Source organism: Mesorhizobium sp. M0437, assembly GCF_040321335.1.
Taxonomy (GTDB): Bacteria; Pseudomonadota; Alphaproteobacteria; order Rhizobiales; family Rhizobiaceae; genus Mesorhizobium.
Window position 1 is genome coordinate 1 of sequence record NZ_JAMYRK010000019.1, and the last position, 54,216, is coordinate 54,216.

Consider the following 54,216-nt stretch of genomic DNA (forward strand, 5'->3'; position numbering starts at 1 on the left):
GCTGCCAAAGTTCCCATCAGCCATCGCATCAAGAAATGCGCCTGGAACGACGACTATCTCATCAATGCCATCACTCATATGCGATAGCCCTGCCCTCGAGGGGGAGATGGCCGGCAGGCCAGAGGGGGTCCCCGCGCATGAAGCGCCAGCCTGCTTTGTTCGTGGTAAGGTCGCGTCAGGACGTCCCGACCCCTCTGTCGCCTTCGGCGACATCTCCCCCTCAAGGGGGGAGATTAGCAGCGCCACCCGAACATTTGGAATGTCGTCACGATTGCTGCACTATATCAGTGCATAAGCGATGCGATGGGCTAGGGAGAATTGGGCGCTTGAAGGAAGTCAGGATCCAGAAGCCGGAGCGGCAGCAGCGCCTGTTTGGCCTGTCGACGCCGCTCAGGGCCGCTGTCATTCCGCCGCTGTCGGCAGCGCGCTGGCTCCTGGTGCTGATCGTCGCCGCTGGCGTCTATTTCTTCCACGGGTTCCTTTTCCCGGTCCTTGCCGCCCTGGTTATCGCTTTCGCCAGTTGGCCGCTCTATCGGCGGCTGCTCGCCGGCGTCGGCGGCAACCGCACGATTGCCGCTACGCTTGCGATCCTGTTCATCCTGACCTTCCTGGTGGTGCCGATCGCGCTTGCCGGCACCTACGCCATCAACGAGGTGCGCGAATGGGTCGGCTGGGCTATCGAGACCAACCGCTACGGCGCGCCGACGCCGCACTGGATCGCCACGCTGCCTGTAGTAGGCGAATGGCTCAATGAACAGTGGACGGTCAACGTTGGCCATCCAGGCGGTATCGGCGAACTGATCCAGCTGATCAGCGGCGCCAATATCGGCAGCATCTATCGCGGCGCGCTTGCCGCCGGCGGCAGCGCCTTCGGACTTTTGCTGACGCTGCTGTTCATGATGATCGCATTGTTCTTTGCCTATCGCGACGGCGAGCATTTCGCCGGGCAGGTCGATCGCCTCGGCGAGCGCATCCTGCCGGCCCGATGGGAACGGATCTCACGCGTGGTGCCGGCGACGATCTCGTCGACGGTTACCGGTATGACCGTTATCGCCATCGGCGAAGGACTGGTGCTGGGCATCGCTTACTGGTTGGCCGGCGTACCGTCGCCGGTGACGCTCGGCGCGCTGACCGGCATCATGGCGCTTATCCCCGGCGGCGCGCCGCTGTCGTTCACGCTGGTCTCGATCTATCTCGCCGCCAGCGGCTCGCCGATGGCGGGGCTGGCGCTGTTCGTCTGGGGCGCGGTCGAACTCTTCATCGTCGACAAGACATTGCGCCCGAAGCTGGTCGGCGGGCCGATAAAGCTGCCCTTCCTGCCAACCTTTTTCGGCCTGATCGGCGGCGTCAAGACAATGGGTTTTCTCGGCCTGTTCATCGGCCCGGTGCTGATGGCCCTGCTGGTCGCAATCTGGCGCGAATGGCTGCGCGAGGTGGAACTGACCGATGAACTCGCTGCCGCCGAACCGGCGGAGCAGGAAGATGCACCGCCGCAGATTGAAATTGTTGCCGAACGCGCCGCCGCGAAAAAGAATCAGGCCGGGTGACTGACGGCGAACGTGGCGCGGCGCTTGCGCCCGTCGTGCAACTGCCAGAGCGAATGGCCGATCAAGGTCATGATGAGGATCGCGCCGCCGATCAGGCTGTTGCGCGTCGGTGTTTCGGCGAAGATCATCCACACCCAGACCGGCGCCAGCACGGTTTCAAGCAGGTAGAACATCGCCACCTCCGGCCCGGAGATGTATTTCGGGCCGTTGGCGAGGCAGAAGAACGAGATCGGCATGATGACGGCACCGTTGAAGACGATCCACCATGGCGCGTTGACGTGAAAACCCACCTTGGAAACCATCAGGGTGGCGACGGCCAGCGGCAGGACCACTCCGATCAGCGCCGTGAAACCCATATCCTTGCCGCTGGCGCGCGAGATGGTGATGGCCGCGGCGATCATGAAAGCCGAGCATAGCGCCATCAGGTCGCCGAAGAGATGTCCGGTTCCAACGGAATCGCCGACAATGATCGTCACGCCGACGATCATAAGTGCCAGCGCTGCAAGCGTCAGGGGCCGTGGCCTCTCCTTCAGGAACAGCCATGACAAAAGGGCCGCGAACATGGTTGTGAACGCCAGGATGAAAACGAGGTTGGCTGTCGAGGTATTGTAGACACCGGTGATGAAGGCGATCGAGCCGAGCCCGTAGAGGCCGGCAACGATGAGCCCTGACCAGCCCGGTACAAGCTGCGGTGCCTTTGCGCTCAGCGATCGCCAGGCGGCCCAGATGATAAGCGTGGCGACGAAGGTCGTGCCGGTGCGCAACAGCAGGATCGTCCACGCCTCGCCGTCGGCGAGCCGGATCAGCGGAATGTCGACGGTCAGCGTCAGCCCGCCGATGGCGGTGATCAGAAGGCCTCTCTGGTCGTTGTGGGAAGACATGCGGCAATTCTCGCGTAGGCTTGGAGGCGCAAAATTGACCCGCCCGGTTTCCCAGCCGATCGGCCGGAAGCCCAGCGGCATCCTCCTCGAAACAATTTAAGAGTGAATACCGAAAGCGAAGATCAGCGCGAAACCGCTTCGTGATTGTAGCGTTCCCAGCCTTTCGGGCCGAGATGCTCCTGCGGCTGGAAGCGCATCTTATAATTCATCTTGCGCGAGCCGTTGACCCAGTAACCCAGGTAGACATGGGGCAGGCCCATCGCCCTGGCGCGGGCGATGTGATCGAGGATCATGAAGGTGCCGAGCGAACGGTCCTCGAAGTCCGGGTTGAAGTAGGAATAGACCATCGACAGGCCATCGGCCATCTTGTCGGTAAGCGCCACGGCGATCAGTTCGCCCTGGCCCTTGCCGGTAATGAAGCTGTCAGGTCCGCGGCGACGGTATTCGATGACCTTGGTGTCGACATGGGTATCCTCGACCATCATGGCGTAGTCGAGCACGGTCATGTCAGACATGCCGCCACGGCGGTGGCGGACGTCGAGATAGCTGCGGAACAGCGAATACTGTTCGGTGGAGGGTTCGGCGTCGTGCATGGCGCCGACCAGATCCGAATTATGCTGTATGACCCGTTTCATGTTGCGGCTGGCGGTGAATTCCTGCGCCAGGATGCGCACGGACACACAGGCGCGGCAGGTCTCGCAGGCCGGCCTGTAGGCGATGTTCTGCGAGCGCCTGAAACCGCCCTGCGTCAACAGATCGTTCATCTCGGGGGCCTTGTCGCCGACCAAGTGTGTGAACACCTTGCGCTCGAACTGGCCCTCGAGATAGGGACATGGCGAGGGCGCGGTCAGAAAGAACTGCGGCGACTGGGTCGGGTGCTGCGTCATCGAGCCTTGGAAATACTCCTGCGAATCGCTCTACCTTTGGCGCGGACGCCGAAAAATTCAACAGGATTGTGAAAGCCTGGTTGATTGGACGTCTTCACATTTGTGCGCAAAGGCTGCGGCCGCGCTTCAAAAGTCTGCTCAGCGGCCACTGCGGCTGACAACGGTGCCGAGCAGCAGGTCGTGCAGCGTGCGCTTGCGGTCGGAAAACAGGCTCACCAGCAGGACCAGCGGCGAAAGGATGACATTACCGGCCCAAAACAGCACCGAATGCACGACGGCGGTCAGCCCGTCGATGCGGCTGCCGTCGAGTCGGTCGAGCCGGATGCCCATCATCTTCATGCCGGTGGTGGCCTGGTCTTTACTGCCGAGCGTGTTCCAGATGTAGAGGATGGCGACGGTCGGCACGAGAATGGAAAACAGCATCCAGCCGAGGCCGAGCGTCAACAGCCCGAACAGGAACACCAGGATCGCGAATGGAATGGTGAGCAGCGCGACGATGAAATAGTCGATGACGAAAGCGAGAATGCGCCGCGTGCGCACGCCCTCATAAGAGCGGACATCTTCGAGCCTGCTGGTGATGATTTCGCCGTCGAGAACGCGAGCGTTCATGTCATTTCCTCGTAATCGAACCCGGGTTAATGCACGGGCCGCGTATTGATGAAATGGTGAAGGTTCGCGGCGGAATCAAGATCGAGCCTTTCGCCGCCGTGTAGATGGCGACAGAGCGCCTGGGGCCGTCTGACTTGTTGAATTCACGGCGCGGATAGCGTTAGTTTGCTGCGGCGCACAAAGCGCGCCGAGCCGAGGGGACGGGGCGACATGGACTACGACATGCTGGTCATCGGCAGCGGCCCATCCGGGCGCCGCGCCGCGGTGCAGTCGGCCAAGCTCGGCAAGTCAGTGCTGGTGGTCGACAGGGGCCGGCGTCTCGGCGGCGTTTCGGTGCATACCGGCACTATACCGTCGAAGACGTTGCGCGAGACGGTGCTCAACCTCTCCGGCTGGCGCGAGCGCGGCTTTTATGGACGCGGCTACCGCGTCAAGCAGGACATTTCGGTCGGCGATCTGGTCGAGCGCCTGCACAAGACGCTCGACCATGAGGTCGAGGTGCTGCAGCACCAGTTCATGCGCAACACGGTCAAGAGTGCGCGCGCCGCGGTAAAATTCCTGAGCCCCAACAAGGTCAGCCTGACCACCGACACCGGCGACTACAGCGAGGTTGGCTTCGCCCATGCGCTGATCGCGGTCGGCACCCGGCCGCACCGGCCGCGCGACGTGCCGTTCGACAAGACACGGATCTTCGACAGCGACGAGATGCTGGAGCTCGATCGGCTACCGCGCACGCTGACGGTGATCGGCGCCGGCGTCATCGGCGTCGAATATGCGACAATCTTTTCGGCACTCGACGTTCCGGTGACATTGGTCGAGCCGCGCAACACGATATTGGATTTCGTCGACCGCGAGATCGTCGACGACTTCATCCATCAGATGCGCGACCGCGGCATGACCATCCGATTGGGCAGTGCCGTCAAGGAGATCGCCTCGAAACCCGACTATGCTGAGGTGACGCTGGCCGACGGCCGCACCATACGTTCCGAGATCGTGCTTTATGCCGCGGGACGCACCGGCAATGTCGGCAATTTAGGGCTCGACGCCGTCGGCATCGAGGCTGATTCGCGAGGCCGCATCAAGGTCGATCCGCAGACCTTCCAGACCAGCGCGCCCAACATCTATGCCGCCGGCGATGTCATCGGCTTTCCGAGCCTGGCATCGACCTCGATGGAGCAGGGCAGGGTGGCCGCCTGCCATGCCTTCGGCGTGCCCTTGCCGCCGCCGCCCGAAACCTTTCCCTACGGCATCTACGCCGTGCCGGAAATCTCCACCGTCGGGCAATCCGAGGAGCAGGTGCGCGAGAGCGGTGCCGCCTACGAGGTCGGCGTGGCGCGGTTCCGCGAGACATCGCGCGGCCACATCATGGGTGTCAACACCGGTTTCCTGAAGCTTCTGTTCTCGATCGAAACACGCCGTCTGCTCGGCGCCCATATTGTCGGCGAGGGCGCGACCGAACTCATCCACATCGGCCAGGCGGTCATCAATCTCGGCGGCACAGTCGACTTCTTCGTCAACAACACCTTCAACTACCCGACGCTGGCGGAAGCCTACAAGATCGCCGGGCTGGACGCCTGGAACCGCATGGGGCGAGGGTAGCTTCGGGGCTCATCGATCCGACGCTGCAACGGCGACCGCAGGATCCGCCAGCCATTGCCCGACGATGTCGGCGTCCGGATCGCCGATTTCATGGCCGGAGGCAATGGTGTGGGTTTCGACCTTGGCGCCATGCGAGCTCAGTAGAGCGGCCAGCACCGGCGCGAATGGCGCGTAGGTCAGGTCGGCGGCGCCGGCGACGATCAGAGTCCGCGCCTTCGACAGGTCGGCCGGCGGCACCTCGTCGAGCACCGGCATCGGACGCAGCAATGCAGCGCGCTCGATGAAGCCCGGATGCAGCAGCATGACGCTTGAGACCAAATTGGCGCCGTTCGAATAGCCGAGAAAGGTCGCGTGGCGGAGATCGAGGCTGTGGCGCTTCGCGACGCCGGCGACGAAGGCCGCGAATGCCTCCGCCTCCGCGCGGATGCTTGCCTGCTCGAATCGCGTCGGGGTGATTCGCGTGAACCAACGGAACCCGTCCTCCTGAGGGATGCGGCCACGGACCGCAACCAGCGCCGCATGCGGCGCGATTTGCCGACCAAGCGGCAGCAAGGTCGTCTCGTCGACACCCGATCCATGCAACAGGAACAGCCAGTCACCGGGTAAGTTGGCGGGTCGATGGAGCCGGTAGAAAAAGCCTGAATTCTCCTGCAGAATACCGTCTTCGAGGCTCTCCTCGGCCATGGTCACATCCTCTTGATTTCGCGTTACTTTCGTTAATTTGCCGGCTTCAAAACAAAATATTTTCAAGCTCCGCGAAAGTTGATTGAACCGGGCGCATTTCAGTCCGTTTCTTTGCCGATATAATCCCCGCGGGGGGATCGAAGCAGTGTGCGCCGGGTGATCGCCCGAGGGATCGCATGCCGGGCATGAACAACCAGCTTTAAGGCCTTTTATCGATGACCATGCCAGTTTCGCCGGAACGCGATACGCGTATTGATGTGTTCCGGGCTCTCGCCCTCCTGACCATATTCGTCGACCACGTGCCGGGCACCGTGTTCGAAACCCTGACCTACAAGAATTTCGGGTTTTCAGATGCGGCCGAGGCCTTCGTGCTGATCTCCGGCATGTCAGTCGCTCTCGCCTACGGCACTAAGTTCCAGCCGGGAAACCGGCTGATTGCAACACTGAAAATGTGGCGCCGCGCCGGTGTGCTCTATGTCACCCACATCGTCACGACGATGGTGGTCATGGCTATCTTCTGCGCGGCGGCGGTGTTTGCGAAACGGCCGGATCTTCTGACGCTGATCAACATCGAGCCGCTCGTCAGGAACCCGCCACAAGTCCTGGTCGGCATCGTCACGCTCGGCCATCAGCTCGGTTACAACAACATACTGCCGGTCTATGCGGCGCTGCTGTTGATGGCGCCGGTCTTCCTGCTGTTCATCAGCTACCGGCCACTGGCGGCGCTCGCAGTATCCGCAGCCCTTTGGCTGATTGCCGGTATCTACCAGATCGCGCCGCCGAACTACCCGGAGCCCGGTTTCTGGTTCCTCAATCCGCTGTCATGGCAATTGCTGTTCAATATCGGCATGGCCAGCGTGTTGCATGTGCGGCGCGGCGGCACCATCCCGGTCAATCGTTGGCTGGTCGGCGCGGCGTCCGCTTATGTGCTGACGGCGCTCGTCTGGGTGCACAGCCCGCTGTGGGGGCATGTGTCATGGCTTGACCTGCCGGTGGTGCTGACCGGTTTCGACAAGACGTTCCTGTCGTTGCCGCGGCTGCTGCACATCCTGGCGATGAGCTATCTGGTCGTCGCCTTGCCTTTCGTCTCGAACCTGTTCCGCACCGGCCGCGACAATCCGCTCGCCATATTGGGCAAACGCTCGCTGCCGGTTTTCATTGCCGGCACGGTGATTGCCATGGCGGCGCAGGTGATGAAGCTGATCAACCCGGGCGGCATTGCCTATGACAGTCTGCTGCTCGCCGCCGGCATCGCCATGCAGTTCGCGCTCGCCTTCTATCTGGAGTGGCTGTCCGCCATCGGCTGGTCCGGCAAGGGCAAGCCGGTCCGCAACGAGGCGCCGCCTGTCCGTCCATCCTTTGGCATCGGTCCCATGGCGGCCAATAGGTAAGATTTGGAGCCGATCTGCCCCAGTCAGCCTGTACTTGGCGGCGGTCCGGACGATGCCCTGACGACAAGTTCGACGTCGAGCGTTTCTCGCCGCACGGTGCCGTCGAAGTCGAGGATTCTTCGCGCTGCCCGGCGGCCGATCTCGGCGATCGGCTGGGCGATGGTGGTGAGCGGAGGCTCGCAAGTTGCGGCTTCAGGCACGCCGTCGAAGCCGACGACGGAAACATCGCGGGGAACCGCGATGCCCCGTGCGTTGAGCCATTCCAACGCGACCATCGCGATCCGGTCCGACATCGCCAGGATGGCGGTCGGCGGTTCCGCCGAGGCGAAGATGGTTTCGAGACCGGCCCTTGTGCTCGCCTTATCGTTTTCCGTCTCGTAGACCGGCACCTTGGCGGTGTCGACACCAAACCGGGAAAGCTCTTCGAAATAGCCGAGGAGGCGGTCACGGGTTCCGGTATAGACCGCGGTCCGGACCTGCTCGGGCGAGACAAGACCGGTGCTGTCGTCGGCGAAGGCCAGCGACAGCACGGCGAAGCGGCGATGTCCAAGTTCCGCCAGATGGCGCGCCGCGAGCCGGCCGCCGGCAACATTGTCGATACTGATCGCCGAGACCGTCTCGTCCTGCGAGCCGAGCTCGAGCGCGACGAAGGGGAGCTTTCGTTCGCGCGTCAGCTCAACGAGACGCGGACCGCCCTCGATGCAGAAAAGGATGAAGCCGTCCACGAGGGCGCTCTGGATATTCCAGGCAAGTTTTTCCTCGTTGCCAGCCGACACGAGGGCTATCCCCGCGCCGGTGGCGTCGCAGGCTTCCGAGATGCCGGCCATCATCACGCGGGCAAACGGGTCGTCGAAGAAATAGGACAGCGGCTCGGTTGTGGCGACGCCGATTGCATTGACCTTGCCGGCGCGCAGCAGCCGGCCCTTGGGATCCGGGCCGGCGTAGCCCAGCGCCTCGGCCGCCGCCTTGACCCGCTCGCGGACTTCCTCGCGCACGATTTCGGGACGGCTGAAGGCATTGGAGGCAGTGCCGTGCGATACGCCCGCGGCTTTGGCGATGTCTGCCAGCCGGATGGGCCTCCTGCTGCCCTCGGTGGGTGATGTCATTTGTTCGTCTCCAGGACTCCTGTCCGACAGTAGTGCCGATTACCTAACATCTTCCTTGGATCGATTCAAATTTTTGCTTGACATTTATGCTGTGACGCATATTCTTGAATCGATCCAAGAGCGGTTTTGCCCGCACATTGCATCGATACAAGAGGAGAGTGCCATGCACCCCGTCAATTATCTGTTCGAGGACATTTACCGGAACGACTGGAGCATCCGCTCGAGCGCGGAGGCCCGCAAGGGGCGCGACAGGACCGGTCCGTGGATTCGCGACCTGCGTTTCCTCGTAGGACGCAAGCGGAGCTGATCGGCGGCCTATTTTTTGTGCCCGCTGATTGGATCGATTCAAAAAGGAGATTAAGCCATGCACCCGATCAAGCATCTGTTCGAAGACATCTATCGCAATTATTGGGGCATATCGCCGGCCACCGAACGGCCGGAGCGGCGGCGTGTGGTCAAAACGGCCAAACGCGACGGCCAAGTCCGGCCCGAACGTCGCCAAGACTGACAGAACCGGCGAACCTGGCTGCCGCGTCAAGGGCGCGGCCGCACCAGCGCCGAGGCGGCCATCATCAGCCAGCCGCCGATGAGCAACGTGCCGCCGATCGGCGCCGACATCGGGAACAGCCGCGAGCCAAGGAAGTCGCGGGCCAAAAGATCTCCCGAGAACAGCAGAAGCCCGACGAGAAGGATGAGGCTTCCGGTTCGCAGGATGCTATTGCCACCGAGCAGCCCGACGGCAAGGAAGACCGGCGCATGCAAGAGCAGGAAGGATGCGGCCGTACCGAAGAAAGCGCCGCCGAGATGCGCCGCCGCCGCCGAAAGCGCCACGCCAGCCGCGCCGCATAGGCCGCCGGCAAAAACCAGAATGCGGCCGCCTGCCGCGTGTTCATCCGTGCTCATGTCCACGCCTCCGTGATTCCTGGCGACCGCCTGAGATAGTGCTGCGAACCGTGTCAGGATTTGCCGGCTTCCGCCAGCATGTCGCGCTCGCGGCGCGACTGGACCAGCCAGTTATAGGCCGCTCCGCCCGCCATCAGAATGGATGTGCCGAGAAACACCGAGCGCATACCGAAATGGCCGCCGGCAAAGCCGCCGAGCAACGGTCCGGCGACCTGCCCGACATATTGCGCCGAGATCGACAAGCCCAGCACATTGCCGCCGACCCCGTCGGGCACATTGTGGCGGATGACGCTGGTGATGCAGGGCAAAAGACCGCCAAGCGCCAGGCCCATCAGGAAACGCAGGACGACGAGTTGCCAGCCCTGGGTAACGAAGGCCTGCGGGATCAGCAGCAGCGCCGAGACGGCGAGTGCGGCAACGATGACGTTCCAGTGGCCGATACGGTCCGCGAGCTTGCCGAGCCGCGACGCCGACAGGATGGCGCCGAGCGCTGCCGCGGACATGACGATGCCGGAGACCAGCGTGACCTGGCTCTGGTCTTCGATGAGCTGCTGGACATAGACGGTGATGATCGGCTCGATCGACATGGTGGCGAAACTCAACAGCATGCCGGTCGCGAGCATGGCGACGACGGGGCGCTTGTCGGGAATCTGCGACCAGCTGTCTTTCACTTTTTCTTCTGACGCGGCCTTGGCGGCAACCGGGCGAGGCGCCTCCTTGATCAGCAAGGTGGTTGCCAGAAAAGCCAGGAAAATGACGCCGCCGGCGAGCAGGAATGTGGCGCGGATGCCAATCAGCGGCGGCAGCGCGCCGCCAAGCAGCGGACCGACCAGGGCACCGGCGGTGATACCGGCCGACAGCACGCCCAGCGCCCAGCCGGAGCGATCCTTCGGCGTCTGCATGGCAACCAGGATGGTCGAGCCCGAAGAATAGCCGCCGGCAAAGCCGATCAGCAGGCGCAAGAGCACCAATTGCCAGACAGTCTGCACCATGCCGGTCAGCGACATGCACAGCGCCATGCCGAAACTGGCGCGCACCAGCATCAGTTTGCGGCCGTAGAGGTCGCCTAGCCGCCCCCACAGGGGCGCGACCAGCGCGGCGGCAAGGAAGGTGGCGCCGTAGGCGACGCCCGACCACTGCACGATCGCCGCATGGCCCTCTGCGCCCAGCTGCTCGACGTAAAGCGGCAGGAAGGGCAACAGCAGCGTCATCGCTACAAGCGTGGTGAACGAGCCGGCAAAACACCCGGCGAGATTGCGGCGCCAGTGGACGTTGTGCGTGGCGCGGTTGGCGTCTTGCGGCATGTCTGTCCTGTCCGGCCAGCTTGCATGAAACTTGCTGTGGATACCTATTTGGGATACCAAGCTGGTATCTGTCATGAACGCAAGCCCCGTCGCTGTCAATGCGGGCCTCTCAAACATGATCGACAAAGGCCGGCGTGATCGGCCAACGCCGGCCAGTGACCCGATTGCCGGAACGAATGACCTGAACGGAACGCCAATGTCGCAGATGCAGAACGTCGAAAAGCAGCTTCGCGAGATGATCCTCGGGCTCGAGATTGGTCCCGGCGAGCGGCTGACGGAGCGCTGGGTCGAAAGCCGCTTCGGCGCCTCGCGCACGCCGGTCAGGGCTGCGTTGCTGCGGCTCGAGACCGAAGGCCTGATCTGCCGCGACGGCCGCGGCTGGACGGTCTCGCCAATCAATCTTGCCGAGCTGGAGCAGATCGCCGTCTATCGCGAGGCGGTCGAGGTCGCGGCACTCAGACTAACTTGCACCTTGCAGGACAGAAGTGCCGTCGAAATCATCGAGGCGATGCTCGATTCTTGCGACGACAAGACGCCGCGCGAGGAATGGCATCGCGTCGGCAGGGATTTTCATATCGAGTTGGCGCGTCTATCCGGCAACGAGTTCCTGTTCAGAGCGGTTCGCGATGCGATGACACGCCTGTCGCGCGCCCGCTGGCTCGAGGTTCGCGACGAGGCAGCGCTCGGCCGTGCCTGGGCCGAACACCATGCCATTCTGTCGGCGGTGCGGGCCGGCGATGCCGATAGCGCCGCCCGCCTGCTTTCGGCCCATATCATCGGCAGCCGCGACCGGCTGGTGACCTCGCTGCGCAACGACCGGCGCGGCCTGCGCGCCCGGGGATTTGCCGTCGTCGCTTGAGTGAGGATCGGCTGCCATTGATCACGAAAAGAGCAGATGAGCGAAGAATGCTACTTTCGGTCTCGCTTCGCAAATGCCGATGGCGTAAGAGCGGCGATGGAAAACAACCGATTTGACACACCCGTGACCGTCAAGGGCGCGGCGGGAAGCAATCAGCTCTTGCGTACGGCCCGCGAGGCTTCCGACTACCTCCTCAACAATTGGCCCGGCAAGCGCAGCCCCAAGCACCGCGAAGCGTTGCAAGCCTGTCATGATGCGCTGGCCGGCGACAAGCCGGCCATGAACGCAAGACGGGCCTTCATTGCCGCCGCTCGTGAAGTGAACGTCTTCGTCAGCGACAAGGCGCCTGCCTGAGGCATAGCGGGATTTGACCGAGGCCCGGCCCGCCTGACAGCCCGGATATCATCACTCTGCCGTTTCGGTTTTGGTTTGGGACTCGCTCTCGCCCTCGGGCTTCGATCGCTCCTTGGCTGCGACCTTGGCAGCCAGCTTTTCCGCCTTCTTGGCAGCCTTCTGCCGGTCGCGTTCCTTGCGTTCCTGACCGTAGTTCGGTGCTCGTGCCATATCGTTTCCTTTCGTTGTGCTTGGCCTTTGCCTAGGAGCATTGGACCGCAAACACAACACCGCAAGGCACGATCGGGCTCCATATCTCGGCGCAGTCCGGAGAGCCCGGCTTTTCAGGCGCCGTCGCGGTCGAGAACGAGATCGGCCGGCCCGAACCGGTCCTTTGCCGTGAATTGCTGGTGCCAGTAGGGATAGAGCACGGGCGGCCTGCTGACCACATCGAGCCGTGTGCGCTCCTCATCGGCAAGCACAAGGCTTGCAGCGGCGATATTGTCTTTGAAATGGGCTTCGGTTCGTCCGCCGATCACCAGCGAACTGACAGCGGGCCGGCCGAGCAGCCAGGCGAGCGCCACCTGCGCCGCCGACACGCCGTGATTATTGCCGATATCGATCAGCGTGTCGACGATCCGCCACAGCCGGTCCTCGTCGCGGATCGGCGGTTCCGACCAGCCGCTGAGCTGGCGGGCGGTCGGCTGGTCACGGTGGTATTTGCCGGACAGCAACCCGCCGGCAAGCGGGCTCCAGACCAGCACGCCGAGCCCCTGGTCGACCGAGATCGGTAACAATTCATACTCGGCCTCGCGCGCTTCCAACGTGTAATGGATCTGCTGGGTGACGAAGCGCGGCTGGTGATGACGGTCGCTGATCCCCAGCCCCTTCATCACTTGCCAGCCGGAATAATTGGAGCAGCCGACATAACGGACCTTGCCCTGCGCGACCAGCGTGTCGAGCGCGGCGATGGTTTCCTCAAGCGGTGTCAGGCCATCCCACTCGTGCAGGAAATAGATGTCGATGACATCCGTCCTGAGCCGCTTCAGGCTCCTCTCGCATTCGCGGATCAGATGGTAGCGCGACAGGCCTTCATCATTGGGGCCTTTGCCGATCCGCATGCGCGCCTTGGAGGCGATCAGCACGTCGCCCTTGCGCTTGCCGCCGAGCGCCTCGCCGATGATCTCTTCCGACACGCCGTTCGAATAGACGTTGGCGGTGTCGATGACATTGACGCCGGCATCGATGCAAAGGTCGATCATCCGGCGCGCCTCGTCGAGGTCGGTCTTGCCGACCGCCGAAAACGCGCCGCCGCCGCCGAACGTCATGGTGCCCATGGTCAGCGTCGAAACCTTCAGCCCGGAACGGCCGAGAGTGCGGTATTCCATGTCGTATCCTCACAATTTATCGGGAAAGGGCGTTGCAGACGACAGCCCTCAATGAACCGGCTATTTGTAGGATAATTCGTTCCGCTTGTCGCCCGTTCCGCAGGGCAAGCTCGATCACATCTTGCGGATTGAAACGCACAGCCAGCGCAATAGTGGGGCGCCGACCGAGCGCGAGAAGTCGCAATGGTATTTCCAGCGCTACGTTCCGCATCTGCCGGCCGGCGGCGAGATCGTGCTGTTCGACCGCTCCTGGTACAACCGCTCCGGCGTCGAGCGGGTAATGGGCTTTGCCCAGCCGGGATCAGGTCGAGGAGTTCTTCCGCGACGTTCCGGATTTCGAACGCATGCTGGTCCGCTCGGGCATTACGCTTGTCAAATACTGGTTTTCGATCACCGACGAGGAGCAGCAGATGCGCTTTTTGATGCGCATCCATGACCCAATGAAGCAATGGAAACTGTCGCCGATGGACCTCCAGTCGCGCGTGCGCTAGGAGCAGTACACCAAGGCCAAGGAAGAAACGTTCGCCCGCACCAATATCCCGGAAGCCCCGTGGTTCATCGTCGAGGGCAACGACAAGAAACAGGCACGGCTGAACTGCATCGACCATCTGCTCAAGCAGGTGCCCTATGAGGAGGTGCCGCACGAGGAGATCACACTGCGGAGCGCGTCTTCAATCCCGAATACGAGCGCCAGGTACTGCCGCGCAAACAGTATGTGCCGGAGAAGTACTGACTAAAGCGGCGAGGAGGGCGCCGCTCCATGGCGGCACCCTGCAACAAGCTAGGTGCGCTCGATGATGACATGCGTGGCCTTCGGCGTCGCGACCTGCTCGCTGCAGCGATAGCCGAGCTTGGGCATGTCGATGCCGGCAAAAAGGCTCTCGCCGGCGCCTAGCAGGACCGGTGAGATCGCCAGATGCATTTCGTCAATGAGCTTTTCCTTGAGATATTGCCGGATCGTAGAAACGCCGCCGCCCAGCCGTATATCCTTACCGTCAGCCACTGCCTTCGCCTTCTCCAGCGCTGGGTGGATGCCGTCGGTCACGAAATAGAAGGTCGTGCCGCCCTCCATGACAATAGGATCACGCGCATGGTGCGTGAGCACGAAGACCGGCACGTGGTAGGGTGGGTTGTCACCCCACCAGCCTTTCCAGCTGTCATCCGGCCATTCGCCGCGGATCGGCCCAAACATGTTGCGGCCGAGGATCCATGCGCCGACATTTTCGAAGCTGCGTGCCGCGAACGCCTCGTCGGTGTCCGTGGTCCCGCCATCCTTGCCGAGGACCATCTTGCGGAAGGTGCGGGTGCCGAACATCCATTCGTGCAGGGCTTCTCCGCCAACACCCAGCGGGTTCTTCAGGTCTTGGTCGGGACCGGCGCCGAAGCCGTCGATCGACAGGGTGAAGGCGCTGACGCGAAGCTTGGACATGGGAGCCTCCTCGATAGCCAATTGTGAGATGCAAGCAGTTATTGGGGTAGCTTAACTGATTGCATTTTGCAAGCGGTATTTTGAATCGCCGGCGGGGCAATCGCTTCCAAATCATATTGGAATAACCAATCTCAATGTCGGCGCCGCCCGTCATCCGCCTGCCGGCAGCTTCTCCCTGTATAGTGACGGGGAGAAGGGGCTGGCCGCAACGTCGATGTTTTTGCAACGCTGGAGATTGGTGAAATCTTTTACGAACGCGTCTTTCTCCCTGCCACTTTACAGGGAGAAATGCCCGGCAGGGCAACGAGGGGCAGCGTAAACTTGAAGCGATGTCCTGCGGCGTTCCATGTCGCGCTTTGGACGAACGAACACAACTCGATGTAGACGCTACAAAGGCGCATCACCCCTTGAGCATCGCCGCCACTTCCGGCGCGAAGTAGGTCAGGATGCCGTCGCAGCCGGCGCGCTTGAAGGCGAGCAGCGATTCCAGCATCGCCTTTTCGCCGTCGATCCAGCCATTGGCGGCGGCGGCCTTGATCATCGAATATTCGCCCGAGACCTGATAGGCAAAGGTCGGCATCTGCAACTCGACTTTCAGCCGGCGGATGATGTCGAGATAGGGCAGGCCGGGCTTGACCATCAGCATGTCGGCGCCCTCGGCCAGATCCTGCTCGGCCTCGCGCACCGCTTCGTCGGAATTGGCGTGATCGATATAATAGGTCTTCTTGTCGCCCTTGAGCAGGCCGGCGGTGCCGACCGCCTCACGGTAGGGGCCGTAAAAAGCGGATGCGAACTTGGTCGCATAGGACATGATCGCCACATCCTGAAATCCATTGGCGTCGAGCGCATCGCGGATGGCACCGATCCGGCCGTCCATCATGTCCGAGGGGGCAATGATGTCGGCCCCCGCCGCCGCCTGGATGACGGCCGCCGCCGTCACTTGCTCCACCGTTTCATCATTGACGATAATGCCCTCGCGCAAGATGCCGTCATGGCCATGCGAGGTGAACGGGTCAAGCGCCGCGTCGGTGATGATGCCGATCTCCGGCACCGCCCGCTTGATGGCGCGGGTGGCGCGGTTGATGATGTTTTCCGGATCGAGGATGTGCGAACCGGTCTGATCGCGCAGGCCGAGCTCCACATTGGGGAAAGTGGCGATCGCCGGAATGCCAAGCTTGGCCGCGCGCTCAGCCTCCTTGACGGCGAGGTCGAGCGACAGGCGGAACACGCCGGGCATGGCGGCGATCGGTTCGCGCAGTTGTCTGCCGTCGACGACGAAGATCGGCCAAATCAGATCGTCGACCGAGAGCCGGTTCTCCTGGACAAGGCGGCGCGACCAATCGGCCTTGCGCATGCGCCGCAGACGCCGGCTGCCGGTGATCTCGTCGACGCTGCGCGCGCCGGCAGGCTTTGCAGGGGTGAATTTGTTCATCGCAAAAACTCCGGATCGGGCGGCTTTTACCACGAGCTTCCGCTGCTGACCAATGCGACACGATTGTGCCAGGGTCCTGTCGGGCGCTATTCTGGTTGGCCATTGCCCGACAGGATCTGCGCAGCACCCCGCATGGCGACGCGGAATGCCTCGTCGAAGCTGACGCCGCGCACTTGCCAATTGTAGCTCTTGCCATTCAAGGCAAGCCGCCAGTCGGCTATCCAGCCCAGTTCCTTGTCGCTCCAGACGATACTGCCGGCGAGCGCCTGGTCGGCTCCGGCCTTCCTGGCAAGCTGGTCCAGCGTCGTGATATCGGCATGGCGCAGGGCCTGGTCGTCAAGCTTCGAGGCCGACAGCAGTGACGCTTCGGGAAACACAATCGGCATGACCAGCGGACCGGTGGCATTGACGAAGGATTCGCGCATCGCCGCCCCGCGCTCATCGTCGGCGGTCAGCATGAACTGCCTTGTGCCTTGCTCCGCCGCCAGGAAAATTGCCAGGCGTGGCCGCTCGCCAAGCCATGGTTTGCTGCCAAGCGCGGCAAGCACCGGATCGATAACGTCAGGCCTGTACAGACAAGTGAGATCATGCGGCCGGTCATGGGTGCCTTGTTCGTCATGGATTGGAATGCCTTCGAGACGGTCGCGATAGCGGAATTCGGCAACGAAGCTGCCGGCCTTGTCGCGCAGCGCCGCCATCTCAGTTCTCTTCGGCAGCCGCTGATCGCCGGACACACGAACCAGCACCGCATCGAGGCAGGCCTTGAAGCCGATCTGCCTGTTGACCTCGCCCTGGCCGGTGACGATGGTCTGCGATTGATAGAGCTCGTCGACGGTTTCGGCCGATACGGGAGGAGTGTTCGCAGCGATCAGGCCGACCACCATAACAGCAAGGCGCGGCAACCAAGGCATGGTTCAACCTTCCGGTTCAAAGCGCCAGCATTAGCACTGGGTGACGCCGACGACCATGCAGCGGATTGGCCGCCGCCATTGACGCGGCCATGCGCCACGCTTTAGCACTTCACTCCCGGCGGGCGCGGGGAGGGATTCTCTGGCGATGGATTTTGGCGGAGGCGACGAGATTCGCTTCGAAAGATTGGGCAGGGCTGGCGTCGTCACGCTGACGCGGCCGCAGGCGCTCAATGCCGTAACCCACCGCATGGTCAAGGCGCTGGACAAGGCGCTGCGCAGTTGGGAGCGCGACGACGGCGTCGACGTTGTCGTCGTCAAGGCCGAGGGCAGGGCATTTTCGGCGGGCGGCGACATCCTCCACATCTACGAAGCCGGCCGCGCAGGAAGGCCTCCGGTCGATTTCTTCGCCGATGAATACCGGCTGAACGCCCGCATCGCCCGCTTCAAGAAACCCTATGTCGCGGTGATCGACGGCATCGTCATGGGCGGCGGCGTAGGTATCTCCTTCCATGGTTCGCAGCGAGTGCTGACCGAAAACGCCCAGTTTGCCATGCCCGAGGTCGGCATCGGCTTTTTCCCGGATGTCGGCGCCAGCCATCTGTTGCCGGATCTCGGCGGCAGCTTCGGCATGTATCTGGCGCTGACCGGCAACCGCATCCGCTATGGCGATGCTTTGTGCTCGGGCCTCGCCACCCATACGATCAAGGCGGAGGACCAGGCCGGCTTCCTCGACCGTCTGGCGGAAAGCGGCGACCCGGAATCGGTGCTGCGCGGCTGCTTCGTCCCGGCCAGGCGCGAGACCGACAGGCCGACGCTGGAAGCCATCGCCCGGCATTTCGCGCAGCCGTCGCTGGCCGATATCGTCGCCAGTCTGGAGCGGGCAGCCGCTGCCGACGAGTTCGCGGCAAAGACGCTGGCCACCATCCGCACACGTTCACCGACCAGCCTGCATGTTGCATGGCGCCAGATTAGCGCCGGGCAGACGTTGTCGATGGACGAGTGCATGAAAATGGAGTTCCGTATCCTCAACCGCATGCTTGCCGGGCACGACTTCTATGAAGGTATCCGCGCCGCCATCATCGATAAAGGCTCGACGCCGCAATGGCGGCCGGCAGGTATCGATGACGTCAGCGCCGCCAACGTCGACGCCTATTTCGCATCGCTCGGCGAACGGGAACTGAAGCTGTGAGCGAGGTCGCCTCGAGACGCGTGGTGCTGCAGCCCTCGACGATCGAGGTCATCTTCGCCTGGTTCCAGCGCGTCATCGCCGGCTACTGTCTGCTGTTCGGCATCTTGTACTGGATCCGGCTGATCGGCTTTTACCCCGGCCCGTTGTGGCGCTTCGACCTGATGCCGGTACACTGGCAAGTGGCGGCGGTGGTGCTGGCGGTGTTTTTTCCGTTCGCTGCCGCCGGCCTGTGGATGCTGGCGTCCTGGGGGCCGGTGATCTGGTTCATCTGCGCGGTGACCGAGTGCGTCATGTATGCTGGCTTCCCCGAGTTGTTCGGCCACCGGCCGCTGATCGTCGCCTCGCACCTTGCGGTGGCGCTGCTCTACATAGTGTTCCGCGTGGTGATCTGGATCCAGAAGCGGCAACCCCGGCGATAGCAATTCCGGCCAGGATCGTTGGCTAAATCTTTAGGTTAATTATCCTTGCTCAGGTGACCGTCCGTTAAGCCTCTTTCGAAACCCCTTACCGGTAAGCTCTTGTTAGCCTTGGCGTTTAAGTCGAATTTTATGAGTATTCGATAGTGTCGCGATCAAGGTGAAGAACAAAAAATCACCGGGCGACAAACGAGAGGCAAAGACAATGATCAATTCGCGTCCGGCGGCGAAGACCGCCAACGTATCCGATGACCGCCGCGAGGCGATCCGTTCGCTGTACATGGAATCGCTGCAGCTGGTCGAGCGGCTGCATCGCCGTCTGCTTGATGTGATCAAGGACGAATTCGACCGCAACGGTCGCTCCGACATCAACGCCATCCAGGCGCTGCTCCTGTTCAACATCGGCAATTCGGAGCTGACCGCCGGCGAACTGCGCTCGCGTGGCTACTATCTCGGCTCGAACGTCTCCTACAATCTGAAGAAGCTGGTCGATCTCGGCTTCATCAACCACCAGCGCTCGCGCATCGACCGCCGTTCGGTGCGGGTTTCGCTGACGCCGAAGGGCAATGAGGTGGCGGAAGTCGTCGCCGGCCTCTACGAGCGCCATGTCGGTTCGATCGAGCAGGTTGGCGGCATCAACACGGAGGAGTTCAAGCAGATGAACCGCGCCCTGCAGCGCCTGGATCGGTTCTGGAACGATACCATCGCCTACCGAATGTAATCGCATCCGCCGCATCTAGATTTGAAGCTGGACTACGGAAGTGCTGCCGCGGAGTGGACCAAAGGCCGGTGCCGAGCACCGGTCTTGCCGTTTCGTCAGGCCGGCCGATCCAAATTCGAGCAACAGCCACGTTGCCGCCATATTCCAATGGAACCGAAGATGCGGGTGATGCTGGGGCCAAAGCCGTGCATTTGTCCTGTGCTCAAGTCACTTCCCATGTGGTTTTACACCGAAGTGATGCGGGCCATGGTTGGCTAATTGTTAAGAAGCCAACTCTAGAGTGCGGGCGAGACCGCCCGGTGGGTTGAATTGTAGCAAGAATGTCTGGAACGTCCATGAGAACCAGCCGCCGTTTCTTCCTTTCAGGAGCCTCCGCGCTCGCAGCCGCAATGGTCGCCGGCCGCGCCAGTGCACAGGATGTGATCGGGGATATCCTGAAATCCTCGGCGCGCGGCAATTGGGACGACCAATTCGATGCGCGTGCCAGCGAAGGCGGCAAGGTTGCCTCGACGCTGCCGATCTTCAGCCTGCAGACGGTGTCCTTCACCGAGCAGGCGATCATGCAGTATCAGAATATCGTCGCGCAAGGCGGCTGGGAACAGGTTCCAGACACCAAGAAGCTGCAGCTTGGCGTCGAGGATCCCGATGTGGTGCCGCTGCGCAGGCGCTTGATGATATCGGGCGATCTGGCGCAGAGCGCCGGGCTCTCGGAAGCGTTCGATTCTTACGTCGACTCGGCGCTTAAGCGCTTCCAGTTGCGGCACGGCTTGCCGGCCGACGGAACCACGGGCAAATATACTTTCGCGGCAATGAACGTGTCGGCGCCGGTTCGGCTTGGTCAGCTCCAGACCAATCTGCAACGGCTGCGTGAGCGGGCCGGCACGCTTGGCAACCGCTATGTTCTGGTCGACATCCCGGCGGCGCAGATCGAGGCTGTCGAGAACGACCGCGTTGTGCTGCGCCACACCGCAATCGTCGGCAAGATCGATCGCCAGACGCCGATCGTCAATTCCAAGATCAACGAAATCATCGTCAATCCGTACTGGAACGCGCCGGTCTCGATCGTGCGCAAGGATATCATTCCGCTGATGCGGAAGGACCCCAACTATCTCAAGGACAGCCATATCCGCCTGTTTGCGCCGGACGGCAGCGAGGTCGACCCAATGACGGTCGACTGGTCGACCGACGATGCCGCCAAATACCGCTTCCGCCAGGATCCCGGTTCCGGCAACGCGATGGCCTCGGTCAAGATCAATTTCCCCAGCCCGGACGGCGTCTACATGCACGACACGCCGCAGCAGAGCCTGTTCGGCAAGCTGATGCGCTTCGATTCCTCTGGCTGCGTGCGGGTTCAGAACGTGCGCGACCTCGTCACCTGGATTCTGCGCGACACGCCGGGCTGGGATCGCCAGCATTTCGAGGCGGCGATCAAGACCGGGGAGAACACGCCGGTGCAGGTCACCAATCCGGTGCCGGTTTATTTTCTCTACGTCTCGGCCTGGTCGACAGGGCCGGGCGTGGTCCAGTTCCGTGACGACATTTACGGCCTCGACGGAGCCAACGAGCTGCAGATCACATCCGCGCTCTAAGCAGTTGAGCTCATTTGCAAAAGGCCGCCGGAAGGGCGGCCTTTTTCGTTGCCGAGTCTTTCGCGGCAAGCTTTGCTGGACTGATCGCCGGCAAAAGAACGCGCGGTGCCGTATTCGGAAATCGCATCATGCATGTCGCAATGTTCATTCTGGTCGTGCTCATCTTCGTCGCCGTTTCGGGCGCGCTGGTCCGGCCGGTGCGGGTTCCGCTACCTGTGCTGCAGATCGCCATCGGCGCGGCACTGGCTTGGCCGGTGCGCGGAATGCATGTCGAGATCGATCCCGAGCTGTTTCTGCTGGTGTTCATCCCACCGCTGTTGTTCAGCGACGCCTATGGTGCGCCCAAGCGCGAACTGATCGCGCTGCGCGGGCCGATCCTCGACCTCGCCATCGGGCTGGTCTTCTTCACCATTGTCGGCTTCGGCTACGCTTTGCACTGGCTTGTCCCGAGCATCCCGCTCGTCGTCGCTTTCGCACTTGCTGCGGTGCTGTCCCCAACGGATGCGGTGGCCGTCTCCTCGATCGTCGACAAGAGCCTGGTCCCGGCCCGGCTGATGCACATCCTGGAGGGCGAGGCGCTGCTCAACGATGCGTCGGGCCTCGCGATGTTCCGCTTTGCGGTGGCAGCTGCCTTGACCGGCAGCTTCTCCTTCGTCGCGGCGTCCGTGACTTTCCTCTATGCCGTCGCTGCCGGCATCCTGGCCGGCGTGGCTGCCTTGTTCGTCGCCGCCAAGGTGCTGCAATTGCTGAACCGTATCGGCGGCGTGCCGGCCGAGGCGCAGGTGCTGGTCATGGTCCTGCTGCCGTTCATCGCCTATCTCGGCGCCGAGAATGTCGGCGCCTCGGGCATTCTGGCGGCGGTCACGGCCGGAGTGCTCACCGGCGGCTCCGGGATTTTCCGCTTTCTCGGCGTCTCGGCGCGCATACAGACCGTATCGCTGTGGACGACGCTATCCTTCGTCTTCAACGGCGCGCTGTTCATCCTGCTCGGGTTGCAGCTTCCCGAAATCATCGGCAACGTGCCGCCTGAGCTCGGCAGCCGCTATCCGGTCATCCAGCCAATCGCCACGGTGGTCGCGCTGACACTATGCCTGATCGGGCTGCGCTTCCTGTGGATCTGGGTCGGCGACATCGCGACGCGCGTCTCGGCGCGATTACGCGAGCAGAAGGCCGAGCCGTTCGGGCTGCGGGTCCGGATCGCCGGCTCTGTTGCCGGCGTGCGCGGCGCCATCACGCTGGCCGGCATCCTGTCGCTGCCGCTCACCACGCCGAATGGTTCGCCCTTTCCGGCGCGCGACGTGGTGATCTTCCTCGCCGCAGGCGTCATCATCTGCTCATTGCTCATTGCCAGCCTTGCCTTGCCCAAGGTGGCACGCGGGCTGGTCGAGCCGGGCGAGGATCCTGGCGCTGCCGAGGAGCGTTTTGCGCGCGTGGGCGCGGCCAAGGCCGCCATCGCCCGCATCGAGAGCATGGCCGGCGCGACCGACAGCGATGAAGGGGAAACACCCGGCGCCCGGCTTGCCGCCGCCGACAGCATCGTCGCCGGCTACCGTCGCCGCATCGCTGCCTCCGACGAGGCCGACGAGGCGCGCGCCGAGGCCCGCGAGGCCGGACGGCTGGAGCTCGAATTGAGGCTGGCGGGCATTGAGGCCGAACGCGCAGCGGTTCGCGCAATGTTTCGCAGCGGCCAGATTAACGACCATACGATGCAGGCGCTGTTCACCGAGATCACGCTCACCGAGGCCCTGCTGAAGGGCCGGCAGGCAAGGAAATAGAGGCTGCCAGTCTCTCTGGCGCAATCCGGCTAGCAAATTTCGCGCTGCAAACGTGGCGGGCCGAAAGCAACTGTGTTAATGGCGCGACAGACCCCGAACCTTGAGGATTTCAGCCCATGGCAACAGCAGCGGCAGTGTCGAACAAATTCGAATCCTTTTTCGAAACCACGCTTGCCGATGCCGACCCCGAGATTTTCGGCGCAATCCGCAACGAACTCGGCCGCCAGCGCCACGAGATCGAGCTGATTGCCTCGGAAAATATCGTCTCGCGTGCCGTGCTCGAGGCACAGGGGTCGATCATGACCAACAAATATGCCGAGGGCTATCCGGGCAAGCGCTACTACGGCGGCTGCCAATTCGTCGATGTCGCCGAGGAACTGGCCATCGAACGCGCGAAAAAGCTGTTCGGCTGCAACTTCGCCAACGTCCAGCCGAATTCCGGCAGCCAGATGAACCAGGCGGTGTTCCTAGCGTTGCTGCAGCCCGGCGACACCTTCATGGGCCTCGACCTCAATTCCGGCGGACACCTGACACATGGCTCGCCGGTCAATATGAGCGGCAAATGGTTCAAGGTCGTCTCCTATGGCGTGCGCCGGGACGATCATCTGCTCGACATGGATGCGATCGAGAAGACCGCCCATGAGACCAGGCCGAAATTGATCCTGGCCGGCGGCACAGCCTATTCACGTGTCTGGGACTGGAAGCGTTTTCGCGAGATCGCCGATTCGATCGGTGCCTATCTGATGGTCGACATGGCCCACATCGCCGGCCTGGTCGCCGGCGGCATGCATCCGTCGCCGCTGCCGCATGCCCATGTGGTCACCACCACGACGCACAAATCGCTGCGCGGGCCGCGCGGCGGCATGATCCTTTGCAATGATGAGGATATTGCCAAGAAGATGAATTCGGCCGTCTTCCCCGGCCTGCAGGGCGGACCGCTGATGCATGTCATCGCCGCCAAGGCGGTGGCTCTGGGCGAGGCGCTGAAGCCGAGCTTCAAGATCTATGCGGAGAGCGTCGTCGCCAATGCCAAGGCGCTGGCCTCCAGTCTGCAGGAAACCGGTCTCGACATCGTCTCCGGCGGCACCGACAACCATCTGATGTTGGTCGACCTGCGTCCCAAGAACGCCACCGGCAAGCGCGCCGAGGCTGCCCTTGGCCGCGCCAACATCACCTGCAACAAGAACGGCATCCCCTTCGATCCGGAAAAGCCTTTCGTGACATCGGGCGTTCGGCTCGGCACGCCGGCCGGCACCACGCGCGGCTTCGGTCAGGCCGAGTTCCGCGAGATCGGCAAGCTGATCGCCGAAGTGCTGGATGGACTGAAGGTCGCCAATTCCGACGAAGGCAATGCGGCCGTCGAGGCAACCGTGAAGGCCAAGGTGGCGACATTGACGGATCGTTTTCCGCTTTACCCGTATCTTGGTTGACGCAGGGCGTCGTTCCCCCAACTGTGACGGCGCCGATCAACTGGGCACGGCTGCATCTCGGAGACGCTTGATGATGATGCGAATTTTCCGTTTCGCCAGTGTTGGCGCTGCCTTGCTCACCTTAGCCACCTCGCCGCTACTCGGCGCGGCCTTTGCGCAGACCGAGCCGACCCCGGCAGCACCCAAGACAGAGACCTTCGGCAGTTGGTCCACCACGGTGGACGAGGTCAACACCGGCGAGGATGTGCGCAAGACCTGCGCCGCCTCGACGGTCTTTTTCGACGCTAACGGCACCAGTGGCACCCTCACGCTGGCCATCTCGAATGGCGACGTATTGCCACCCGATGGTTATCCGAGCCTCATCATCGCCGTGAGAAACAGTGACTTGCCCAAGGGCGATAACATCCCGGTGGTGTTCCGGGACGTCAACGACAAGATCAAGGCCGGTTTTCGTCTTATCGCCGACGGACAGTGGATGATAGACAACAAGTCCGAGACCACGCTCGCGGTACTGCGCGCCATGCGCCGCACCAGCGCCCTCGATGTCAGCTTCGCCGACAAGCCGGTCGCGACCATATCGATGGACGGCTTCACCAAGGCCTATCGCTATCTCGGCACGTCTTGCGGCTTCCCGACCGGCGACGTCGCGCCCTGATTGGCGGACCGCTGTCAACTGATTGCCGCTCTCGCAATTTTCCTCGCGCCTCGCTATCTCTGAAGCGCGATCGGTCATCGGCCATACTTTGCCACGGCGGCAAAAACCTCTAAGCCTTTCGCTCCACGAGAATCGCGAACCGAAGGCTCTCCATGCGCTGCCCTTATTGCCAGTCCGAAGATACGCAGGTGAAGGATTCGCGCCCTGCCGAAGACGGTGCAGCGATCCGCAGGCGGCGCGTCTGCCCGGATTGCGGCGGCCGCTTCACCACTTTCGAGCGGGTACAACTGCGCGACCTCGTCGTGGTGAAGAAGTCGGGACGCAAGGTGCCGTTCGACCGCGACAAGCTGCTGCGCTCGGTCGAGATTGCGGTACGCAAGCGCAACGTCGACCCGGAGCGCATCGACCGCGCGGTGACCGGCATCGTGCGCCAGCTCGAAAGCTCGGGCGAGACCGAGGTGGCCTCGGGGGAAGTCGGCCGGCTGGTCATGGAGGCGCTTAAGTCGCTCGATGATGTCGCCTATGTGCGCTTTGCCTCCGTCTACCGCAATTTCCGCGAGGCCAAGGATTTCCACGACGTGTTGGGCGAACTCAAAGGCGACGAGCTCAAAACCGACGAGCCCAGGGGCGAAGAGCTGAAGAGCGAAGAGGACGCCAGCTGAGCATGGCAGGGTCCGAACGCAGCACGGCTGAGCAAGAGGTCGTCGATCGCCGCTATATGGCGGCAGCCCTCAGGCTGTCGCGCAAGAATGCCGGGCGGACCTCGACCAACCCTTCCGTCGGCACGCTGATCGTGCGCGATGACGGCGACGGGCCGAGGATCGTCGGCAGCGGCGTCACCGCCGTCGGCGGCCGGCCGCATGCCGAGACCGAGGCTTTGGCAGAGGCCGGCGAACTGGCGCGCGGCGCCACCGCCTATGTAACGCTGGAGCCCTGCGCCCATCACGGCCGCACGCCGCCTTGCGCCAATGCGCTGGTCAGTGCCGGCGTGGCGCGTGTGGTCGGCGCTGCCAGCGATCCGGACCCGCGTGTTTCCGGCAAGGGCTATGCAATCTTGCGTGCCGCCGGCGTCGAAGTGGTGGAAAAAGTGTTGGCGGCCGAGGCCGCGGAGCAGATGGCCGGCTATTTAATTCGATCTCTGAAAAAACGCCCGGAAGTGATCCTGAAACTTGCGCTTTCGAGCGACAACAAGATCGGCGTGAAAGGCGAGGGACAGGTCTCCATCACCGGCGATATTGCGCGGCGCGAAGTCTATCTGATGCGCGCCGAAGCCGATGGCATATTGATCGGCATCGGCACCGCATTGGAGGACGATCCGGCGCTGACGGTTCGGCTTCCGGGACTGGAGAGCCGTTCGCCGGCGCGCATCGTACTCGACCGTCAGATCAGGCTACCCGAGACTTCGAAACTGGTCGCCGGCGTCGACCGTGTGCCGCTCTATGTCGCTGCCTGCGCCGAGGCCGATCCGCACCGGCGCGCCGCGCTCGAACGCGCCGGCGTTCGCTTCATCGGTACTGAGACCTATGAAGGCGATATTGCGCTGCCGGAACTGCTCGAGGACCTGGCGGCGCTCGGCATGGCAAGCGTCCTGGTCGAGGGCGGCGCGAGGGTGGCCAAGGCGTTCCTCGACGAACAACTGGTCGATCGTATCGTGCTGTTTCAGGGGCCGGGCGCGATCGGCGAGGGCGGCATTGTATCGCCGATCGATGCCAACAATATCCCGCCGGGATTTCGCAAATTGCGCAACATGCGTTTCGGCGAAGATACATATGCGGAATGGATAAGAGACATCTAGGACCGAACTGATGTTCACGGGGCCAAACTAATGTTCACTGGAATCGTCACCGATGTCGGCACTGTCGCTGCCGTGAAGCCGCTCAGGGAAGGCGTCGGTTTGCGTATCGACACCGCTTACGATCCGCAGACCATTGCCATCGGCGCCTCGATTTCCTGCGGCGGCGTCTGCCTGACGGTAACGGGATTGCCGGAAGATGGCGCCAACGCACGTTGGTTCGAGGTCGAGGCCTGGGAAGAGGCCCTCAGGCTGACGACCGCGATGGGCTGGAAATCAGGCACGCGCATCAACCTGGAGCGGGCTCTGAAGATCGGCGACGAGCTTGGCGGCCATATAGTGTCCGGCCACGTCGACGGCATGGCCGAGATCGTGGCGCGTAAGGAAGAGGGCGACGCCGTTCGCTTCACCCTGGAAGCATCGCGCGAGCTTGCCAAATTCATCGCCCCCAAGGGTTCCGTCGCGCTCGACGGCACTTCGCTCACCGTCAACAAGGTCGAGGGCACCCGATTCGACGTGCTGTTGATCCACCATTCGCTGACCGTCACCACCTGGGGCGAACGCCAGGTCGGCGATCGCGTCAACCTTGAGATCGACACCATGGCCCGCTACGCGGCGCGACTGGTGGAGGCGGCGAAGGAGGGGCTTTGAGGCGCTCGTCCATAAAGCCCATTCCCTGATGCGACCGCCGCCGAGTTGGCCTTGAAAGTTCCTTCGGCAATCTTCCGCTTGCGATCAAACCGGCTTCGGCCTAAGTCACCGGCGATCCCCGGAGACATCTATGGCAGGCACATCCCAACACGGCAAAGCGTTCATCCGTCCGAAGAAGAAGGCCCACCTTCTTGTCATCGAGGCGCGCTTTCACGACGACCTTGCCGACGCGTTGCTCGAAGGCGCGACAAAGGCCCTCGAGGAAGCGGGCGCGACATACGACGTCGTCACTGTTCCGGGCTCGCTCGAAATCCCGGCGGTGATTTCCTTCGCGCTCGACGGTGCCTCCGAAGGCGGGACGAACTATGACGGCTTCGTCGCCCTCGGCACGGTGGTCCGCGGCGACACCTATCATTTCGATATCGTCGCCAATGAATCCAGCCGTGCCCTGATGGACCTGTCCGTGCAGGATGCGGTCTGCATCGGCAACGGCATCCTGACCACCGAAAACGACGAACAGGCCTGGACACGGGCCAGGCGTTCGGAAGGCGACAAGGGCGGCTTTGCGGCGCGTGCGGCGCTGACCATGATCGCTCTAAAGGAACAGTTGGGAGAGCGAACGTGAGCGAACCCGCTTCGCCCGGCCAGCCTGCGGTTCGCCATGCCAACAAGCGCGGTGCTGCCCGTCTGGCCGCCGTGCAGGCGCTCTACCAGATGGACGTCGCCGGCAGCGGTGTGTTTGAGATCACCGCCGAATACGAGGCGTTCAGGCTCGGCAAGGAAGTCGACGGCGCGCTCTATCGCGAAGCCGATGCGCAATGGTTTCGTGCCATTCTTGCCGGCGTTGTCGAGCACCAGAAGACCATCGATCCAGTCATTCGACAGGCGCTGACCGAGGACTGGCCTCTGTCGAGGCTCGATTCCACGTTGCGCGCCATATTGCGCGCCGGCGTCTACGAGTTGATGCAGCGCGAGGACGTGCCGGTGGCGGTCATCGTCTCCGAATATGTCGACATCGCCAAGGCATTTTACGAGGAAGACGAGCCGAAACTGGTCAATGCGGTGCTTGATCGCGTGTCGCGCCGGGTGCGTGGCGAGGGCCGCGGCAAGGACGCCTCATGACTGCTATCGTCGCCGTTGGGGCGGGCAAGGAAGCGCGTCGCACCGCCTTCATCCTCGCAGCCTCGCAGGCGATCATCGGCTCGGCCGCACCCATCGCCATTTCCATGGGCGGATTGGCCGGGCAGTACCTGCTCGATGCTGACAAGTCGCTGGCAACCGCGCCGATCACCGGTTTCAATGTCGGCGTGGCGCTCGGTTCCCTGCCGGCCGCGGCGATCATCCGCCGGCTCGGCCAGCGCGACGGCTTCATGACCGGCACAGCGGTCACGGCGCTTGGCGGGCTGGTCGCCACGCTGGCGCTGTTTCATCCCAGCTTCTGGCTATTCGCTTTCGGCTTGGCCGTGATCGGCATCGGGGGCGCTTTCGTCCAGCAGTTCCGCTTTGCCGCCGCCGACAATGCGCCGCCTGAATTCAAGGCGCGCGCCATCTCCTTCGTGCTGGCCGGCGGCATCGTCACCGCCATCCTTGGACCGCAGATCGTCATCTTCACCGGCGATCTGTTCTCGCCGGTGAAGTTTGCCGGCTCGTTTGCGTCCATCCTGGTGCTGGCGGCGGTCGGCGCCGCCATTCTCTCTTTGTTGCGCATCCCGGCCAAGGCAACCGACAAGGTGGAAATTTCCGACAGCGACGCCCGGCCGCTCTCGGAAATTGTCACCAGGCCACGCTTCGTCGCGGCGTTGTTTTGCGCCATCGGCAGCTACGCACTGATGAGCTTCGTGATGACCGGCGCGCCGCTGGCCATGGTCGGCTGCGGCCTTTCGACCGACGACGCCACGCTCGGCATTTCCTGGCACGTCATGGCGATGTTCGCGCCGAGCTTCTTCACGGGGTCGCTGATCTATCGCTTCGGCGCTGAGCGGATCGTGGCCATCGGCCTGGTGCTGCTGATTGGCTGCGCCATAGTGGCGCTGTCAGGGTTGGCACTGTGGCAGTTCTGGACGGCGCTGATCCTGCTCGGCCTTGGCTGGAACTTCAGCTTCATCGGTGCCACCGCCATGGTGGCCGACAGCTACCAGTCATCCGAAAAAGGCAAGGTCCAGGGGTTCCACGATTTCGTCCTGTTCGGCTCCGTCGCCTTCGCCTCACTGATGTCGGGGGCGGTCTACAATGCCTGGGGCTGGGAGATGCTGAACTGGATGATTTTCCCGGTCGTCGCGCTGTGCTTCGTGGCACTGGGCGTGTTGAAGATGACGGGCCTGCGCGCGGCCAACTGACGTCACCCTGTCGGGACGTCGCGGCAGCGGATTCACTCACATCCGAACAAAATTATTGCGCCCATCCCCCCTCTTATGAAACCGTGTACCCCGACGGGGCATCGAAGCCATGCTCATATGCGGCAGCCGTATTCCGGTTCACAGCAAGGGATTTGTGAGATGTTTTCAATCAAGATTCTGGCCGGCGCTGTACTAGCGCTCGGAATTGCGTTGGCCTCGGCGAGTGCCCAGGTGGTGGTGTCGTCGAAGATCGACACCGAGGGCGGTGTGCTCGGCAATATCATCCAGCTGGTGCTGAACGCCAATAATATCCAGACCACCGACCGCATCCAACTCGGCGGCACGCCCGTGGTACGCAAGGCGATTACAGCCGGCGAGATAGACATCTATCCGGAATACACCGGCAACGCCGCCTTCTTCTTCGAGAAGGCCGACGATCCGGTGTGGAAAGACGCCGCCAAGGCCTACGAGACTGCCAAGAAGCTCGACTACGACGCCAACAAGATCGTCTGGCTGTCACCGTCACCGGCCAACAACACCTGGGCGATCGCCCTGCGCAAGGAGGTCGCCGACACCAATAAGCTCGTCACCCTTTCCGACTTCGGCAAATATGTCTCGGGCGGCGGCAAGGTGGTGCTGGCGGCCTCCGCCGAGTTCGTCAATTCGGCGGCCGCGCTGCCCGCTTTCCAGAAGACCTATGGCTTCACGCTGAAGCCGGACCAGTTGATCACGCTGTCGGGCGGCGACACGGCGGCCACCATTGCCGCTGCGGCCAACCAGACCAACGGCGCCAACGCCGCCATGGTCTACGGCACCGACGGCGGCATCGCGCCCTCCGGCCTCGTCGTGCTTGGGGACGACAAGGGTGTGCAGCCGGTCTACCAGCCGGCGCCGATCATCCGCGAGGCGGTGCTGAAGGAGCATCCCGAAATCGAGACGCTGCTGAAGCCGGTGTTCGCCAAGCTCGATCTCGTCACGTTGCAGGAGTTGAACGGCCGCGTGCAGGTCGGCGGCGAGCCGGTCAAGGGCGTCGCCGAGGACTTTTTGAAAAAGAACGGCTTCCTGAAGTAAGGCGATTCCGGCGCTCCGCTTTCGAGGTGCGCCGGATCGGCCGATGGGGGAGGGCGTGCGCATCCGGTTCGACAAGCTCGGCGTGGTCATCGCGGCGATATCAGCCTATGCGGCTTTTGCGGCACCATTCGCCACGTTCCGCGCCAATCGCATCGTACCCGGCGAGGCGCGCTCGATCCTCGAATCTTTGCCTGCGACCGTCGGTCCGCTGTTGATGGCGATTGTCGTCGCAGCAGCGCTCATTGCGCTGCTGAAAACGCCGCTTGTTCTGCGCCTCGCCGCCAGTGTGGTTGCGCTTGCGGCGCTGGCGCTGCTGATCGGCATCGCCGGCAGTTTCCTGACACCTGCCGGCAACACCTTCGCCCGTATCTCGCCGGCTTCGGGCTTTTGGCTGCTTATCTTCGCCTTCACGCTTCTGCTCGCCGACGTGCTTACGCGGCTGAACCTGTCGCCGCAGGCACGGATCGGCGTGCTTGTTGTCGCCGCCGCGGCGATCGGGCTGCTGCTCGTCTCGGGAAGCTGGAACAGCCTGTCGATCCTCAAGGAATATTTCAATCGCTCCGATAGTTTTTGGGCGGAAGGCTCCAAGCATGTGACGCTGGCGCTGGGTTCGCTGGCGGCAGCGGTGATTATCGGCCTGCCGCTCGGCATCCTCTGCCATCGCGTCGAGAAATTGCGGGCCGGCGTGCTCAACGTGCTGAACATCATCCAGACCATTCCTTCGATCGCGCTGTTCGGCCTCTTAATCGCACCGCTCGGCTGGGTAGCTTCGCATGTGCCGGGTGCTGCCGCGCTCGGCATCCGCGGCATCGGCACAGCGCCGGCTTTCGTCGCCCTGTTCCTCTATTCACTGCTGCCGGTAGTGGCCAACACCGTGGTCGGCCTTGCCGGTGTGACGCGTGCCGCCAACGACGCAGCGCGCGGCATGGGCATGACCGACCGCCAGCGGCTGTTCGGCGTCGAGTTTCCGCTGGCTTTCCCGGTGATCCTCACCGGCATCCGCATCGTGCTGGTGCAGAATATCGGCCTCGCCACAATTGCCGCGTTGATCGGCGGCGGCGGCTTTGGCGTGTTCGTATTCCAGGGGGTCGGCCAGACGGCGATGGACCTGGTGCTGCTCGGTGCTGTTCCGACGGTGGTGCTGGCCTTCGCCGCTGCCATCATCCTCGATGCAGTGATCGAAATGAGCGCCAGCAAGCGCAGGGTTGAAACGGCATGATCGAGATCGAAGGCATCACCAAGCGCTACGGCGAGACGACAGTCGTCGACGACGTGTCGATAGTAATCGAGCCGCGCAGCATCGCCGTCATCGTCGGCACCTCCGGCTCCGGCAAGACGACGCTGCTTCGCATGATAAACCGGCTGGTCGAGCCGACATCGGGCATGATCAAGCTCGACGGCGTCGACAACCGCTCGGTCCCGGATTATGAGCTGCGTCGCAGCATCGGCTATGCCATCCAGGGCCACGGCCTGTTTCCGCATCGCACGGTGGCGCAGAACATCGCCACTGTGCCGGTATTGCTCGGCTGGGGCGCCAACCGCATCAAGGCCCGCGTCGACGAGCTGATGACGCTATACCAGCTCGACCCGCAAGCCTACGGGCCACGCTATCCGCATGAGCTTTCCGGCGGCCAGCAGCAGCGCGTCGGCGTCGCCCGGGCGCTTGCCGCGGAACCCAACGTGCTGTTGATGGATGAGCCGTTCGGCGCGCTCGACCCGATCATCCGCAACAAGGCGCAGGAGGATCTGCTGGCGATCCAGAAACGCTTCGGCACCACCATCATCCTCGTCACCCATGACATGGAAGAGGCCGTTCACATGGGCGACAAGATCGCGGTGATGGATGGCGGCAAAGTAGTGCAATATGCCGCGCCGGCCGAGATACTGGCGAAACCGGCCAGCGCGTTTGTCGAGACCCTGGTTGGCGCCAGTGAAAGACCGTTCCGGCTGTTGTCGCTTGGCCGGGTGCGCGACGCGGTGGAAAAAGGCACGGCCGAAGGCGAGGCGATCCCCGGTGACGCCAGCCAACGCGACGCGTTGGCCGAACTCCTGTGGTCGGGCCGCCCGGCACTTCCGGTGAAAGATTCTGACGGCAAATCGCTTGGCCGCGTCACTGTGGACGGACTGGTTAAGCGTGCGGCGAGGCCGGCATGAAAGCCTGGCTTCCGTCGCTGCTCAGGCTGGCCTTGGTAGTAGTGCTTATTGCCTTCGTCACCAATCCCGGCTGGTTCGAACCGCTGCTGAAGCCGCTGACAGAGAACAACGCGCCGGTAATCTACAATCAGGGCAGCCTTTTGACGTTGACGCTGCTGCATCTGCGGACCGTGCTGATCGCGACGGTTGCCGCGACGATCGTTGCGGTCGCGCTCGCCATTCTGGTCACCAGGCCAGCCGGCGCCGAATTCCTGCCGCTGTCGCGCAGCCTGGTCAATATCGGCCAAACGTTTCCGCCGGTGGCGGTGCTGGCGCTTGCCGTGCCGGCCGTCGGCTTCGGCGAAAAGCCGACGCTGATTGCGCTGTTTCTCTACGGACTGCTGCCGATCTTTGAGAATGCGCTGACCGGCCTGACGACGCTGCCGGCCAACGTAGTCGAGGCGGCGCGTGGCGCCGGCATGACCGGCTGGCAAAGACTGGTCAAGGTCGAGCTGCCGCTCAGCGCGCCGATCATTCTCGGTGGTATCCGGCTGTCGGTGGTGATCAGCCTCGCCACCGCGACCATCGGCTCGACGGTAGCGGCGAGGACACTGGGCGAGGTGATCATCGCAGGCCTGCTGTCGAACAACCTCGCCTTCATCCTGCAGGGTGGCCTGATCGTCGCCGCCCTTGCCGTGCTGATCTATGACGGGCTGTCGGCGGTCGAGCGCTATACCGCCCGGCGCATGGGACGCGAGCCCGAGTAGCGTCTCGGGGCGAAGTTCGCTCTTTTTTCAGTGGCCGGTCGACCGCGTCGGATGATCGAGCGTCAGTTCCAGCGTTGTGCCCGTCTCGCCGGTGATCCAGCGGCGGCAGATGATGGCGAAATCGTGCTGTGTGTCGGCTCTAACCACAGAGACCAAGTCGCCCACCGCGCAATCACTGTCGAGATCGAGGGCTTCGACAGTCTCGGCAATGTCTTGCTTGCCGGCATAATGTCTCGCAACGGCTGTGAGCACGATGATCACTGGCCCACCCGTTGCGCGATCTTCGGGACTCGGCGATTGATGAGTGCGATGCCCCGATCTTTCAGCAGGAGTTCTTGCCATGACCGCGCGTTTCTCCAAGATCGTCATGTGTTTGTGTCTGGCGGCTTTCGCCTTCCTCGTCGCCTTCGGCAACATCACCGATTACGGCTCAAACTTCGCCTTTGTCCAGCATGTGCTGAGCATGGACACGACCTTTCCCGGCAATGCACTGATGTACCGCTCGATCACCAACCCGTCGCTGTGGACGGCTGGCTACTGGCTGATCATCATTGGCGAGGCGCTGACCTGCCTGCTTTACCTAATCGCCGCCTGGCAACTCTGGCAGGCGCGCAACGCCAGCGGACAGGCTTTCAACGATGCCAAGAAGTTCGCCATCATTGCCGCCACAATGGGCTTCTTCGTTTGGTATTTCGGCTTCATGGTCGTTGGCGGCGAGTGGTTCGCCATGTGGCAGTCTTCGACTTGGAATGGTCAGGAGGCGGCGTTCAAATTCTACATCACCATGCTGCTGGTGCTGGTCTTCGTCGTCCAGCCGGACGGCGACCCGCGTAAAGCCTGACCACTGTTCGCCGATTTCAACCGATCTAACCGGATGGCAGTGTCGACAGGCGCTGCCGTCCAGCCTTTTGGGCGAAACCCGGGATCTTTTGGGCGAAAGCCGGACAGGAACGGAACAATATCTTGACGTTCCGAGCCCTGTTTCGCATAAGCCGCTGCGAAGGGACGGATTCCGGTTGCGGAAAATTCGTCCCCTGTCTCAACGGCCCGGGGAGGGGTTCTTTTGGGCCACCAATCGAGGAAAATTCGGCAATGACCATAATTTCAGCTGTCATCGCCTGCGGTCTGCTTTCAGTCCTTTACGCCATCTGGGCGACACGTTCGGTCCTCGCGGCCGATCAGGGCAATGCACGCATGCAGGAAATTTCCGCGGCCATCCGCGAAGGCGCTCAGGCTTATCTGGCGCGCCAGTACACCACCATCGCCATCGTCGGCGTCGTGGTCCTGCTGCTTGCCTGGTGGCTGCTTTCGATCACCGCGGCCATCGGCTTCCTGATCGGCGCCGTTCTATCGGGTGCCGCTGGCTTCATCGGCATGCACGTCTCGGTGCGCGCCAATGTGCGCACCGCGCAGGCGGCTTCCAACAGCCTCGCTGCCGGTCTCGAGATCGCCTTCAAGTCGGGCGCCATCACTGGCATGCTGGTTGCTGGCCTGGCCCTGCTCGGCGTCTCGATCTACTACCTGATCCTGACCCAGTTCATGGGTCTGCAGCCAAACGATCGCGTCGTCATCGACTCGCTTGTTTCGCTCGGCTTCGGCGCCTCGCTGATCTCGATCTTCGCCCGTCTCGGCGGCGGCATCTTCACAAAAGGCGCCGACGTCGGCGGCGATCTTGTCGGCAAGGTTGAAGCCGGCATTCCCGAGGACGATCCACGCAATCCGGCCACCATTGCCGACAACGTCGGCGACAATGTCGGCGATTGCGCCGGCATGGCCGCCGACCTGTTCGAGACCTATGCGGTGACCGTGGTCGCCACCATGGTCCTCGCCGCCATCTTCTTCGGTGGCACCGACGTTCTCGGCGCGGCCATGCTCTATCCGCTGGCCATCTGCGGCGCCTGCATTCTCACCTCGATCGTCGGCACTTTCTTCGTCAAGCTCGGTTCCAGCGGCTCAATCATGGGTGCGCTCTATAAGGGCCTGATCGTCACCGGCCTGCTGTCAATTGTCGGCCTTGCCGTGGCCACCTCGGCATGCATCGGCTGGGGTGAGATCGGCACCGTCGCCGGCATGACCATCACCGGCACGAACCTGTTCATCTGCGGCCTTGTCGGCCTTGCGGTGACCGGACTCATCGTGGTGATCACCGAATATTATACCGGCACCAACAAGCGTCCGGTGAACTCCATCGCCCAGGCCTCGGTCACCGGTCACGGCACCAATGTCATCCAGGGCCTCGCGGTCTCGCTGGAAGCGACGGCGTTGCCGGCGATCGTCATCGTCGGCGGCATCATCTCGACATACCAGCTCGCCGGCCTCTACGGCACGGCGATCGCGGTGACGACGATGCTTGGCCTCGCCGGCATGATCGTCGCGCTCGATGCCTTCGGCCCGGTCACCGACAATGCCGGCGGCATTGCCGAAATGGCCGGCCTACCCAAGGAAGTGCGCCAGTCAACCGACGCGCTCGACGCTGTCGGCAACACCACCAAGGCGGTAACCAAGGGCTACGCCATCGGTTCGGCTGGCCTCGGCGCGCTGGTGCTGTTCGCGGCCTACTCTAACGACCTGAAGTTCTTTGCCGCCAATGGCGACAAATACCCCTACTTCCAGGGTATGGGCGACGTCTCCTTCGATCTCTCCAATCCTTACGTCGTCGCCGGCCTGATCTTCGGTGGCCTGATCCCGTATCTGTTCGGCGGCATCGCCATGACCGCCGTCGGCCGCGCCGCGGGTGCTATCGTCCAGGAGGTGCGCAAGCAGTTCCGGGAGGATCCGGGCATCATGGCCGGCACCTCGAAGCCGAACTATGCGCGCGCCGTCGACCTTCTGACCAAGGCAGCGATCCGGGAGATGATCGTTCCGTCATTGCTGCCGGTGCTGGCGCCGCTGGTGGTCTATTTCGGCGTCCTCCTGATCTCCGGTTCGAAGGCATCCGCCTTTGCCGCGCTTGGCGCCTCGCTGCTCGGCGTCATCGTCAACGGCCTGTTCGTCGCCATCTCGATGACCTCCGGCGGCGGCGCCTGGGACAACGCCAAGAAGTCGTTCGAAGATGGTTTCGTCGACAAGGACGGCCTCAAGCACCTCAAGGGCTCCGAAGCGCACAAGGCTTCGGTGACCGGCGACACGGTCGGCGATCCCTACAAGGATACTGCCGGCCCAGCGGTCAACCCGGCGATCAAGATCACCAACATCGTCGCGCTGCTGTTGCTGGCCGTTCTCGCGCACGGCTAAGCTCGGTCGCTATGGCCTTAAGACAAAAACCCGCGGGATCGCTCCCGCGGGTTTTTCATTGCCTGAGATATGCCGCTTACAGGGAAGCGAAAGGAACGGAAGGAAGCCGACACCCTCGGGTGGATCAGGAGCCGCCGAGCGTGCTGCCGCCGCTGGCGCCGGGAACACCAGGCGCCAGCTTGCTGGCGCCACTGATGATCTGGCTGAGGAAGTTCTGGTCCTTGCCGCCGGTCGGCGTGGTGCGCGAGATGAAGTCGAACACCTTGCCGTCCTTCAAGCCGTAATTGGCGATCTGGGTGACGCGCCCGTCATCGCCAAAATAGACCGCCAGCACATGCTGGTCGACCAGCCGCGGCTTGTCGAAGGCGACATAGCGCTTGCGCGTCTGAGAAATGTAATAAAAGGCCTCGTTATCGAAGGTCGCCTTCGTCGAGGGAGTGCCGAGCGCCAGCAGCACCTGTTCGCGGCTTGAGCCGACCGGCACCAGGTCGATCGCCTGCTGGTCGATGACGTAGCCTTGCGTCAGCGTCTCGCTCGGATTGAGATCGCCGATCATCTTAGACGAATTGCAGGCGGAAAGCGCCGCAGCGATCACCAGCAGCGAAACCGCACCGCCGGGCCTGGGCAGGAAAGTCGACTTGAATTTCAGCGCGCGCAACTACAACTCCATAAGCTGGCCGCAACTTGCGCTGGGCCGCAAAACCGGTAAACCAGCTTGCTTGCCGATGCAACAAGGCCACTTCAACAAACGGTCCCGGGAGACCACCCTCAAATGTTCCAGCGCCTCTTTGGCCGCGAACGACATGCCAACCGCGCCATCACCGAGGCGCTTTACGCACAAATCGTGGCGGCGGCGCGGCAAACGGTGTTTTATTCCGCCTGGAACGTACCGGACACGCCGCTCGGCCGCTTCGAGATGCTGTCGTTGCACATGTTCCTGTTTCAGCACCGGTTGCGCGGCGAGGGCGGTGCTGCGGCAGAGGTTGCGCAGGTGCTGATCGACGAGTTCTTCATGGATGTCGAACATTCGTTGCGTGAATTGGGCATTGGCGACGTCGGCGTGCCGAAGCGAATGCGGAAACTGGCGAAAATGTTCTATGGCCGTACCGCCGCCTATGATGATGCGCTGCAAAGAAATGACCATGATGCACTCGCCGTCGCCCTTGCCCGCAATGTCAGGCCGGATGCCGGCGCCTGGCCGCAAGCGTCGCAACTGGCACTCTATGCCGCCGATGCATCAAGGCAACTCGCGGAACAGCCGACCGAATCGATCGTTTCCGGAACGGTGTCATTTCCCGTGGCCAACGCTTGAGCGACGGCAGGCCGATGAAGGTGGCGAAGTGGAGGCGAAGATGAAACACTCTGATACCCACAGCCCAGTGTCATTCCTGGCAAATGTCGCCCGGCTGCCGCAAAAGGGGCTGCCGGTGGTGATCGATGCCGACGCTGGGCAGCGCGCCCTGCTGGCCGTCGAGCACGAGCTGCTTTCGGTCGAGAATTATCGCGCCGAACTCCTGGTCGAGCCCTGGAAACGCAACGGGGTGAAAGTCAGCGGCCATGTCGAGGCCGATATAACGCAGGCCTGCATCGTCACCCTCGACCCGGTCGAGGCGCATATCGACGAGCCGGTCGAAGCGCTGTTCCTGCCGGAGCAATCCAAGCTCGGGCGGCAAGGTTTCGACGGCGGCGGTGAGATCCTGCTCGACGCCGAAGGCCCCGACAGCCCGGAAACCTTTTCCGGCGATGCGATCGACGTCGGGGCGCTTGCCGAGCAGTTCTTTGGCTTGGCGATCGATCCATATCCGCGCAAGCCGGGTGTATCGCTGGAGGCCGCCGGCGATGCCGAGCCTGTGGAGAATGAATTCCAGCAAAAGCTCAGATCACTGTTGGGAAAATCCTGATGGCTGACCCAATTTGAGAAAAGTTGGTTGTGCGGCAGCCCAAAACCGTTATTTTCGCCGAACCTTCGCGAGCCCGCACCTTGGCAAGCCCGCTGGCCAATCAACCGTGAGATGAACACCGCGTGATCAGGATTTCCATCGATGCCATGGGCGGCGATCACGGGCCAAGCGTGGTCATCCCGGCGCTCATGACTGTCGCCACCCGCCGTCCGGATATACGCTTCGTCATTTATGGGCGCGAAGAAGTGGTACGGCCCGAACTCGCCAAATTCCCCAAGCTGGCGGAAGTGAGTGAGTTCGTGCACTGCGAGATCGCAGTGCGGATGGACGACAAGCCGAGCCAGGCGCTGCGCCATGGCCGCTGGAAGTCATCGATGTGGAAGGCCGTCGAGGCGGTCAAGGCAGGCACTGCCGACGCCTGTATCTCGGCCGGCAATACCGGCGCGCTGATGGCAATGTCCAGATTCTGCCTTCGCACCATGGCGACCATCGATCGCCCGGCAATCGCGGCGCTCTGGCCGACATTGCGCGGCGAGAGCGTGGTGCTGGACGTCGGCGCCACCATTGGCGCGGATGCGCATCAACTGGTTGACTTTGCCATTCTGGGCACCGGCATGGCGCGCTCTGTTTTCGGCATCGAACGGCCGAGCGTCGGCCTGCTCAATGTCGGCGTCGAGGAGATCAAGGGCCAGGAAGAGGTCAAGGAGGCGGGTCGTATGTTGCGCGAGGCCAACATGGCCTCGATGAACTACCATGGCTTTGTCGAGGGTGACGACATCGGCAAGGGCAGTGTCGACGTCGTCGTTACCGAGGGATTTGCCGGCAACATCGCGCTGAAGACGGCGGAAGGCACCGTTAGGCAGATCGCCGGCTATCTGCGCGCGGCGATGAACCGGACGCTGATGGCCAGGATCGGCTATATCTTCGCCAAGACCGCCTTCGATCGCCTGCGCGAGAAGATGGATGTCGGCCGCTCCAATGGCGGCGTCTTCCTCGGATTGAACGGCATCGTGGTGAAGAGCCATGGCGGGGCTGATTCGGATGGCTTCGCGGCGGCGATCGAGCTTGGCTACGACATGGTGCGCAACAATCTGCTTGACCGCATCGAAGCCGATCTCGACCTGTTCCATGCCCGCAATCCGAATGCCCAGACAATCCGGAAATCCGACGTCGTCATCGACGCAAAGGAATAGGAAAGAGCATTGATCAGATCCGTCGTGCGCGGCACGGGCGCCGCGCTGCCCCGCCGCATTATGAAGAATGCCGATTTCGAAGGCATGGTCGAGACGTCGGACGAGTGGATCGTCCAGCGCACCGGCATTCGCCAGCGCCACATTGCGGCCGACGACGAGACGACGGCCTCGCTGGGCGAGGCGGCAGCGCGCGCGGCCCTCGACAGCGCCGGCCTGACGGCTGACGATATCGACCTGATCGTGCTGGCGACCTCGACGCCCAACAACACCTTTCCCGCGACCGCGGTCGAGATCCAGAACCGGCTCGGCATGCACCACGGTTTTGCCTTCGACCTGCAGGCGGTCTGCTCCGGCTTCGTCTATGCAGTGACGACCGCCGACCTCTATATCCGCGGCGGCTTGGCCAGACGGGTACTGGTGATCGGCTCGGAAACATTTTCGCGTATTCTCGACTGGAACGACCGCTCGACCTGCGTTTTGTTCGGCGACGGCGCCGGCGCGATGGTGCTGGAAGCAGGCACGGGGGCAGGCGGCATCGCCGACCGAGGCGTTCTGGCGGCCAGCCTGCGCTCCGACGGCATCCACAAGGACAAGCTTTTTGTCGACGGTGGGCCGTCGACCACCGGAACGGTCGGGCACCTCAGGATGGAAGGCCGCGAAGTGTTCAAGCATGCGGTCGGCATGATCACCGACGTCATCGAGGCGACGTTCGCACAGGCCGGCATCGGCGCCGCCGATCTCGACTGGTTCGTGCCGCATCAAGCCAATAAACGAATTATTGACGCTTCGGCCAAAAAGCTCGGGATAGAGGAGCGGAAGGTGGTGGTGACCGTCGATTTGCACGGTAATACCTCGGCAGCTTCCGTGCCGCTGGCACTGTCCGCAGCCGTCGCCGACGGTCGCATCAAAAAGGGTGACCTGGTACTGCTCGAGGCGATGGGCGGCGGCTTCACCTGGGGTGCCGTCCTGCTCCGCTGGTAAGTGCCGAACTATCGGGTTCGGGTCCTTGACCTTGACGGATCAATTACTTAGGTTCTGCCGTTGCTTGTATCGATTTATGTTTTTGAGCTGATGGGACGGGTCGTATGGGGGGAAAGACACTTACGCGCGCCGACCTCGCCGAAGCCGTTTACCGCAAGGTTGGGCTGTCACGTACTGAATCGGCCGAGCTTGTCGAGGCGGTGCTGAATGAGATCTGCGAGGCGATCGTTCGCGGCGAGACGGTGAAGCTGTCGTCCTTCGCGACCTTCCACGTCCGCTCCAAGAACGAGCGCATCGGGCGCAATCCCAAGACCGGTGAGGAAGTGCCGATCCTGCCGCGCCGGGTGATGACCTTCAAGTCGTCGAACGTACTGAAGAACCGTATCCTGCGCTCCCATCAAAACAGCAAAGCCAAGGGCAGCAAGTAGCCGTCCAATCCCCCTTTGCCAAGAATCATGCTCCAGGCTTCGGTTGAAAAATGAACCCTGCTTTTGCGCCGGGCTTGAATATTGTTTCATAAACCGCTGAAATAAGATGCGATTCGGTAGGCCGGATCGGTATTTGGGTGTGATCCGTTCCGCCGGGACGGAAAGCTGCTCTCTTTGTTAAGCGTGATGTCGCCCGAACCCGGTTCCCGCCTTTCGCGATCATGCTCTAGCGTGAGGATTCGTCCATGGACAAGAGCCCTGATGCTTTCCGCACCATCAGCGAGGTCGCGGAGGATCTGGATTTGCCGCAGCACGTGCTGCGTTTCTGGGAGACGCGTTTCAACCAGATCAAGCCGATGAAGCGCGGCGGCGGTCGCCGCTACTACCGTCCGCAGGACGTCGAACTGATCAAGGGTATTCGTCATATGCTCTACGACCAGGGCTATACGATCAAGGGCGTGCAGAAGCTGTTGCGCGAGAACGGCAACCAGTTTCTGATCGCCGTCGGCAGTGGCGACATGGCGGCGGTCGAGGCGATCTCGCAGCGCCGACAGGCCGACACGGTACCGCTGACGCAAGCGGCGCAGCCGCGCGGCCCGGACGACGAAATGCTGGTTGGCCAGCCGAGGGTGAAACCCAGCCGTCGTTTTTTCGGCATAGGCAAGACCGACGAGGAAGGTCCGGTTCCGCCGGACACGTCAAAACTTTCCCGTGACAATCGCGCGTTGCTGCAGGAGGCGCTGTTCGACCTCCTGGAATGCAAGCGCCTGCTCGATCAGGTTCGCTAGAGCCCGCCGGGTTGACCGGAACGGTCTTCAGGGTCACGCGTTAGGCTTCCTTCTGCAGATGAAGGAAGCACGTCATGGCATCGCTTTCGAGCATCTCCGACACCGATCTCAACAAGCAGGTCGCGGCCTTGGCCAGGGAACTGGCCACCTTGAAGAAAGCCGTGTTGAAGCAGGGCGGCGCCTTTTACGAAGACGGGCGCGATACCGCGTCGGATTACTATTCGGATATCACTGAGCGGCTCGGCAACGCCTTGCCGGCAATCAGAAGGCAAGGCCGGGCGATCGAGAAGACCGCCCGAGATCACCCGGCGACGGCGGCCGCTGTCGGGCTGGTTCTGGTCGGGCTTGTCGCCAGTCTGTTCCTCGGCGGCCGGCAGCAAAACGCGCCGCGAGCGCGTTCAAGGTCGGCACGTTAAGAAAAGCAAATGGCGGTGGTCAGCGGACCGCCGCCATTTTTCGCCGACACGGCAAACCCGGCAAGCGCGCCGCCCTTGATCCAGGACCAGAACGCCTGACTGCGGGTTGTTCGCCCGAGGGTGTTTTCAGTACTTCTTCGCGACAACCTTCTTGTGATGGTGGCGGTAGTGGTGGACGCGGTGATGGTAGTGATGGCGGTGATGCTTCTTGACGGTGGTGTGCATCGTCGTCGCATTCGCGCTGCTTGCGCCGATGATCGGCATCGAGAGGGCAAGTGCGATTGCAAGTCCAAGGGCGGAGAGAAGAGGCTTCTTCATGACATCGTTTCCTTTTTGCGCAGGCGGAATTTGAGCGTCACTGATTCAGGTCGGTGACTCGAGCGCTGCGGTTGGGACTATCGCCTTGGAGTTTTTCGGCAGTTTCTCCGGCCTGTAGAATTTTGTTTCCGAACTGTGTCTGCTGAGGATCCGGCCAGATGTCAGCTCGCCGGCATCCGCCATCCATTCCGGCGTCGGTTCACGATGCCGTGACGCTATCTTTGATGCTTGGCAAATCACCGGCGAGCGGGCATTCTCCCGATCGTCTCAGGCAACAACATGATTTGATCTAACTCTTTCATCCCACGGAGTTGCCAATGCCCCAAATAGCAAAACGCGAACCTTATTCCGAACTGGCGGCGAGCGCGGTTACGCCTGAACGCAGTGCCGTCCGAACCGCCCGGGAAGCCCGTGGATACAGCATCGAAGAGCTGTCCCTGGCGTGCGGGCTGGCAGCCTATGAGATTGCCGACGTTGAAAGCGGCAAGGATGCCGATCCCTCGAAACGTCGGCGTATTGCCTCCGCGCTTCAACTTCCGGAAAGCGCTCTGTTTGACGAAGCCGTGTTGCCTGCCAAAAGGCGATCCGTGTCGTAGCGACGTGTCATGCTTTTATTCCACGAGCTCGCCATGGGTCGCCCTGGCGGGCTTCGTTTTTTCGGCCACGTAGTGGACTTGCCGGCCGCCACGGCGACGCCAGACGGAAATTGCTGGAGATGAGCCTCGAATCCGTTCGCGCCTTCTTCGCCGCACACGCGCCCGACATTGACGTCATCGTCACGGAGGCAAGCTCGGCGACGGTGGCTCTGGCCGCCGAAGCGCATGGCGTAGCGCCGGCGCAGATTGCCAAGACGATCTGCTTGCGCGCCGGCGACCAGACGATGCTGATCGTGGCCAGCGGGATCTCCAGGCTGGACAATCGCAAATTCAAGGACCGGTTTGGTGGCAAGGCGCGAATGCTGGACGCCGACCAGGTGCTCGCCGCGACCAACCATCCCGTCGGTGGGGTGTGCCCGTTCGGCCTACCGGCGCCGCTCCCGGTCTACTGCGACATCTCGCTGCGCGCCTTTGACGAGGTCGTCCCGGCGGCAGGCGCGACGAATGCCGCCGTGCGGCTCAGCCCGCAACGCCTGGCCGAACTCGTCGACGCCGAGTGGGTGGATGTGTGCCAGTAGCGATTTATCCGGGTCGTGGAATCCGCTGAGCGTTACCGCTACTCGGTCTTCTGTGGCTCTTCTTTCTTGATCGTCTGAGCGTCCGTGACAGTCGACATATCGGCCTTCTCGACGCTTGCTGTCTTCGTCTGCGTGTCGACCGATGCCTGAACCTTGGAATGCGCGGGGCAATCCGCAGAGGCAGCTGATATGGACATGGTCAGTGCCGCGGCTATTGCGAGGAATGTCTTCATGATCATTCTCCTCTTTCGTTCGATGGGTAAAGTTAGCCCGTCTGGCACCGACCGCAAAATCACATTTGTTCACACGCGCTCCTGCGCACACGGAAGCCGACGCTGGGCCAGTGATTCAAATGGCTGCGCGGATAGCCGCTTGCCGTATCAAGGCCCACTGGCTCCGGCCGGAGGATTTTTGGCGTTAAAGATCTCGCCGCTCAGAGCCAGTCTCAAATCTTCGGCGCTGAGCTGACCACTTTCAAATAAATCCATCACTCTGCGGCCGAGCACTTCTCTGCCTGGATCTCCATCAGCGAGGCCTAGTTCACGGCATCGGGCATCAAGTGCCTTGGTCAACATGGTCAGCTCGGCAGGACAGGCAACTCCTTGAAGCGACATTGCATCTCTCCCGAAAAGGGCGAAAGCGCGTGGCATCTTCGTAGCGTCCGCTCGCCCTTACAACTGCGGACGACGGCAATTCAACTAGAGCCAACCTTTTTCGAACTCAACATTCAAACGTACCAAAACGCCGCGCGCTCCAATGCGAGGATCCTGCTACAATACGGTATGGCCGTCCGAATAGCGGTTGTCCTCGCGCTTCTTTTCGCCTTCGCCTACGGTTTCGCAAAACTCGCGGAACATTATCGCAGCGTTGGCGACAGGCCCTCTCCGTGTGAAGAATTGCCCTATCCTGATTGTCCTGACCAAAAAGCTCCTCCCCGGGAAGAAACTGAGCCTTGAGCGCGCGCCTGTTCAGGCCAGGCCAGCCGTCGGGATTGAATTAGTTCTTTCCAACCGACGGTTGGTGGACGCATTGCAGCTGATGCGCCTAGGGTTCAGTACGATCCGCGCGCACCGGGCATGCCCAACCCCCGAGTCACCCCTGCCTGATGCAAGGCGCCTGATCGAGTCCCGCCGTTCTGGCATGTGCGGCGGGACCTTTTCTCACGATAAAGGTTGGCGTACGCAGCAAAGCTTACCTAGCCATTACCGCGCGGTTTCTCGGTGGGCTTCTGGCTAGACGCCAGCCTCCGTGCCTCGCGCACGAGTGATGCGTGATCGGTTCCCTCGATGAGATCACGCCTGCGTATGTTGCGCTGCTGCAGTGCGGCTATCGTCTGTACAGCCAGTTTTGGGGGAAAACTGGCTAAGCCTTTGGATTTTGATGGTCGGAGTGGCCGGATTCGAACCGACGACCCCTTGACCCCCAGTCAAGTGCGCTACCGGGCTGCGCTACACTCCGGACCGGTCGCGATGTATCGTGATAGACCGGGTCCGGTCAACCGAATTCGGTTGCTGTCTTGCCTGAAGCAACCGCGACGGGGATTGCCGGTCGCTGCGTCGCCCGCAGCTGCCACTGGTGGCGGTATTCGAGCGCGATGGCACCCCAGATCAAGCCGAGCAGCAGGTAGACGTGGCGCCAGTGGTCGATGTCGATGAAGGTGCCGAGCCCGATATTGCCGATGAAGGCGACGTAGGCGCATAGAAGATAAGGCTGCCACGGCCGGTCGCGCAGCAGAATGCGGAAGCCGGCGGCGATCGTCCAGCACGTCAGCGTCAGGAACGACACGAAGCCGAGCCAGCCGTAATCCATCAGCATCTTCAGCCAGATGTCGTGCGTGTCCTCGCCGAAGATCTTGCCGAAGACGAGCGGGCCGATGCCGAAAGGATGCTCCAGTGCCATCTGAAAGCCGATCGTATAGCGGGCGAAGCGGCCGAGCCGGGCGGTGTCGTAGCTTTGTTCGAGCTGTGCGCGGTTCGAGAACATTTCGGCGACTCCTGGCAGTTGCAGGATGACGATCGTTGCGATGACCAGCAGTCCGACGGCGGCGATGGTCATGACGACGACGCGCAGCCTGAACTTGCCGCTGGCGCTCTGCAGGAACAAGGCACCGGTCAAAAGGATCGCCGAAACGGCGAACATGCCCCAGGCGCCGCGCGAAAAGGAAAAGAAGATGCCGGCGGTGATGATCAGCAGCGGCATAGCCAATAGAGGCATGCGCGCGACCGAGCCGGTAAGCAGCAGATAGAGCAGGTAGATGCCCGGCAGCACCAGGAACGGACCGAACACGTTCGGGTCCTGGAAGGCGCCGGCGGCACGGTCGTATTTGGTGAAGATCTCGGCTCCTGGAAAGGCATCGAAATAGCCGGCTATGCCGACCAGCGAAGTCAGCACCGCCGACACCACATAGGCGACGAAGATCACCCGGTAGAGACTGGGCCGGACGGCCGTTACCGAAGCGAAAAAAACCGCGGTTAAGGCCAGGAACAGCGAGACGGCGAGATAGAGCGGCGTGCCGGCGAGGTCCGACATCTGCGTCATCGAGATCATGCCGCCGATGTTCATGATCACCAGCAGCACCAGCAGCGGCACCGCCGCGCGTTGTATGCGCAGGCCGAACAAGGGCCACACCACGATCAGCCCGACCATATAGAGGTCGTATGGCGCCGGTTCATCGATGACGAAGCCCGACAGGAAAACACCGAGGAAAACCGCCCCCGAAGCAATCAATGCAATCAGCTTGGCGTTGACCGCCGTCGCGGGCAATTCATAGGCCGTCGCGCTCAATACGCGTTTTCCGTATTGAGCAGGCGGATCGGCGTCAGGAACAGGATTCTGAGGTCGAACAAGAGCGACCAGTTCTCGATGTAATAGAGGTCGTATTCCGTCCGCATGCGAATCTTCTCGTTGGTGTCCATCTCGCCGCGCCAGCCATTGATCTGCGCCCAGCCGGTCACACCGGGTTTGACCTTGTGGCGAGCGAAATAGCCGTCGACCACTTCATTGTAGAGGAGGTTGTGCGACTGCGCGGCAATGGCGTGCGGGCGCGGCCCGACCAGCGACAGCGAACCGAACAGCGAATTGAAGAACTGCGGCAGTTCGTCGACCGAGGTCTTGCGGATGAAGCGGCCGACGCGGGTGACGCGCGGATCGTTCTTGGTCACGGTCTGTTTGGCCGTCGGGTCCGCCTTGTCGGTATACATCGAACGGAACTTGTAGACGTCGATGATCTCGTTGTTGAAGCCGTGCCGCTTCTGATGGAACAGCACCGGCCCCTTGCTGTCGAGTTTGATCGCGATTGCGGTCGCCAGCATCACCGGCGAGAACACGATGATGCCGATGATCGAAAAGACAATGTCGAAGGCGCGCTTGGCGACCGAATCCCAGTCGTTGATCGGCTTGTCGAAAATATCGAGCATCGGCACCGAGCCGATGTAGGAATAGGCGCGCGGCCTGAACTGCAGCGCGTTCGAATGCGCCGATAGCCGGATGTCGACCGGCAGCACCCACAGCTTCTTCAATAACTGCAGCACGCGCGATTCGGCGGTCAGCGGCAGCGATACGATCAGCATGTCGATGCGCGCGATGCGGGCAAATTCGATGAGTTCGGAAATTGTACCGAGCTTGGGATAACCGGCGACAACGGGCGGCGACCGCTTGTCGCCGCGGTCGTCGAAGATGCCGCAGATGCGGATGTCGTTGTAGGGCTGCCTTTCGACCGAGCGGATCAATACCTCCGCCGCCTTGCCGCCGCCGACGATGACGGCGCGGCGCTCCATCCGCCCGTCGCGCGCCCAGCGCCGGATCAGCTTCGACATCACCAGTCGGAGACCCAGGATCAGCACGAAACCGACGACGAACCATGTGCCGAAGAGCAGGCGCGAATAGTCTTCGGACATTTTCATGGTGAAGGCGGTGAGCGCCATCAAGGCGAATGTTCCGGCCCAGACCAGCAAGAGACGGCCGAAATTGGCGATCGGCCGCATCAGCGCGACGATCTGGTAGCGGTCGGTGACGTCGAACAGAACGACCGCGAGGAACGAGGTGGCGGCGATCGTCAGTGAGTATTGCCAGGCAAGATAGTTGAAAAAGCCGACATAATAGAAATAGACGGCAAGACCTGAGACCAACAGCAGCGCGAATTCCACCATGCGCAGGACGCCGCTCACCATGATCGGCGACATCGTATCGCGCCGGTATTGCGAGGCGACCTGGCGGGCAACATCGTTCATGCCGCCGGCCGTATTGTTCTCGGCAGGGGCGTCGAATTTGCGCACCGCGTCTAGCGAAAAACGGCGCGCTGGGTCGATTTCGTTCATGGGGCGTCCGCAGGTTTCCCTCAGGTGAATAGCAAAAGAGAGCTAAGAAACCCTTGAAACAACGGATGGCTTTGGAGACGCTTTCACCAGGAGCAGCCCGGTGGAAACCCGTTGCTCTATTTTTTGAGCGCGGCGAAATAGGCCTTTTCGATTTCGGCGGCCATTACATCGGCGCCGAAGCGTGCCTTGAGGTCGGCGAGGCCGGGCATCAGGCCTTTGTAGGTGTCGAGATCGGCCAATGCGGCGCTTATCTTGTCGCCAAGTTCGCGCGGGTCGGGCCGGATCAGGACAGGTGAGCCGGTGTCGAAGATTTCCGGTATGCCGCCGACCGCCGTCGCGATGATCGGCTTGCCGGCGGCGAGCGCTTCCAGAACTATATAGGGCATGGCTTCCGCGCGCGAGGGAACGACGACCAGTTCGGCCAGCGTGAAGGCGAGCCTGGCCGGCATCGGCGTCAGGAAGCTGACCTCGAGGCCGAGCTGATTCACCTGGGCGCGATAGCGCGCCAGGTCGTCGCCGTCGCCGACCATCAGCGCTTTCAAAGGGCGGCCGAGCCGTGTCGCGGCTAGCCCCAGCGCATCGATGAAGATGTCCGGGCCTTTGAGGTCTCGCATCATGCCGATATAGAGGAGGTCAACCGCATTGTGCTCGGTCCGCACCGGCTCGAACTCGGCGGCGCGCAGGCCGTTGTGGACGAGAGCGTTCGGAATGGGCGGCTCGCCGACCTTCCTGCGATAGGTCCGCCGCTCATAATCGGAAACAAACAGCAGGCAATCGGTGAAGCGAGCCATGAAGCGCTCGAGCGCGAAGAACAACTTCCCCATGGCGGTGGTCTCGTCATAGTGAAGCGAGCCGCCATGCGGCGAATAAAGGCGGGCTACGCGCGACCTGGATACCCGCAACAATGAGCCGAACAGACGGGCATAGGCGCCACCTTTGGCGCCATGCCCGTGCAGCACGTCCGGCCGCAATTCTTTTATGATCCTGTAGGTGCGCCGGGCCGAGGCGAGATCGCCTGGCCCGACATGCCGCTGCATCGGGGTGCGGTGAATGCCGAGTGCCAGGCTGCCTTTCATCTGTTCGAACAGCCGTTCCTCGAAATCGCCGCCCGTCGTCGAATCGCAGACGATGCCGACGGCATGGCCGGCGGCGACCTGAGCCTCGGTCAGGTCGCGCACATGCCGGAAGATGCCTCCGACCGGTGAGCGAAAGCAGTGGACGATCCTGAGTGTGTCCGCCACTTTGTCAGCACATCAAAACAGGCGTTCGCGAACATAGACTGTATCGCCGGGCAGCAGCGGGTCGGAGGTCACCACGCGTCCGGTTATCACCTTGCCGTTGATGTCGCGGGTAATGTCGACGCTTTCCTGGTTGGCGCGTGGCGTGAACCCGCCGGCGATGGCGACGGCTTTCTGCACGGTCAGGCCTGGAACGTAGGAATACTGCCCCGCCGCACCTACTTCACCCATGACGAAGATCGGCCGGTAGCGATCGATTTCGACCGAAACATCGGGATCCCGCAAATAACCCTGGCGCAGTTTCTCGGCGATCTCCCTTTCAAGCTGTTGGGCGGTGTGGCCGCGCGCCGGCACGTTGCCGACGAGCGGCAGCGAGAGATAGCCGGACTGGTCGACGCTGTAGGTATTGGTCAGTCCTTCCTGCTCGAACACGGTTACGCGGACGCGGTCGCCGGCGCCGAGGCGATAGGGCTGGTCGAGAACTTCATGGAACGCGGCCGGCGTCGGCCGGTAGCTGGAGCAGCCCGAAAGCATCGATACGGCAAGCAGCGCGCGGAAAAGGGGAGCAGTGCTTTTCATGAGCGGACACGTACCTTTGAATAGCCGGCGACTCTGCGGCAAACCTTAACGATCGAGCTCGGTTATCATCCTGTTAGGGTTAATGGCCGGTAAAGGCGCGCGGCCGATGCGGGCCGGATCGACAAATGCAGATGGTTTTCAGCCTCTTGTTTGCGGCTTGTTAATAGAGCCTGACAGGTTCTTACCGCGATATTAACGGCTGAGTTACCATAGTTGTTTACGGTGCATGCTGACTCAGTACCGGAGCAGGGATGCATGTCCGTTCAATCCGCGGCCGCAGATGTCGACGTCGATCTCAGGCAGCTTTTCGCCAGCCTGGCGCGAAACTGGTTGCGCATCCTTGTCGTCGCACTGGTTGTAGCCGGCCTGGCCTTTGCGCTCGCCTGGCTTGCAACGCCCGAATACAAGGCGGCAGCCAAGCTGGAGATCGGGCCTCGAGAATCGGAGTTCACGCGGCCAGCCGGGGCCAACGGCAACGAGCGGTCGATTCCCGACGAAGAGGCTGTGGCCACCGAGGTCCAGATCATCTCGTCCCCCGACATCCTCAAGCAGGTGGCGGCGAAGCTCAACCTGGCGAAATTGCCCGAATTCGACGAGGCGCTGAAGATGTCGGCGCTGAGCCGCGCCCTTGTCCTTGTTGGCTTGAAAAGCGATCCGTTCGAGATTCCGCTGGAAGAGCGCGTGCTGGACGCAATGCATGAGAAGCTCAACGTCTATGGCGTTGAAAAAACCCGCGCGATCGCAATCGAGTTCTCGTCAGAGGATCCAAAGCTTGCCGCCGCGATCCCGAACGCCATTGCAAACGCCTATATCGCCTCCAAGGGCAATGCCAAGCTCGAATCGAATTCCGCCGCCACCGACTTTCTGGCGCCGGAAATCGCGGATCTGCAGAACCGGGTGAAGGAGGCGGAAGCCAAGGTTGCCGCATTCCGTGCGCAGTCCGATCTTTTGATGGGCGGCAACAATTCGGTGCTTGCCACCCAGCAGCTGTCCGAATTGTCGAGCGAACTGTCACGCGTGCGCGCCAATCGCGCTTCGGCGGAAGCGACCGCTGACAGCGTGCGCATGGCGTTGCGCAATGGCGGCTCGCTGGATGCCGTTCCGGAGGTGTTGTCTTCCGAACTGATCCAGCGCCTGCGCGAGCGGCAAGTCGAACTCAAGAACAACATCGCCGACCTTTCCACCACTTTGCTCGACAACCATCCGCGCATCCGCGCGCTGAAGTCGCAGCTCGCGGATCTCGACCGCCAGATCCGCAACGAAGCGGAAAAGATCATGAAAGGCCTGATGGCGCAGGCCGAGACGGCGAAGGCGCGAGAGGCTCAACTCGTGGCAGACGTCAACACGCTGAAGGCGGCGTCCGCCCGCGCCGGCGAAGAGCAGGTGGAACTCGATGCGCTGCAGCGTGATGCCGCGACCAAGCGTCAGCAGCTCGATCTCTATTCATCCAGCTATCTCCAGGCGGCCGCACGCAAGGATCGCAACTATCTGCCCGTCGACGCTCGCGTATTTTCGGAGGCCCAGGTGCCGGCCGAACCTTATTTCCCCAAGATTGGTCCGATTGTCAGTGCGGCCTTTGTCGGCTCGTTGCTCATCATGGCGATCGTCACGCTGCTGCAGGAACTGTTTTCCGGCCGCGCCATGCGTCCGGCCGCCGGTGCCCATTTCGAGCGCATCGAGCAGGTTGCGATGCCGGCTGTCCAGGCCGAACGCGTGATGGCCGAGCCCGACCCGTCGGTTGGCCGGTCCGAACCGGCAGTCGTTGAGATCGATGAGGCCGACGACGACAATATCATTGAAAGCAAAGTGGAGCCGGAACCCGTCGCGGTGGCGGAAGCGGCTGCCGAGAAAATCGAACCGGAGTACTCTGAAATGGCAGCTGGAGACATTGAACCGGCACGTTCTATCCTCGGCGAGGTCGACATCGACAAGGCCGCGGAAAAACTGATCGCCACCGGTGCCGCCCGCGCCATATTCGTGTCGCCGGAAGGCGACGAGGCGGCTGCCTCGGCGGTGTTGGTGGCGCGCGCAGTCTCCGACGCCGGGCTACGCGTGCTGCTGCTTGATCTCACCGCTTCGGGTGCCGCCTCGCGGCCGATGCTGGACAGCGGGCTGTTTCCGGGCATCACCGATCTGCTCGCCTCGCAAGCGCAGTTCAGCGATGTGATCCACCCCGATCTCTATTCGGACTGCCACGTTATTCCCGTCGGCACAGCCGATCCGGTCCGCGCCATGCGCGCCGCCGACCGGCTGCCGATCATCATGCAGTCGCTGACCACCGCGTATGATTTGGTCGTGGTCGAATGCGGACCGGCCGACGCGCAAGGCATCAGCCGCCTGGTGGGCGAGGGGACCGAGGTCTTGCTCTCCATGCTTGAGCCGGACGACGAGGTGACACAGGCTGCGGTCGCGCTCATCGAGAGTGGCTATCCCGACCTGACGCTGGTCACGCCCATCGGCCATGTGGCGCCGGGCCCAATGCCGGGACGGCGCTCGGCCGCCTGAGGCAGTTTTCTCTCAAATCGAAATCAGCTGTCGTCTTCGCCTGCGGCCGGTGCTGTCCGCCCCACGGCTTTGCGGCGCAGTAGCTTGGTTAGCTTCCAGACCAATGGGCTGTGCTTGATGAATGCCTTCAGGCTTGCGCCGTGCCTGAGCGCAAGCGCCAGCGCACGACCTTTCAGCGTCAGCGGAACCAGCACCTCGAAATGCTGCGTTTCGACATCGCACCACAATCGCTTGTAGGGTTCGTCGCCGACCGAGAAATCATAGATTTCGAAACCCGCCTCGCAGGCTTCCTGGATGTTCTCGAAGAACAGGAAGTCGCCCGGGCTGGTGTGTGCGAGGTCGTCCTCGGCAATCGCCCCGAACTCGCAGATCAGCCGCTTGCCCGAGCGGCTCGACCCGGTGACTGCACGAAGTTTGCCGGCGACTTCCAGCCCATGCAGGACGAAGGACGGATCTTCCTCTTGAAGCGCGTCGGCAAACAGCGAGCGGAAAAAAGCGCGCACCTCCGCCTCACCGAAAACATTGGCGATGCCCATCTTGCGGAAGCGGGATTCCTTCATCTCAAAAAAGGCATCGAGCAGCATGTGCACCTCGTCCGCAGTCCTCGCCTCGATGCGACGATAGCTGCCAACGGCCTCGAACTTGCGCGCCTGCGAGCGATGCTTCTTGCGCCTGCGCTTGCCGCTCACGCGGGTGAGCAGTGCGTCAAATCCTCCCACAAGACCGGCAGCCAGCGACAGATTGGGGCTCGAAAAATGCGGCAAGGCGGAGAGCGGGTTGGCAACGCCGTCGAGATCGGGCAGCAGCCGCTCCAGCGCGACAAGATCGATGTCGCGCCGCGCCTTGGCAATCGCCGCCAGCATCGAGCGGATCGCCGCGCTATCGGCATTCGCCAGCCATTGCGGGTCGGCGGCGGCAAAATTGCCGTTTGCATGGCGGCCGCCCATGAACCGGGCGACGCGGAACGCTCCACTGCGAGTGACCTCCAGCGCCAGTGAGAAAATCGGCCTGTCCTCGGCGCGCAGCGTCGCAACGACAACGTCGGCGCCGGTATGTGCGGCCCAGTTCAGGATCCAGCCGGCGCTTTGCGCAGGGGCAAAAAGCGCCGAATGGCAGAATTCTGCGTACGCCGCCAACGCCGCACTATCGGCGACCGAGGTTGACAGGCCGGCTTTGCCGGCCGGCAAGGCATACGGCGACGCCTCGCTGCTTGCCAGCCGATTGCCGTCAAATGACGCGGTGGCGTCAACCATACCTCAATCCTTGGGGCGTATTCGTCGCGATTGGGGGTCCGCGCAGGCGCATTCCATGCTTGATGAGCTTAGGCGCAAAAGGTGAATGAATGATCGACGGGGGC

At 62.4% G+C, this 54,216-nt stretch carries 60 protein-coding genes, 1 tRNA gene and 1 pseudogene (1 of these 62 only partly in view); 38 read left to right on the forward strand and 24 right to left on the reverse strand.

Features of this window, described 5'->3' with window-relative positions; translation table 11 throughout:
• Positions 1-326: 326 nt before the first annotated feature.
• Positions 327-1,547 (forward strand): AI-2E family transporter, encoded by a 1,221-nt coding sequence (locus NKI72_RS14330; protein WP_352472037.1) that lies wholly within the window; start codon positions 327-329, stop codon positions 1,545-1,547.
• Here the strand turns inward: NKI72_RS14330 and NKI72_RS14335 are convergent.
• The 3 genes from NKI72_RS14335 to NKI72_RS14345 all read right to left on the reverse strand — a co-directional run bounded on the left by NKI72_RS14335 (position 1,535) and on the right by NKI72_RS14345 (position 3,924).
• Positions 1,535-2,428 (reverse strand): DMT family transporter, encoded by an 894-nt coding sequence (locus NKI72_RS14335; RefSeq protein ID WP_352833374.1) that lies wholly within the window; start codon positions 2,426-2,428, stop codon positions 1,535-1,537. The genes NKI72_RS14330 and NKI72_RS14335 overlap by 13 nt on opposite strands.
• 122 nt (positions 2,429-2,550) lie before the next feature.
• A complete protein-coding gene (locus NKI72_RS14340; RefSeq protein WP_352472035.1) occupies positions 2,551-3,315 on the reverse strand; it encodes an arginyltransferase in 765 nt (254 codons plus the stop codon).
• Between the two features lie 138 nt (positions 3,316-3,453).
• On the reverse strand, positions 3,454-3,924 hold the full coding sequence (locus NKI72_RS14345) for an RDD family protein (RefSeq protein WP_352472034.1): 471 nt from the start codon (positions 3,922-3,924) through the stop codon (positions 3,454-3,456).
• A 210-nt stretch (positions 3,925-4,134) separates the two neighbouring features.
• On the opposite strand from NKI72_RS14345, the gene sthA reads away from it, so the two are divergent.
• Positions 4,135-5,523: a Si-specific NAD(P)(+) transhydrogenase gene (gene sthA / locus NKI72_RS14350; protein WP_352833371.1), complete on the forward strand. Its 1,389-nt coding sequence runs from the start codon at positions 4,135-4,137 to the stop codon at positions 5,521-5,523.
• 9 nt (positions 5,524-5,532) lie between these two features.
• On the opposite strand, the gene NKI72_RS14355 is transcribed toward sthA, so the two are convergent.
• A complete protein-coding gene (locus tag NKI72_RS14355) occupies positions 5,533-6,207 on the reverse strand; it encodes an alpha/beta hydrolase (RefSeq protein WP_352833368.1) in 675 nt (224 codons plus the stop codon).
• A gap of 215 nt (positions 6,208-6,422) precedes the next feature.
• Between NKI72_RS14355 and NKI72_RS14360 the strand changes: the two genes are divergently transcribed.
• A complete protein-coding gene (locus NKI72_RS14360; protein ID WP_352833365.1) occupies positions 6,423-7,598 on the forward strand; it encodes an OpgC family protein in 1,176 nt (391 codons plus the stop codon).
• A gap of 23 nt (positions 7,599-7,621) precedes the next feature.
• Here the strand turns inward: NKI72_RS14360 and NKI72_RS14365 are convergent, their stop codons facing one another.
• Positions 7,622-8,704, reverse strand: a complete 1,083-nt coding sequence (locus tag NKI72_RS14365; protein WP_352833362.1) for a LacI family DNA-binding transcriptional regulator — start codon at positions 8,702-8,704, stop codon at positions 7,622-7,624.
• 163 nt (positions 8,705-8,867) lie between these two features.
• On the opposite strand from NKI72_RS14365, the gene NKI72_RS14370 reads away from it, so the two are divergent.
• On the forward strand, positions 8,868-9,011 hold the full coding sequence (locus NKI72_RS14370; protein WP_352472030.1) for a hypothetical protein: 144 nt from the start codon (positions 8,868-8,870) through the stop codon (positions 9,009-9,011).
• Positions 9,012-9,068: 57 nt separating this feature from the next.
• On the forward strand, positions 9,069-9,212 hold the full coding sequence (locus NKI72_RS14375) for a hypothetical protein (protein ID WP_352472029.1): 144 nt from the start codon (positions 9,069-9,071) through the stop codon (positions 9,210-9,212).
• 26 nt (positions 9,213-9,238) lie between these two features.
• Here NKI72_RS14375 and NKI72_RS14380 read toward each other — a convergent pair whose 3' ends face one another.
• Together NKI72_RS14380 and NKI72_RS14385 are read right to left on the reverse strand one after the other, a co-directional pair.
• On the reverse strand, positions 9,239-9,607 hold the full coding sequence (locus NKI72_RS14380; RefSeq protein WP_352833360.1) for a DUF423 domain-containing protein: 369 nt from the start codon (positions 9,605-9,607) through the stop codon (positions 9,239-9,241).
• Between the two features lie 53 nt (positions 9,608-9,660).
• Entirely contained in the window at positions 9,661-10,911 is a 1,251-nt protein-coding gene (locus NKI72_RS14385) for a multidrug efflux MFS transporter (protein WP_352833357.1), read from the reverse strand.
• Positions 10,912-11,107: 196 nt separating this feature from the next.
• Between NKI72_RS14385 and NKI72_RS14390 the strand changes: the two genes are divergently transcribed.
• Positions 11,108-11,770, forward strand: coding sequence for a GntR family transcriptional regulator (locus NKI72_RS14390; protein WP_023674476.1), 663 nt, complete (start codon positions 11,108-11,110; stop codon positions 11,768-11,770).
• Between the two features lie 96 nt (positions 11,771-11,866).
• Complete coding sequence (locus NKI72_RS14395; RefSeq protein ID WP_023674477.1) at positions 11,867-12,124, forward strand: DUF982 domain-containing protein; 258 nt, start codon at positions 11,867-11,869, stop codon at positions 12,122-12,124.
• Positions 12,125-12,175: 51 nt separating this feature from the next.
• Here NKI72_RS14395 and NKI72_RS14400 read toward each other — a convergent pair whose 3' ends face one another.
• Together NKI72_RS14400 and NKI72_RS14405 are read right to left on the reverse strand one after the other, a co-directional pair.
• A complete protein-coding gene (locus NKI72_RS14400) occupies positions 12,176-12,334 on the reverse strand; it encodes a hypothetical protein (RefSeq protein WP_352833354.1) in 159 nt (52 codons plus the stop codon).
• A gap of 113 nt (positions 12,335-12,447) precedes the next feature.
• Positions 12,448-13,491, reverse strand: coding sequence for an aldo/keto reductase (locus NKI72_RS14405; RefSeq protein WP_352472022.1), 1,044 nt, complete (start codon positions 13,489-13,491; stop codon positions 12,448-12,450).
• A 157-nt stretch (positions 13,492-13,648) separates the two neighbouring features.
• Between NKI72_RS14405 and NKI72_RS14410 the strand changes: the two are divergent.
• Positions 13,649-14,224: pseudogene (locus NKI72_RS14410) on the forward strand (polyphosphate kinase 2 family protein); the annotation flags it as partial.
• Between the two features lie 48 nt (positions 14,225-14,272).
• Here the strand turns inward: NKI72_RS14410 and NKI72_RS14415 are convergent.
• The 3 genes from NKI72_RS14415 to NKI72_RS14425 form a co-directional block, all read right to left on the reverse strand.
• Positions 14,273-14,920, reverse strand: coding sequence for a dihydrofolate reductase family protein (locus tag NKI72_RS14415; protein ID WP_352833352.1), 648 nt, complete (start codon positions 14,918-14,920; stop codon positions 14,273-14,275).
• Positions 14,921-15,320: 400 nt separating this feature from the next.
• Positions 15,321-16,352 (reverse strand): porphobilinogen synthase, encoded by a 1,032-nt coding sequence (gene hemB / locus NKI72_RS14420; protein WP_352833349.1) that lies wholly within the window; start codon positions 16,350-16,352, stop codon positions 15,321-15,323.
• Positions 16,353-16,438: 86 nt separating this feature from the next.
• Positions 16,439-17,263, reverse strand: coding sequence for a DUF8605 domain-containing protein (locus NKI72_RS14425; protein WP_352833346.1), 825 nt, complete (start codon positions 17,261-17,263; stop codon positions 16,439-16,441).
• Positions 17,264-17,408: 145 nt separating this feature from the next.
• Here NKI72_RS14425 and NKI72_RS14430 point away from each other — a divergent pair, with 145 nt between their 5' ends.
• The 4 genes from NKI72_RS14430 to NKI72_RS14445 all read left to right on the forward strand — a co-directional run bounded on the left by NKI72_RS14430 (position 17,409) and on the right by NKI72_RS14445 (position 21,178).
• Entirely contained in the window at positions 17,409-18,452 is a 1,044-nt protein-coding gene (locus tag NKI72_RS14430) for an enoyl-CoA hydratase/isomerase family protein (RefSeq protein ID WP_352542403.1), read from the forward strand.
• Positions 18,449-18,871, forward strand: coding sequence for a DUF6163 family protein (locus NKI72_RS14435; RefSeq protein ID WP_023674485.1), 423 nt, complete (start codon positions 18,449-18,451; stop codon positions 18,869-18,871). Before NKI72_RS14430 ends, NKI72_RS14435 begins: the two co-directional genes overlap by 4 nt.
• Positions 18,872-19,073: 202 nt before the next feature.
• On the forward strand, positions 19,074-19,589 hold the full coding sequence (gene ldtR, locus NKI72_RS14440; protein WP_023674486.1) for a transcriptional regulator LdtR: 516 nt from the start codon (positions 19,074-19,076) through the stop codon (positions 19,587-19,589).
• A gap of 335 nt (positions 19,590-19,924) precedes the next feature.
• On the forward strand, positions 19,925-21,178 hold the full coding sequence (locus NKI72_RS14445) for a L,D-transpeptidase family protein (RefSeq protein ID WP_023674488.1): 1,254 nt from the start codon (positions 19,925-19,927) through the stop codon (positions 21,176-21,178).
• Here NKI72_RS14445 and NKI72_RS14450 read toward each other — a convergent pair.
• Positions 21,175-21,312, reverse strand: a complete 138-nt coding sequence (locus NKI72_RS14450; RefSeq protein ID WP_352449299.1) for a hypothetical protein — start codon at positions 21,310-21,312, stop codon at positions 21,175-21,177. The two genes, NKI72_RS14445 and NKI72_RS14450, sit on opposite strands and share 4 nt — an antisense overlap.
• Between NKI72_RS14450 and NKI72_RS14455 the strand changes: the two genes are divergently transcribed.
• The 13 genes from NKI72_RS14455 (at position 21,307) to NKI72_RS14515 (ending at position 33,788) form a co-directional block, all read left to right on the forward strand.
• Positions 21,307-22,953 (forward strand): Na+/H+ antiporter, encoded by a 1,647-nt coding sequence (locus tag NKI72_RS14455; protein ID WP_352449300.1) that lies wholly within the window; start codon positions 21,307-21,309, stop codon positions 22,951-22,953. The genes NKI72_RS14450 and NKI72_RS14455 overlap by 6 nt on opposite strands.
• A gap of 116 nt (positions 22,954-23,069) precedes the next feature.
• Entirely contained in the window at positions 23,070-24,383 is a 1,314-nt protein-coding gene (gene glyA, locus NKI72_RS14460; protein WP_352681642.1) for a serine hydroxymethyltransferase, read from the forward strand.
• Between the two features lie 76 nt (positions 24,384-24,459).
• Complete coding sequence (locus NKI72_RS14465; protein ID WP_502898579.1) at positions 24,460-25,038, forward strand: invasion associated locus B family protein; 579 nt, start codon at positions 24,460-24,462, stop codon at positions 25,036-25,038.
• 152 nt (positions 25,039-25,190) lie between these two features.
• Complete coding sequence (nrdR, locus tag NKI72_RS14470) at positions 25,191-25,700, forward strand: transcriptional regulator NrdR (protein WP_023674492.1); 510 nt, start codon at positions 25,191-25,193, stop codon at positions 25,698-25,700.
• 2 nt (positions 25,701-25,702) lie between these two features.
• Entirely contained in the window at positions 25,703-26,833 is a 1,131-nt protein-coding gene (gene ribD, locus NKI72_RS14475) for a bifunctional diaminohydroxyphosphoribosylaminopyrimidine deaminase/5-amino-6-(5-phosphoribosylamino)uracil reductase RibD (RefSeq protein ID WP_352449303.1), read from the forward strand.
• 30 nt (positions 26,834-26,863) lie between these two features.
• A complete protein-coding gene (locus NKI72_RS14480) occupies positions 26,864-27,481 on the forward strand; it encodes a riboflavin synthase (RefSeq protein WP_352746335.1) in 618 nt (205 codons plus the stop codon).
• Positions 27,482-27,611: 130 nt separating this feature from the next.
• Positions 27,612-28,106 carry a 6,7-dimethyl-8-ribityllumazine synthase gene (gene ribH, locus NKI72_RS14485; protein ID WP_352449305.1) on the forward strand — a complete coding sequence of 165 codons (495 nt, stop codon included), beginning with the start codon at positions 27,612-27,614 and terminating at the stop codon, positions 28,104-28,106.
• Positions 28,103-28,603 (forward strand): transcription antitermination factor NusB, encoded by a 501-nt coding sequence (gene nusB / locus NKI72_RS14490; RefSeq protein WP_352449306.1) that lies wholly within the window; start codon positions 28,103-28,105, stop codon positions 28,601-28,603. The genes ribH and nusB overlap by 4 nt, the downstream gene beginning before the upstream one ends.
• Positions 28,600-29,817, forward strand: a complete 1,218-nt coding sequence (locus tag NKI72_RS14495) for an MFS transporter (RefSeq protein ID WP_352449307.1) — start codon at positions 28,600-28,602, stop codon at positions 29,815-29,817. Before nusB ends, NKI72_RS14495 begins: the two co-directional genes overlap by 4 nt.
• Before the next feature lie 159 nt (positions 29,818-29,976).
• Positions 29,977-30,888 carry a glycine betaine ABC transporter substrate-binding protein OsmF gene (osmF, locus tag NKI72_RS14500; protein WP_352449308.1) on the forward strand — a complete coding sequence of 304 codons (912 nt, stop codon included), beginning with the start codon at positions 29,977-29,979 and terminating at the stop codon, positions 30,886-30,888.
• A 43-nt stretch (positions 30,889-30,931) separates the two neighbouring features.
• On the forward strand, positions 30,932-32,107 hold the full coding sequence (locus tag NKI72_RS14505; RefSeq protein WP_352833339.1) for an ABC transporter permease: 1,176 nt from the start codon (positions 30,932-30,934) through the stop codon (positions 32,105-32,107).
• Positions 32,104-33,042: an ABC transporter ATP-binding protein gene (locus NKI72_RS14510; RefSeq protein WP_352833336.1), complete on the forward strand. Its 939-nt coding sequence runs from the start codon at positions 32,104-32,106 to the stop codon at positions 33,040-33,042. The genes NKI72_RS14505 and NKI72_RS14510 overlap by 4 nt, the downstream gene beginning before the upstream one ends.
• Entirely contained in the window at positions 33,039-33,788 is a 750-nt protein-coding gene (locus NKI72_RS14515) for an ABC transporter permease (protein ID WP_352746346.1), read from the forward strand. The genes NKI72_RS14510 and NKI72_RS14515 overlap by 4 nt, the downstream gene beginning before the upstream one ends.
• A gap of 27 nt (positions 33,789-33,815) precedes the next feature.
• Here NKI72_RS14515 and NKI72_RS14520 read toward each other — a convergent pair whose 3' ends face one another.
• A complete protein-coding gene (locus tag NKI72_RS14520) occupies positions 33,816-34,049 on the reverse strand; it encodes a hypothetical protein (RefSeq protein ID WP_352746349.1) in 234 nt (77 codons plus the stop codon).
• A 79-nt stretch (positions 34,050-34,128) separates the two neighbouring features.
• Here NKI72_RS14520 and NKI72_RS14525 point away from each other — a divergent pair, with 79 nt between their 5' ends.
• Both NKI72_RS14525 and NKI72_RS14530 read left to right on the forward strand, forming a co-directional pair.
• A complete protein-coding gene (locus NKI72_RS14525) occupies positions 34,129-34,629 on the forward strand; it encodes a DUF2165 family protein (RefSeq protein WP_352449313.1) in 501 nt (166 codons plus the stop codon).
• A 251-nt stretch (positions 34,630-34,880) separates the two neighbouring features.
• Positions 34,881-37,022: a sodium-translocating pyrophosphatase gene (locus NKI72_RS14530; RefSeq protein WP_352449314.1), complete on the forward strand. Its 2,142-nt coding sequence runs from the start codon at positions 34,881-34,883 to the stop codon at positions 37,020-37,022.
• A gap of 124 nt (positions 37,023-37,146) precedes the next feature.
• Here the strand turns inward: NKI72_RS14530 and NKI72_RS14535 are convergent, their stop codons facing one another.
• Complete coding sequence (locus tag NKI72_RS14535; RefSeq protein ID WP_352449315.1) at positions 37,147-37,680, reverse strand: outer membrane protein assembly factor BamE; 534 nt, start codon at positions 37,678-37,680, stop codon at positions 37,147-37,149.
• Between the two features lie 114 nt (positions 37,681-37,794).
• Between NKI72_RS14535 and NKI72_RS14540 the strand changes: the two genes are divergently transcribed.
• The 7 genes from NKI72_RS14540 to NKI72_RS14570 all read left to right on the forward strand — a co-directional run bounded on the left by NKI72_RS14540 (position 37,795) and on the right by NKI72_RS14570 (position 42,729).
• Positions 37,795-38,334 carry a ubiquinol-cytochrome C chaperone family protein gene (locus NKI72_RS14540; protein ID WP_352501523.1) on the forward strand — a complete coding sequence of 180 codons (540 nt, stop codon included), beginning with the start codon at positions 37,795-37,797 and terminating at the stop codon, positions 38,332-38,334.
• 40 nt (positions 38,335-38,374) lie between these two features.
• Positions 38,375-38,923: a YceD family protein gene (locus NKI72_RS14545; RefSeq protein ID WP_352833331.1), complete on the forward strand. Its 549-nt coding sequence runs from the start codon at positions 38,375-38,377 to the stop codon at positions 38,921-38,923.
• 122 nt (positions 38,924-39,045) lie between these two features.
• Entirely contained in the window at positions 39,046-40,116 is a 1,071-nt protein-coding gene (gene plsX / locus NKI72_RS14550) for a phosphate acyltransferase PlsX (protein WP_352472001.1), read from the forward strand.
• 9 nt (positions 40,117-40,125) lie between these two features.
• Positions 40,126-41,097: a beta-ketoacyl-ACP synthase III gene (locus NKI72_RS14555; RefSeq protein ID WP_023674509.1), complete on the forward strand. Its 972-nt coding sequence runs from the start codon at positions 40,126-40,128 to the stop codon at positions 41,095-41,097.
• A 104-nt stretch (positions 41,098-41,201) separates the two neighbouring features.
• The gene (locus NKI72_RS14560; RefSeq protein ID WP_023717292.1) at positions 41,202-41,525 is read left to right on the forward strand and encodes an integration host factor subunit alpha; all 324 of its coding nucleotides are present in this window, start codon (positions 41,202-41,204) and stop codon (positions 41,523-41,525) included.
• Between the two features lie 245 nt (positions 41,526-41,770).
• The gene (locus tag NKI72_RS14565; RefSeq protein ID WP_023674511.1) at positions 41,771-42,313 is read left to right on the forward strand and encodes a MerR family transcriptional regulator; all 543 of its coding nucleotides are present in this window, start codon (positions 41,771-41,773) and stop codon (positions 42,311-42,313) included.
• 74 nt (positions 42,314-42,387) lie between these two features.
• The gene (locus NKI72_RS14570) at positions 42,388-42,729 is read left to right on the forward strand and encodes a hypothetical protein (protein ID WP_352501526.1); all 342 of its coding nucleotides are present in this window, start codon (positions 42,388-42,390) and stop codon (positions 42,727-42,729) included.
• A gap of 126 nt (positions 42,730-42,855) precedes the next feature.
• Here the strand turns inward: NKI72_RS14570 and NKI72_RS14575 are convergent, their stop codons facing one another.
• Positions 42,856-43,047 (reverse strand): hypothetical protein, encoded by a 192-nt coding sequence (locus NKI72_RS14575; RefSeq protein WP_023674514.1) that lies wholly within the window; start codon positions 43,045-43,047, stop codon positions 42,856-42,858.
• A gap of 317 nt (positions 43,048-43,364) precedes the next feature.
• Between NKI72_RS14575 and NKI72_RS14580 the strand changes: the two genes are divergently transcribed.
• Positions 43,365-43,643, forward strand: a complete 279-nt coding sequence (locus NKI72_RS14580) for a helix-turn-helix domain-containing protein (RefSeq protein WP_352471998.1) — start codon at positions 43,365-43,367, stop codon at positions 43,641-43,643.
• Positions 43,644-43,762: 119 nt separating this feature from the next.
• Positions 43,763-44,221: a YbaK/EbsC family protein gene (locus tag NKI72_RS14585; protein WP_352770045.1), complete on the forward strand. Its 459-nt coding sequence runs from the start codon at positions 43,763-43,765 to the stop codon at positions 44,219-44,221.
• A gap of 38 nt (positions 44,222-44,259) precedes the next feature.
• On the opposite strand, the gene NKI72_RS14590 is transcribed toward NKI72_RS14585, so the two are convergent.
• From NKI72_RS14590 to NKI72_RS14620, 7 genes are all read right to left on the reverse strand, one after another.
• Positions 44,260-44,454 carry a hypothetical protein gene (locus NKI72_RS14590; protein WP_023674517.1) on the reverse strand — a complete coding sequence of 65 codons (195 nt, stop codon included), beginning with the start codon at positions 44,452-44,454 and terminating at the stop codon, positions 44,260-44,262.
• Positions 44,455-44,601: 147 nt separating this feature from the next.
• Entirely contained in the window at positions 44,602-44,835 is a 234-nt protein-coding gene (locus NKI72_RS14595) for a hypothetical protein (protein ID WP_352471996.1), read from the reverse strand.
• Between the two features lie 767 nt (positions 44,836-45,602).
• Positions 45,603-45,679: transfer RNA gene (locus tag NKI72_RS14600), tRNA-Pro, on the reverse strand.
• Positions 45,680-45,715: 36 nt separating this feature from the next.
• Complete coding sequence (locus NKI72_RS14605; protein WP_352833325.1) at positions 45,716-47,005, reverse strand: O-antigen ligase family protein; 1,290 nt, start codon at positions 47,003-47,005, stop codon at positions 45,716-45,718.
• Positions 47,002-48,537 carry an undecaprenyl-phosphate glucose phosphotransferase gene (locus NKI72_RS14610; RefSeq protein ID WP_352770039.1) on the reverse strand — a complete coding sequence of 512 codons (1,536 nt, stop codon included), beginning with the start codon at positions 48,535-48,537 and terminating at the stop codon, positions 47,002-47,004. Before NKI72_RS14610 ends, NKI72_RS14605 begins: the two co-directional genes overlap by 4 nt.
• A gap of 116 nt (positions 48,538-48,653) precedes the next feature.
• On the reverse strand, positions 48,654-49,778 hold the full coding sequence (locus NKI72_RS14615) for a glycosyltransferase family 4 protein (RefSeq protein ID WP_352833322.1): 1,125 nt from the start codon (positions 49,776-49,778) through the stop codon (positions 48,654-48,656).
• A 12-nt stretch (positions 49,779-49,790) separates the two neighbouring features.
• On the reverse strand, positions 49,791-50,354 hold the full coding sequence (locus tag NKI72_RS14620; protein WP_352471991.1) for a polysaccharide biosynthesis/export family protein: 564 nt from the start codon (positions 50,352-50,354) through the stop codon (positions 49,791-49,793).
• 255 nt (positions 50,355-50,609) lie between these two features.
• Between NKI72_RS14620 and NKI72_RS14625 the strand changes: the two genes are divergently transcribed.
• A complete protein-coding gene (locus tag NKI72_RS14625) occupies positions 50,610-52,859 on the forward strand; it encodes a GumC family protein (RefSeq protein ID WP_352833319.1) in 2,250 nt (749 codons plus the stop codon).
• A 23-nt stretch (positions 52,860-52,882) separates the two neighbouring features.
• Here the strand turns inward: NKI72_RS14625 and NKI72_RS14630 are convergent, their stop codons facing one another.
• Complete coding sequence (locus NKI72_RS14630; RefSeq protein WP_352833316.1) at positions 52,883-54,112, reverse strand: GNAT family N-acetyltransferase; 1,230 nt, start codon at positions 54,110-54,112, stop codon at positions 52,883-52,885.
• Positions 54,113-54,201: 89 nt separating this feature from the next.
• Here NKI72_RS14630 and NKI72_RS14635 point away from each other — a divergent pair, with 89 nt between their 5' ends.
• Positions 54,202-54,216: the start of a polysaccharide deacetylase family protein gene (locus tag NKI72_RS14635; RefSeq protein ID WP_352471988.1), read on the forward strand. The gene runs 1,044 nt beyond the window's last position; the window shows 15 of its 1,059 coding nt (coding positions 1-15); it begins with the start codon at positions 54,202-54,204; its stop codon lies off the right edge, out of view.

What these genes read in the sequence shown, in the direction of transcription:
- NKI72_RS14425 (WP_352833346.1), bottom strand. Translation starts at nt 17,263, where the DNA reads ATGCCTTGGTTGCCGCGCCTTGCTGTTATGGTGGTCGGCCTGATCGCT.
- nrdR (WP_023674492.1), top strand. Translation starts at nt 25,191, where the DNA reads ATGCGCTGCCCTTATTGCCAGTCCGAAGATACGCAGGTGAAGGATTCG.
- NKI72_RS14430 (WP_352542403.1), top strand. Translation starts at nt 17,409, where the DNA reads ATGGATTTTGGCGGAGGCGACGAGATTCGCTTCGAAAGATTGGGCAGG.
- glyA (WP_352681642.1), top strand. Translation starts at nt 23,070, where the DNA reads ATGGCAACAGCAGCGGCAGTGTCGAACAAATTCGAATCCTTTTTCGAA.
- NKI72_RS14620 (WP_352471991.1), bottom strand. Translation starts at nt 50,354, where the DNA reads ATGAAAAGCACTGCTCCCCTTTTCCGCGCGCTGCTTGCCGTATCGATG.
- NKI72_RS14595 (WP_352471996.1), bottom strand. Translation starts at nt 44,835, where the DNA reads ATGTCGCTTCAAGGAGTTGCCTGTCCTGCCGAGCTGACCATGTTGACC.
- osmF (WP_352449308.1), top strand. Translation starts at nt 29,977, where the DNA reads ATGTTTTCAATCAAGATTCTGGCCGGCGCTGTACTAGCGCTCGGAATT.
- NKI72_RS14355 (WP_352833368.1), bottom strand. Translation starts at nt 6,207, where the DNA reads ATGGCCGAGGAGAGCCTCGAAGACGGTATTCTGCAGGAGAATTCAGGC.
- NKI72_RS14525 (WP_352449313.1), top strand. Translation starts at nt 34,129, where the DNA reads ATGACCGCGCGTTTCTCCAAGATCGTCATGTGTTTGTGTCTGGCGGCT.
- ldtR (WP_023674486.1), top strand. Translation starts at nt 19,074, where the DNA reads ATGATCAATTCGCGTCCGGCGGCGAAGACCGCCAACGTATCCGATGAC.
- NKI72_RS14505 (WP_352833339.1), top strand. Translation starts at nt 30,932, where the DNA reads ATGGGGGAGGGCGTGCGCATCCGGTTCGACAAGCTCGGCGTGGTCATC.
- NKI72_RS14380 (WP_352833360.1), bottom strand. Translation starts at nt 9,607, where the DNA reads ATGAGCACGGATGAACACGCGGCAGGCGGCCGCATTCTGGTTTTTGCC.
- NKI72_RS14360 (WP_352833365.1), top strand. Translation starts at nt 6,423, where the DNA reads ATGACCATGCCAGTTTCGCCGGAACGCGATACGCGTATTGATGTGTTC.
- NKI72_RS14465 (WP_502898579.1), top strand. Translation starts at nt 24,460, where the DNA reads ATGCGAATTTTCCGTTTCGCCAGTGTTGGCGCTGCCTTGCTCACCTTA.
- NKI72_RS14560 (WP_023717292.1), top strand. Translation starts at nt 41,202, where the DNA reads ATGGGGGGAAAGACACTTACGCGCGCCGACCTCGCCGAAGCCGTTTAC.
- NKI72_RS14370 (WP_352472030.1), top strand. Translation starts at nt 8,868, where the DNA reads ATGCACCCCGTCAATTATCTGTTCGAGGACATTTACCGGAACGACTGG.
- NKI72_RS14545 (WP_352833331.1), top strand. Translation starts at nt 38,375, where the DNA reads ATGAAACACTCTGATACCCACAGCCCAGTGTCATTCCTGGCAAATGTC.
- NKI72_RS14610 (WP_352770039.1), bottom strand. Translation starts at nt 48,537, where the DNA reads ATGAACGAAATCGACCCAGCGCGCCGTTTTTCGCTAGACGCGGTGCGC.
- NKI72_RS14570 (WP_352501526.1), top strand. Translation starts at nt 42,388, where the DNA reads ATGGCATCGCTTTCGAGCATCTCCGACACCGATCTCAACAAGCAGGTC.
- NKI72_RS14580 (WP_352471998.1), top strand. Translation starts at nt 43,365, where the DNA reads ATGCCCCAAATAGCAAAACGCGAACCTTATTCCGAACTGGCGGCGAGC.
- NKI72_RS14415 (WP_352833352.1), bottom strand. Translation starts at nt 14,920, where the DNA reads ATGTCCAAGCTTCGCGTCAGCGCCTTCACCCTGTCGATCGACGGCTTC.
- NKI72_RS14565 (WP_023674511.1), top strand. Translation starts at nt 41,771, where the DNA reads ATGGACAAGAGCCCTGATGCTTTCCGCACCATCAGCGAGGTCGCGGAG.
- ribD (WP_352449303.1), top strand. Translation starts at nt 25,703, where the DNA reads ATGGCAGGGTCCGAACGCAGCACGGCTGAGCAAGAGGTCGTCGATCGC.
- NKI72_RS14515 (WP_352746346.1), top strand. Translation starts at nt 33,039, where the DNA reads ATGAAAGCCTGGCTTCCGTCGCTGCTCAGGCTGGCCTTGGTAGTAGTG.
- NKI72_RS14540 (WP_352501523.1), top strand. Translation starts at nt 37,795, where the DNA reads ATGTTCCAGCGCCTCTTTGGCCGCGAACGACATGCCAACCGCGCCATC.
- NKI72_RS14375 (WP_352472029.1), top strand. Translation starts at nt 9,069, where the DNA reads ATGCACCCGATCAAGCATCTGTTCGAAGACATCTATCGCAATTATTGG.
- NKI72_RS14585 (WP_352770045.1), top strand. Translation starts at nt 43,763, where the DNA reads ATGAGCCTCGAATCCGTTCGCGCCTTCTTCGCCGCACACGCGCCCGAC.
- hemB (WP_352833349.1), bottom strand. Translation starts at nt 16,352, where the DNA reads ATGAACAAATTCACCCCTGCAAAGCCTGCCGGCGCGCGCAGCGTCGAC.
- NKI72_RS14405 (WP_352472022.1), bottom strand. Translation starts at nt 13,491, where the DNA reads ATGGAATACCGCACTCTCGGCCGTTCCGGGCTGAAGGTTTCGACGCTG.
- NKI72_RS14365 (WP_352833362.1), bottom strand. Translation starts at nt 8,704, where the DNA reads ATGACATCACCCACCGAGGGCAGCAGGAGGCCCATCCGGCTGGCAGAC.
- NKI72_RS14630 (WP_352833316.1), bottom strand. Translation starts at nt 54,112, where the DNA reads ATGGTTGACGCCACCGCGTCATTTGACGGCAATCGGCTGGCAAGCAGC.
- NKI72_RS14625 (WP_352833319.1), top strand. Translation starts at nt 50,610, where the DNA reads ATGTCCGTTCAATCCGCGGCCGCAGATGTCGACGTCGATCTCAGGCAG.
- NKI72_RS14445 (WP_023674488.1), top strand. Translation starts at nt 19,925, where the DNA reads ATGAGAACCAGCCGCCGTTTCTTCCTTTCAGGAGCCTCCGCGCTCGCA.
- ribH (WP_352449305.1), top strand. Translation starts at nt 27,612, where the DNA reads ATGGCAGGCACATCCCAACACGGCAAAGCGTTCATCCGTCCGAAGAAG.
- NKI72_RS14385 (WP_352833357.1), bottom strand. Translation starts at nt 10,911, where the DNA reads ATGCCGCAAGACGCCAACCGCGCCACGCACAACGTCCACTGGCGCCGC.
- NKI72_RS14455 (WP_352449300.1), top strand. Translation starts at nt 21,307, where the DNA reads ATGCATGTCGCAATGTTCATTCTGGTCGTGCTCATCTTCGTCGCCGTT.
- NKI72_RS14335 (WP_352833374.1), bottom strand. Translation starts at nt 2,428, where the DNA reads ATGTCTTCCCACAACGACCAGAGAGGCCTTCTGATCACCGCCATCGGC.
- sthA (WP_352833371.1), top strand. Translation starts at nt 4,135, where the DNA reads ATGGACTACGACATGCTGGTCATCGGCAGCGGCCCATCCGGGCGCCGC.
- NKI72_RS14575 (WP_023674514.1), bottom strand. Translation starts at nt 43,047, where the DNA reads ATGAAGAAGCCTCTTCTCTCCGCCCTTGGACTTGCAATCGCACTTGCC.
- NKI72_RS14530 (WP_352449314.1), top strand. Translation starts at nt 34,881, where the DNA reads ATGACCATAATTTCAGCTGTCATCGCCTGCGGTCTGCTTTCAGTCCTT.
- NKI72_RS14480 (WP_352746335.1), top strand. Translation starts at nt 26,864, where the DNA reads ATGTTCACTGGAATCGTCACCGATGTCGGCACTGTCGCTGCCGTGAAG.
- NKI72_RS14395 (WP_023674477.1), top strand. Translation starts at nt 11,867, where the DNA reads ATGGAAAACAACCGATTTGACACACCCGTGACCGTCAAGGGCGCGGCG.
- NKI72_RS14390 (WP_023674476.1), top strand. Translation starts at nt 11,108, where the DNA reads ATGTCGCAGATGCAGAACGTCGAAAAGCAGCTTCGCGAGATGATCCTC.
- NKI72_RS14345 (WP_352472034.1), bottom strand. Translation starts at nt 3,924, where the DNA reads ATGAACGCTCGCGTTCTCGACGGCGAAATCATCACCAGCAGGCTCGAA.
- NKI72_RS14450 (WP_352449299.1), bottom strand. Translation starts at nt 21,312, where the DNA reads ATGCATGATGCGATTTCCGAATACGGCACCGCGCGTTCTTTTGCCGGC.
- NKI72_RS14510 (WP_352833336.1), top strand. Translation starts at nt 32,104, where the DNA reads ATGATCGAGATCGAAGGCATCACCAAGCGCTACGGCGAGACGACAGTC.
- NKI72_RS14400 (WP_352833354.1), bottom strand. Translation starts at nt 12,334, where the DNA reads ATGGCACGAGCACCGAACTACGGTCAGGAACGCAAGGAACGCGACCGG.
- NKI72_RS14340 (WP_352472035.1), bottom strand. Translation starts at nt 3,315, where the DNA reads ATGACGCAGCACCCGACCCAGTCGCCGCAGTTCTTTCTGACCGCGCCC.
- NKI72_RS14495 (WP_352449307.1), top strand. Translation starts at nt 28,600, where the DNA reads ATGACTGCTATCGTCGCCGTTGGGGCGGGCAAGGAAGCGCGTCGCACC.
- NKI72_RS14590 (WP_023674517.1), bottom strand. Translation starts at nt 44,454, where the DNA reads ATGAAGACATTCCTCGCAATAGCCGCGGCACTGACCATGTCCATATCA.